Genomic DNA, 57671 nt, shown 5'->3' with positions numbered 1-57671 from the left:
CAATATCAGTAAGCCCAATAAGCTTGGGATTCAGGTTTTAGAAGATTTCGAGTTAGATAAACTCTTAGATTATATCGATTGGAGTCCGTTTTTTAGAAGTTGGGATCTTCATGGTCGTTATCCTAAGATTTTAGAAGATGAAGTAGTGGGCGAACAGGCAAAATCTTTATTTGCCGATGCTCAGGTATTGCTTAAGCGAATTTTAGAGGAAAAACTATTAAAAGCGAAGGCGATTTTTGGTCTTTTTGAAGCCAATACCATCAACGATGATGATATCGAGGTGAAATTTGAAGAAGATTGCGAAGAAAAAAGGATTATTTTCAGAACCCTGCGCCAGCAATTAAAAAAGCATGGCGGAAAGCCTAATTTCGCCTTATCTGATTTTATCGCGCCAAAAGATAGCGGTATTAAAGATTATATGGGCTGTTTTTGCGTAACTACAGGATTTGGAACGCAGGAATTAGCAACAGAATTCGAGAAAAATCACGACGATTATAATTCAATTATGATCAAAGCCCTGGCCGATCGTTTTGCGGAGGCTTTTGCTGAATATCTTCATGAAAAAATTAGAAAAGAAGATTGGGGATATGCTTCCGAAGAAAATTTAAGTAACGAAGAACTGATTAAAGAAAATTATAAAGGAATTCGTCCTGCACCGGGATATCCGGCCTGTCCCGATCATTTAGAAAAACTTACGATTTGGGAGTTGCTGAAGGTTGAAGAGCGCATAGGTGTAAAACTTACCGAAAGTTTAGCCATGTGGCCGGCAGCCAGTGTAAGTGGCTATTATTTTGCCAATCCTGAAGCAAGGTATTTCGGACTAGGAAAGATAAAAGAAGATCAGGTAAAAGATTTTGCCCAGCGCAAAGGAATAGAATATAAAAAAGCCGAAAAATGGCTGAATCCTAATATTGCAGATTAATAGTTGGAATTATCTGCTGAAAAATACTGTCATTCCGGACCTGCCAGCCGGCGAGGCGGGCTTGATCCGGAATCTCATCTGTTAAGTTAAATTTGATGAGACCCTGAAACAAGTTCAGTGTGACGGAAATAACTTAAAAATGATACTAGCTAACAGCTAATAGCTTAAGACAATGAAAGTAACCGAGCATATAGAAAGAGCAAAAGGGAAAACGCTTTTTTCATTTGAAATCGTTCCACCACAAAAGGGAAAAAATATTCAGGAATTATACGATAATATCGATCCTTTAATGGAATTTAATCCGCCGTTTATAGATGTAACCACCTCGCGAGAAGAGCATATTTATATAAAACGCGAAGATGGATTATTAGAACGTAAAATTACCAGAATGCGCCCGGGAACGGTTGGAATTTGTGCGGCAATTAAACAAAAATATGATGTCGATACCATTCCGCATGTGTTGTGTGGCGGGTTTACCAAAGAGGAAACCGAGTATGTTTTGGTCGATTGCCATTATTTGGGCATCGAAAATGTAATGGCCTTGCGTGGTGACGCGATGAAACATCAACGTTATTTTGAACCCACCAAAGGAGGGCATTGCTATGCGAATGATTTGGTAGGCCAGATTCGTGATCTTTCAAAAGGAAAATATCTGAATGAGGTTATCGATTCTGAAAATCATCCTGATTTCTGTATTGGTGTGGCAGGTTATCCAGAAAAGCATTTAGAATCACCTTCTTTAGAAACCGATCTTAAAAAACTAAAAGCAAAGGTAGATGCCGGAGCCGATTACGTGGTAACCCAGATGTTCTTTAATAACCAGGCATATTTTGAGTTTGTAGAGAAAGCAAAAGAAATGGGGATTAATGTGCCTATAATTCCGGGAATCAAACCCATTGCAGTGAAAAAGCATTTACAATTATTACCGCATGTATTTAGTATCGATCTTCCGCAGGCATTGATTGATAGTGTTGAAGCCTGTAAAAACAATAAGGAAGTGCGCCAGGTAGGAATCGAATGGGCAATCGAGCAAACCAAAGAATTAAAAGCCGCCGGCGTACCGGTATTGCATTTTTATTCGATGGGAAAAAGTTCAAATATCAAGCAGATCGCTAAAGCGGTGTTTTAGTAGTTAGACCGCTAAAGCTGTTAGTAGTTAGAATTTAGATCGCTGCGCTTTGAGATTTTAAGAATCAAGAATCAAGAGTCAGGACTTAATTATTTTGAATGAAGATTCAAAGCTTTTTATCGTTTGTCATTTCGACTGAAGCGCAGCGCAATGGAGAAATCTTTATTTTCGTTTGAACCAGAGATTTCTCGACTTCACTTCGTTGCGCCTGCCGGCAAGGCAGGCTCGAAATGACACCATTATTAGAATAAATCAGTAGGTGTTGCCAGAACATGGACTTTAAACCGTTTCGCTGTTAGATTTTAAGAATCAAGAGTCAGGACTTAATTATTTTGAATTTTGAATGCTGAATTTTGAATTGAAAATAGCTTTTTCAAAGCAATCAAAAAGAAAGAAACTAAGAATCACTATTATCCAAAAGTTACAATTAATCTAATATCGTCCTACTTTTTGTTATCGTAGTAAAAACAATGAAGAATTGCGCGGCTGGCAGAGGAGTTCTGCCTAGCGGAGCGGTTGCAGAACGCATGTGTAATTTTTCAGCAGTTTTTCAAGATATCAAAAATAAGACTAGACCTTTTTGTTTCTTTTTATGGCAATGATAAAAAGAAAGTAGATTAAATTCTTATTAGTCTGAATATTTATTTGTCTTGAATTTCGCTAACAGGCAAGTGACGCGTAGTGGAATGGAGAAATCTTTATTTTCGTTTGAACCAGAGATTTCTCGACTTCACTTCGTTGCGCCTGCCTGCCGGCAAGGCAGGCTCGAAATGACACCATTATTAGAATAAATCAGTAGGTGTTGCCAGAACCTAGACTTTAGACCGCTTCGCTGTTAGCTTTGGAGAATCAAGAATCAAAACTTAATTATTTTAAATGCTGAATTTTGAATTGAAAAGTGTAGAGAAAAAAAGAATATAGAGAATAGATTTGCTCTAAAATTGATTTTAATATTTGAAGTCATGCTGAACTTGTTTCAGCATCTCATGCTCATTTCAAATTAAATATGAGCCAAAAGGCAAAAATCTAATTACTCAATTCTCACTATTAACTACTATTTATAAAAAAATGTTGGTCGATCGCAAATTATTACCGTAATTTGTGGTCACAAAGTTCAGAAACTTACTGATTGTTATCAAGAAAGGCCGAGGGAATAGACCCGCTGAAGCCTTAGCAACCCTTTGCCAACAAAGAAGGTGCTACGTTCTACCGATTTCCGGATAGATAACAGATAGATTCTTCATCGAATTATTCTCACAAACTTTTCTTGATCATAACAAAGCGCGCACCCATCAAAGGGTTTTAGCCTATTTCAGTCGGTTTTAAGCTTTCAAAAGTTTAAAAAGAGAAAAGTTGAAACAAGATTTATTACAATTACAGCTTCAGGATTTTACCACATTAAGTGGTGCAACACAGGATATCACATTGTCGTATCATGTGTTTGGTCAGCCATTACATTCGGCGCCTATCGTGATGATAAATCACGCCCTTACGGGAAATTCTGAAGTTGCCGGAGAAACCGGTTGGTGGAAAGATGTTGTAGGGCCAGAAAAATGTATCGATACCGATAAATATACCATCCTTGCTTTTAATGTCCCCGGGAATGGTTACGACGGAATTTTAATCGAAAACTATAAAGATTTTGTCGCGAGAGATATCGCCAGGATCTTTCTTTTAGGCTTAAATTCGTTAAAAATCGATCATCTTTTTGCATTGGTTGGTGGTTCGCTAGGAGGAGGGATTGCCTGGGAAATGGCAGCCTTAAGTCCGGAAATTACCGATAATTTAATCACCGTGGCAACCGACTGGAAATCGACCGACTGGCTAATCGCTAATTGCCAGATCCAGGAGCTATTTTTAAATAATTCTAAACATCCGGTGCACGACGCGCGTATGCATGCTATGTTGTGTTATCGTACGCCAGAGTCTTTTAAATCCCGTTTTAAGCGAACTACAAACGAAGAACTTCAGGTTTTTAATGTAGAAAGCTGGTTGCTGCATCACGGTGCAAAACTTCAGGAGCGATTTCAGGTAGGCGCTTATAAATTAATGAATCAGCTTTTAAAAACAATCGACGTTTCTCGTGGCAGGCCAGAGCTGGATAAGGTTTTAGAAAGTATTAATGCCAATATTTGCATTATCGGGGTAGATTCAGATCTTTTTTTTACTGCGGAAGAAAACAGGGAGACTTATAAACAACTGGCACAAAGCAGCAATAAAGTGACGTATGGCGAAATCCATTCGCTACACGGTCACGATGCATTTTTAATCGAATTTAAACAACTGGAAAATATAATTGCAGGCATTTTTCAAAAAGCAAATAAAATGAAAGTAGTAAAGTTTGGCGGAAAATCTCTAGCCAACGGAGAAGGTATCAATACGGTTTTAGAAATTATTGAAGAAAAGATCAAAAATGAAGAACGTATTGCGGTAGTGGTTTCAGCACGAGGAAAAACCACAGATCAGCTTGAAAATTTATTGGAAAAAGCATCAGAAAATGAAGATTTTGCTTCGGCCTTCGAGAAGTTTAAAGCCTACCAGATCTCAGAATATGATTTTGTAGATTTTTCCGAAGAATTTAAAAATATCGAAAAACTACTTGAAGGTGTTCGTTTGCTGGGCGATTACAGCGCGAAGATCAAAGATCAGTTACTTTCTCAGGGCGAATTAATGTCGGCTAAATTGATTGCTCAAATCCTGAAAAAGCGCGGTTATAAAGCCAATTTTACCGATACCCGTCAGTTAATTAAAACCGATGATATTTTTGGCAATGCACAGCCTTTAGATGCACTTTCTAAAGAAAATGTGGTTAAACATTTTGAAGAATTCAATGGAAAAACGGTGAATATTATCACTGGTTTTATTGGATCAAATGCTAAAAATGAAACGACTACTTTAGGTAGGAATGGAAGTAATTACACCGCTTCCTTAATTGCGAATTACCTGGATGCCGAAGAATTGCAAAATTATACGCACGTCGACGGAATTTACACGGCGAATCCAGATTTGGTACCGAGTGCACAACGAATCGATCAGCTTTCTTATAACGAAGCGAATGAGCTTGCAAATTTTGGAGCCACGATTTTACACGCCAAAACTATTATTCCGTTAATTGAAAAGAATATTCCGCTTCGAATCCTGAATACTTTTAATAACGACAATCAGGGAACTTTGATCACGGCAAAACCGAACAAAGAAGGAATGAAATCCCTTTCGGTTTTAGAACATACGGCTTTGCTGAATTTAGAAGGTCGTGGTTTACTTGGAAAATCTGGTGTAGATGCCAGGATTTTCCGAGCGCTTGGTGATGCCCAGATAAGTGTAAGTATTATTTCGCAGGGCTCTTCGGAACGTGGAATTGGTTTGGTGGTAGATGCTGAAAATGCCGTTCGCGCGGTAAAAGCTTTAGAACGAGAGTTTGAGAGTGATTTTTATTCTAAAGATGTAAATAAAATATCGGTAGTCGATGATGTTTCAGTAATCTCGATCGTTGGGCAGGATCTAAGCACGTTCCATAAACCGTACGATGCGCTGATTAGAAACCAAATCGTACCGTTGCTTTTTAATAACACGGTAACCGGGAAAAACGTGAGTTTGGTAGTGAAAAAATCACAGCTAAACAAAGCGCTGAATGTAATTCACGGAGAGATCTTCGAGATTTGTAAAAAGATTAATATCGCTATTTTTGGCCACGGAACGGTTGGCGGAACTTTGATCAATCAGATCTTGGATTCGGCTGCTACCATTGAAGAGCGTAAAAAAGTAAAACTGAATATTTTTGCGGTTTCTAATTCCAGAAAATTATTGCTTCATGCTACCGGCATTGGCTCAGAATGGAAAACGCAGTTAGAAGAAGCACAACAGGAAGCCTCGATCGATGAGGTGATCAAATACGCGAAATTATTCCATTTAGAAAACCTGATCGCGGTAGATAATACGGCGAGCGAAGCTTTTGTTCAGCATTATAATACATTGGTAGAGCATGGCTTCGATTTGGTGTCTTCCAATAAGATTGCAAATACCTTAAGTTTCGATTTTTATAAGGAATTGCGGGATAATTTAGAGAAAAATCAGAAACAATATTTATATGAAACCAATGTAGGTGCAGGATTACCGTTAATCGATACGATTCGGATCTTACACCTTTCCGGAGAGAATATTACCCGAATTCGTGGGGTGTTTTCAGGTACTTTAAGTTATTTATTCAATACTTTTTCTGCGGAAGATCGTACATTTAGCAGTGTTTTAAAAGAGGCGATTGACAAAGGATTTACCGAGCCCGATCCCCGTGAAGATTTAAACGGAAATGATGTAGGTCGAAAATTATTGATTCTTGCAAGAGAATTGGACCTTCAAAATGAATTTGGCGACGTTAAAATTAAGAATCTTGTTCCTGAAGATTTGCGAGGCGGAGATGCAAAAACTTTTGTGTCCAGATTAGAAGAATTAGATGCCACTTATCAAAAAATAAAAGAGCAGCAAGAGCCAAATCACGTATTGCGATATATCGGTGATTTATCTGGCGATTTACAGCAGGACAAAGGTGAATTGGAAGTTGCTTTGGTTTCTGTTCCCGACGATAGTAGTCTGGGACAGGTAAAAGGAGCCGATTCGATTTTTGAAATCTATACCGAATCTTACGGTGATCGCCCAATTGTGATTCAGGGCGCCGGCGCCGGTGCTGCGGTAACGGCTCGTGGTGTTTTTGGTGATATTTTAAAGTTGTCTGAAAAGAAATAGAATCCCCCTAACCCCCGAAGGGGGAATTTAAAAATAAATCGCTAGCGATTTTAGTTACGCTCTATAAAACTCCCCTTCGGGGGCTTGGGGGGATATTAGTTAATTCAGTAAACAAACTTTCCAGGTTTTTTGTTTTTTGATTCAGTTGAAGGGTTTTTAGTCCGTTATCATGCGCGAAATCAAAAACAGTGGGGCGCATATCTTCCGTAGTATTGAAGGTGAGTTCATACGCAAAACCAGCAGGATTTTTTATTTCTTTTAAATGAGGTAGCTGTTGAAGGGCAACAATTTCGATGCGATAATCAAATTCAACCTCAATAATTTGTTCCTGGCCTTTCCGAAGATCGGCAAGTTTTTGATTGGTGATAATTTCTCCATGATTAATAATAATAACGCGATCACAAAGTGCTTCCACTTCCTGCATAATGTGGGTAGAAAGAAAAATTGTCTTGTTTTTGGCGATATTCTTAATAAGGCTCCGAATTTCTACCAGTTGATTGGGATCCAGTCCCGTAGTAGGTTCATCTAAGATTAATACCTGTGGATCATGTAATAATGCTGCGGCCAAACCAACACGCTGGCGATACCCTTTAGAAAGCTGATCGATTTTTTTATTGGCTTCAGGAGTGAGATTGGTTAATTTAATTACTTCTTCTATACGATCTTTTTTGATTCCGTAGATGTTGGCATTAAATGCTAAATATTCCCGTACATACATTTCAGTATATAAAGGATTGTGTTCTGGCAGGTAACCAATACTTTTTTGTAAATCGTGTAATTGATGCTTGATTTCAAAACCATTGACGCTGGCTGTACCTTCAGAAGGTTTAAGATAGCCAGTCAGAATTTTCATGAGCGTAGATTTTCCGGCACCGTTTGGGCCAAGAAAACCCACAATTTCTCCTTTTTCAACAGAAAATGAAACCTGGTTCAGGGCTTTTTGTTCTCCATAAAATTTTGATATTTTTTCTACTGAAATCGACATATTTGAAGCTTTAGATCAAAAGTACGCATAAATTTGTCGCTTTAAAGCCCTGAAATTTTACTTTTTTCAGTGTTTATAGAGGACATGCTTTTCTGTAGGTTATTAATTATTTAAAAACAGCCCTGTGGGAAATAGTTTCGCTGCAAAATTTATTCTCAAAGAACTGAAATGTAAAAAGATTCGTAAAAAGTACATTTATCTTAAAAAATATTAAAAAATGGTTTTTCATATTAAAATATAATTATACTTTAGTCGACGTAATAACGAACAGATGAAGAACTTAATTACTTGGAACGCATTCTTTTATTTTTATTTCTTTTTTAAGGATTAGAGATCGGGAATGGTATGTAATTAAGCAAACAATATTATATAAAAGTCTCGATCTAAAAATCGGGACTTTTTTTTTACATCAATTTTTGAATGAAAAAAGTCATAGGAATACAGGGAATTCAGGGGTCCTTTCATCATTTGGTGGCCCAGCAATATTATGGTGAAGATGTACAGGTTAAAGAATGTATGTCTTTTCAGGAGCTGGTGCAAAGCCTGGTAAATGATGAAATTCAGGAAGCTGTAATGGCGATAGAAAATTCTATAGCAGGCTCTATCCTTCCCAATTATGCGTTGATCGATGAAAATAATCTACACGTAATAGGCGAGCATTATATCCCAATCGCCATGAATATGATGGCGCTTAAAGGGCAGCAAATCGAACATATTAAAAAAGTATATTCTCATCCCATGGCTTTATTGCAGTGTAAAGAATTCTTCAAAAAATATCCTCATATTAAATTGATCGAAGATGCCGATACTGCCGAGGTTGCCAGAAGAATTGCAGAAAAACAGTCCAAGCATGTAGCTGCGGTAGCTAGTACTGCGGCAGCTTCAATTTTTGGATTGGATATTCTGGCTTCAGGCATTCATACAAAAAAGAGTAATGCTACCAGGTTTTTAATCATCAGTAAAACCAAAAAAGAGCCTAACGGCGAGAAGATCGATAAGGCTTCATTGAAGTTCGAGTTAGAAAGCCGCACGGGGAGTTTAGTTTCAGTATTAAATATTATGCGCGATTTTGATCTTAACATGACCAAGATCCAGAGTATGCCTATTATCGAAACCCCTTGGAAATACAGCTTTTTTATTGATGTCACTTTCGATAATTACGAGCAATTTTCTAAAGCCATCGAAGTTTTAAGAATGATGACCGAGCAATTAAGAATTTTTGGAACATATAAAAACAACGTTTAATAATGATACCAGCCAATAGGTTAGAACATGTAAAAGAGTACTATTTCTCTTCGAAATTAAGAGAAGTTCGTGCCTTGCAGGCCGCAGGTAAACCCATTATCAATTTAGGAATTGGTAGTCCAGATTTACCCCCACCGCCACAGGTGATTGCCGCCTTAAATGAAGGTTTAACTCAAAATGGCGCGCATCAATATCAGCCGTATAAAGGTACTGCTGAATTTAGGAATGCGATTGCCGGGTTCTATAAGAAGTATTATCAGGTGTACTTGGATCCAGAGACCGAGACTATCCCGTTAATGGGAAGTAAAGAAGGGATCTTGCATATTTCTATGGCCTATCTTAATGAAGGCGACGAGGTGTTAATTCCTAATCCTGGCTATCCTACCTATACCTCGGTTTCAAAATTGGTTGGTGCAAAGGCGGTTTTTTATGATCTAAATGAAGAAGGGAACTGGTTACCGAATTTTGATGAATTAGAGCAGCAGGATTTAAGTAAAGTGAAAATTATGTGGGTTAATTATCCGCATATGCCTACGGGAGCATCAGCTACAGATGAGGTCTTTGAGCAATTGGTAGCTTTTGGTAAAAAGCATCAGATTCTTATCGTAAATGATAATCCCTATAGTTTTATTCTAAACGACCATCCTAAAAGTATTTTAAAGGTGGAAGGTGCTAAAGAAGTGGCTCTGGAACTGAATAGTTTAAGCAAAAGTTTTAATATGGCAGGATGGCGCGTTGGGATGCTTAGCGGAAGCGCAAAAAATATCGATACGGTATTAAAGGTAAAAACCAATATGGATAGCGGTATGTTTTACCCTGTACAGGCCGGCGCTACTGAAGCATTGAAATTAGATAAAAACTGGTTCGATTCTATGAATGCGATTTATAAAAGCCGAAGGGCTAAAATTCTAGAATTAGCCGAAGCTTTAGAATGTACGCCGGGAAAAGAGCAGGCAGGGATGTTTATTTGGTGCAAAGTACCTGAAGGAAAAACTTCTGAAGAGTTTGTAGATGGTCTGTTACATGAACACAGCATCTTTACGGCTCCCGGATTTATTTTTGGGGATATGGGAGAGGGCTACATTCGTTTTTCACTGTGTACAGACGAGGAAAACGTAGATGAAGCCATTAAACGAATAAAAGGATGAAAGTAAGTGTAATAGGAGTAGGCCTTATTGGTGGTTCGTTTGCTTTGGCAATTAAAGAATCTTTTCCTGAAAGTACCATTTTTGGTATCGATAAGAACGAAGGGCATGTAAAGGAAGCCTTAAAGATTGGATCTATCGATAAAGCAGGTAAGATGGAAGATCTGGCCGATAGTGATGTAGCGATTGTGGCAGTGCCTGTAGATATTAGTATTAAAGTCTTATCTGAGGCTTTAGATCATGCCGGGGATGATACTTTGGTAATCGATGCCGGTTCTACAAAATTCAAATTATGTGAAGCAGTAAAAGATCATCCAAAGCGTAGAAATTATTTATCAGCACATCCCATTGCCGGGACCGAATTTTCTGGCCCTTCAGCGGCTGTAAAAGATTTATATAAGCAAAAGACCAATATCGTTTGTGAAGTAGAGAAAACAGCTTTTAAACTTCAGGAACGAGGTATGGAGATCTTTAGAAGAATAGGCATGCGTATTCGATATATGGATCCTGAGTCTCACGATCGCCATATTGCTTATGTATCGCATTTGTCACATATCAGCTCTTTTATGCTGGGAAAAACAGTGCTAGAAAAAGAGAAAAACGAGCGTGATATTTTCGATTTGGCGGGAAGTGGATTTGCTTCAACTGTTCGGCTAGCAAAAAGTTCGCCGGCGATGTGGTCGCCCATTTTTCAGCAGAATAAAGAAAACGTGCTAGAAACATTAAATGAATATATTCAGAATTTAAGCTCTTTTAGAGACTTAATCGCCAACGACGAGTTTGGTGAAGTGTACAACGAAATGGAACGTACAAATCATATAAAATCAATTTTAAACGGAATTAGCTAAAATTTTTAATTATGGAAAACAAGAAAGAATTAAGAAACTGGTTAGACGCATTCGGATTAGATCATCCGTTGGTAATCGCAGGACCATGTAGTGCAGAGACCGAAGAGCAGGTGTTAAAAATCGCTCATCAGTTAAAAGATACCGATGCTACAGTTTTACGTGCCGGAATTTGGAAACCAAGAACAAGACCAGGAAACTTTGAAGGTGTTGGTGCTTTAGGTTTAAAATGGTTACAAAAGGCCAAAGAGGAAACCGGAATGTTAACGACTACCGAGGTTGCGAATCCGCATCACGTTGAGTTAGCTTTAAAACACGACATTGATATTCTTTGGATTGGAGCAAGAACTACGGTCTCTCCTTTTATAATTCAGGAAATTGCAGATGCGCTTAAAGGAACTGATAAGCCGGTATTAATTAAAAATCCTGTAAACCCAGATTTAGCGCTATGGCTTGGTGCAGTAGAGCGTATGTACACTGCGGATATTAAAAACCTTGGGGTAATTCACAGAGGATTTTCCAGCTACGAAAAATCGAAATACCGTAATAACCCGGAATGGCAAATTGCGATCGAGTTACAAAATAAATTCCCTGATCTTCCTTTAATTTTAGATCCTTCGCACATTGCAGGTCGTCGTGATATTATTTTTGATCTTTGCCAAACTGCGCTAGATCTTAACTTCGACGGATTAATGGTAGAAACTCACTGGGATCCTGATAATGCATGGAGTGATGCTAAACAGCAAATTACACCGGCAACTTTAGTACAGATTATGAAAGATCTTAAGATTAGAAAAGAGGTTTCTGAAAGCGAAGATTACCAAAATAAATTACAGAACCTTAGGGCTAAAATAGATATCGCCGATAATCAATTAATCGAGCTTTTAGCGAAACGTATGAAAATTTCTGAAGATATTGGTCACGTGAAGAAGTCACAAAACGTAGCGATTCTTCAAACCAAACGTTGGAATGAAATCCTTGGTAAAATGGTGCTTGAAGGGGAACAACACGGACTTAGTGAAGAGTTTGTTTTAAAATTATTTAAAGCAGTTCACCAGGAATCTATTAATCATCAGCAGGCTATTTTAGATAGCTAAGCTTATGCAGAAATTTGGATATTCTTTTCCTATCGATCCTGAAAAAGTTGAGGATTGGTTAAATTTTGTAAAAGAGATCAAACACAATAGAAGTGAAGAATTTTCACAGATGCATGCTAGAATAGGTGTTTATAAAGAAAGCTGGTATTTGCAGCAGAGAAATAATACTTATGAAGTGGTCGTTTACACCGAGGCAGAGAGTGAAAATTTTATGTTGAATTTTAAAAATGATCATTCAGACTTTTCTAATTGGTTTAGAGCGCAGGTAGCTAAATTTCAGACTATAGATTTAGATACAGAAATCGAAATGCCGCAGCTAGTTCTGGATTGGAATAGTTAAATAACAGTTCTTGATTTTCCATAAATAAGATGATACCTCGTGAAATTGTGTAATTTTGCGAGGTATTTAATTAGAGGGAAACATGTAAATGAAAGGAACGGTTTATAAATCTACGGGCAGCTGGTATCAGGTAAAGGCAGAGAATGGTAAATTCTATGATTGCCGTATCAAAGGGAAATTCCGAATAAAAGGGATTAAAAGTACCAATCCTGTTGCGGTGGGAGATAAGGTAGAGATTGATCTTGAAGAAATTTCAGGACAAACTCAGGGGGTGATCAAAAAGATTAAAGATCGTGATAATTATATTATCCGTCGTTCGGTAAACCTGTCTAAACAAACCCATATTATCGCTGCCAATATCGATCAGGTTTTCCTAATGGTGACCTTAAATAATCCGCCTACTTTTACCACCTTTATCGATCGTTTTTTAGTTACTGCAGAGGCTTATCATGTAAAAGCAGTCCTTCTTTTTAATAAAATCGATACGTATAATGAAGACGAGCTTTTAGAAATAAAATTTCTTGCGAAACTGTATCGTGATATTGGGTATGAATGTATAGGGATCTCGGCAAAGGGTGGTAAAAATGTAGATAAAGTTAAAGAAATGATGTTAGGGAAAACCTCGATGTTTTCTGGACACAGCGGTACCGGTAAATCAACACTTATCAATGCTTTAGAACCTTCCTTAAACTTAAAAACCCTCGAAATTTCCGAGCAACATAAGCAGGGACAACATACCACCACTTTTGCTGAAATGTTCGACCTTAGTTTTGATGCAAGAATTATAGATACCCCCGGAATTAAGGGATTTGGAGTGGTAGATATCGAAAAAGAAGAGTTGGGGAATTATTTTCCTGAATTCTTCGAATTAAAACAAGATTGTAAATTTCATAATTGCCTGCATCTTAATGAACCAAAATGCGCGGTAAAAGATGCATTGGAAGAAGGTGAAATTCCGTGGTCACGTTATAAAAGTTATTTGCAAATCATCGAAGGTGAGGACGAGCCTTACCGAATTGATAATTACAAGAAATGAGAGTAGTATTGCAACGGGTAACCAAAGCTTCGGTAACTATAGAAAATCAGGTAAATGCTGAAATTGGTTTAGGGCTTTTACTATTAGTTGGAATAGAAGCCGAAGATACTTCAGAAGATATAGAATGGCTATGTCGCAAGATCGTAAATATGCGCATCTTTAATGATGAAGACGAAGTAATGAATAATTCACTTATGGATGTTAATGGTGATGCCATTATTGTGAGTCAGTTTACGCTACATGCGAGTACTAAAAAAGGCAATCGTCCCAGTTATATCAAAGCGGCCAAACCAGCTATAGCGATTCCGTTGTACGAAGAATTTATCGAGACTTTTCAGAAGCATTTGGGTAAAAAAGTAGGCACCGGTAAATTTGGTGCCGATATGAAGGTGGAACTGCTAAATGATGGCCCGGTAACAATCTTAATAGATTCTAAAAATAAAAGTTAAAAACTCTTAAAATTTTAATATATTGCAAAACGAATATGACCTGTTTTTGCAATGAAATCTTTTTTACTGAGCATTATGCTCTTAAGCGGAATCCTTTGTTTTTCTCAGGAGTCCTACCAAAGTATCATTCTTAAAAAAGAACTTACCGAACATGCTAATGCGGTACTTAGGGATGAGAACATTTTAATTGAAATTGAGGATGTAGATAAAATGATCGTGACCACAAAACGAGTGGTTACGGTATTAAATAAATATGGGGATCGTTATGTACGGGCCTACGATTTTTATGATGATGGCGATGCAAAGATAAAGTCTCAATTAGCCTATGTTTACGATAAAATGGGTAATGAGATTAAGAAATATAAACAGCGTGATTTTAAAGATCAAAGTGCGGTGGGATCTTCTAATCTATACTCCGATAACAGGGTGAGCTATCTGGATTATTCACCTATGAGCTATCCTTACACGGTGGTTTACGAGAGTGAAGTGCAAACTTCCAGCACTGTTTTTATTCAGCCATTTCATCCCGTTGACGGCTATTATGTAAGCGTGGAATCTGGTAAATACCAGTTAAAAAATCCAAATCATATACCACTACGTTATTTAGAAACGAATCTGGATAGTATTCAGCTGAAAAAAAATAATACCGAGTTCGAATTATCCTACGAAGTAAGCAATATTCCCGCCTATAAATACGAACCTTATAGTCCGCAGATTTCAGAAATGACGCCCAAAGTAAAAGTAGCTCTTAATCGGTTTAATTTGATGGGAGTAGAAGGTCGTGCGAATAATTGGAAAGAATTTGGGAAGTGGCAATACGAAAATCTCATTAAAGGGAGAGACGAATTATATGCCCCTACAAAAGCCGAGATTTCAGAATTGGTGAAAGGCGTTGAGAGCGATTACGAGAAGGCCAAACTTATTTATGAGTATATGCAGGGCAAGACCCGCTATATAAGCGTGCAATTGGGTATTGGTGGATGGGAGCCAATTTTGGCCACTGAAGTAGATCGTGTAGGATATGGAGACTGTAAAGGCTTAACCAATTATATGAAAGCTTTGCTGGCCTCACAGGGTATTCAATCAAATTATGCGGTGGTTTATGCCGGTGACGAGCAAAAAGATATTGATCCTGAATTTGCATCGATGCAGGGAAACCATGTGATCTTAAATGTGCCGGGAATTGCAGAAAACGATGTATGGCTGGAGTGTACAAGCCAGTCCTTACCTTTTAATTATTTAGGGGACTTTACAGATAATCGTCATGTTTTACTCATAAAAGAGGATGGTGGTGAAATTGTAAAAACCCCAAATTATGAGTGCGCTATAAATCTCGAAGAAACCCTTTGTGAAATTGTATTATCTGAAGATACTTTTACGGCCACTATAAAAAAGGAAAGTAAAGGAATTCCATACGGCAATAATTACCATATACAAGAACAAAAAGACAAAGATAAAAACCTTTATTATAAAGAAGTTTTAGGAAACTTACAGGGGATTCATTTTGATGATCTAAAGTTTGAAAATGATAAAGAGCAGGCTCGCTTTTCAGAAGAATTAGTTTTTAGTGGTAAGAAATTCCATACCAATGCAGGGAATAGGATCTTACTGCCCCTTAATTTTATTGAGCCCGAAATAGATATGGTTTCACGTAACGAAAATAGAATTTACCCTATTGAGATTTTACGTGGATTTACTAATAAATATCAATTTAATTTTAAAATTCCTGAAGGTTATGCGGTGGAGGCCCTACCCGAAGCAATTAGCATAGATACCGATTTTGGAAGTTTTAAACTTTCTGTTAAAGAATCTGAGGAAGACCCGGGAACCCTTGTAGTTAAACGCTCTTTAAGCGTAAACCAAGGACATTGGCCGGCAGATAAATTTGAAGATTTCAGAGCGTTTTTAAACAAAATCAACATGTTGAGCAATCAAAAAGCTGTTTTAGTTAAAAACGGCTAAAAAACTATTTACTATGCATTTAAAATTTCATCTCATTGCATTGCTCCTTTTAGCAGGGACTGTGCAGGCACAAAACTACAAATTCGGCAAGGTTTCTAAAGAAGAGGTACAGGAAACAGAGCATCCTACAAACAAAGAAGCAGATGCCGCGATATTGTATAAAAAGCAATCTACTTTTTATGACTACAATTCAAGTACCGGTTTTGCACTGATCACTAAATATCATTATAGAATTAAGCTTTATAATGAAGATGGATTCGATTGGGCAACTGTGAATTTAAATGCACATGTAAGTGGTAGTGACGATGAGAAGATTTATGGTATTAAAGGCTATACTTACAACCTTGAGGGGGACGAACTTGTTGAAGAGAAATTAAGAAAAGACGAGATTTTCGATGAAGAGGTTTCTAAATATCGCAAAGCAGTTAAATTCACGATGCCATCACTTAAAGCAGGCAGCGTCATTGAATATGAATACGAGAAAAGCAGTCCATTTTTAACCTCTTTGGATGATACCGAACTGCAAACAACCATTCCTATTAAAAAGATAGAAGTTAAAGTAGAAATCCCAGAATTTTTTGGTTTTGTATCACATTACAATCAGTTAGCGTCACTTTTTGTACCAGTAGAACAAAAGAATGAACCCTTTAATATGCATGCGCAGAACACCAATTACTTGCAAAAGGTATATTCTATTGAAAGTGAAAATATTCCGGCACTAAAAGAAGAAGTGTATGTTGATTATCTGGATAATTATGCCGCAAGGATAAAATGGGAGTTGCAGTACACCAAGTTCCCCAATCAGCCTATGGATTATTTTAGTCATAGCTGGGATGATGTTTCAAAATCTATTTATGATGAAGGAGGTTATGCTACCGAATTAAGAAAAAGTAATTTCTTTCAGGATGATATCGATGCTTTATTAGCAGAAGCACAGAATCCTGAAGAAAAGATGGTTCTTATCTACAATTTTGTGAAAAGTAAAATCGCCTGGAATGACTATATTGGTTATACGGCCGAAAACGGCATTAGAAAAGCCTACAAAGAAGGTACGGGGAATACGGGTGATATAAACTTATTGCTCACGGCTATGCTCCGTTACGCTGGTTTGCAGGCATATCCTGTTTTGTTAAGTACTAAAAGTAACGGAGTGCCGGTCTTTCCAACACGCTCTGGATTTAATTATGTGATCGTGGGCGTACAATTAGGAGAGCAAACCGTTCTTTTGGATGCAACAGATAAAAATGCAGCACCGGGAGAACTTCCAGACCGTGCGAGAAACTGGCAGGGTAGGATTATAAAGGACGACGGGAGCTCAGATTGGGTTTATTTATTACCAACTTACCATTCATCAAAGCTGGAATATCTCAACTTTCAGATCACCGAAGATCTTAAAATAAAGGGGAAGCGTACAGGTGTTTATAATAGACTGGCGGCAAAGAATTATCGCGATAAGTATCGGGGCATAAATGAAGAAAGCTATATAGAGATACTTCAGGATGGAAAAGGGGATATTTTGATTTTAGATTTAACCAAAGAGAATGAGCATCAAATAGGAAGTGATATTAAAGAGGTCTATCAATTTGAAATTAATAATGGGATCGAAGCCATTGGAGATAAATTATATATAAATCCGCTATTATTTCTGGCAGAAGATGAGAACCCCTTTAAGGCAGAAGAACGAACATACCCTATTTATTTAAATTATCCGGCAAAATATGGTAGTACCGTTAATATTATGGTGCCTGAAGGCTATAAAGTTGAATCATTGCCAGAGAGCACTATGGTAAATATGAATGAAGATGGTGCAAATTTTAAATACATCATTTCCCAAAGCGCAAATTTCTTGAGAATAGAGTCATCCATAGAGTTAAATAAAGCTATTTATGCAGCTTCAGATTATGAATATTTAAAAAACTTTTTCGATGAAATTGTGAGTAAACATTCAGAAGCTATAGTTTTGTCTAAAATTGAAGACAAGAATGAATCTACAGAACTCTCAGAAGGCCGTTGATCATTGGATTAAAGAACACGGCGTAAGATATTTTAATGAATTAACAAATATGGCGCAACTCACCGAAGAAGTTGGTGAAGTTGCGCGTATTATTGCACGCAGATATGGCGAGCAAAGCGAAAAAGAAAGTGATAAGGCGAAAGATCTTGGCGAAGAACTCGCTGATGTTGTTTTTGTGGTGCTTTGCCTTGCTAACCAAACCGGTGTAGACTTACAGGAAGCTTTCGATAAAAAACTAGATCTTAAAACTAAAAGAGATCACGACAGGCATCATAATAACGAAAAACTGAAATAAGATGAAGTTTAAAGAAATTATGTCCAGTAAAAAATACTGGAAGTCTGTTGCTATTTTGGGCTTTTTATTTGTTTTTATTTACAATATCGTCATGATGGTAATCGATTATGGCGGTCTGGCTTTTAAAGAATACTATCAGGATAAGATGGCAGACGGGAAAATGATTACTTTTGTTGTTGGTCAGGTCTTGGGAATGATCGTTTATGGTATGATTGTATCGTATGGGCAGTTCCGAAGAAAAGATAAAGAGCAACTAAAAAAATAATATTACCAATTTTCTCTTCCATGAAATTTAAACTTAAGCATTCACAGGACACTGTGAAAGGAGCGCTACAAATAACAGGATCTAAAAGTGAATCAAACCGACTTTTAATTATTGAATCACTTTTTAAGAACCTTGAAATTTCAAACCTTTCTAATAGTGATGATACCCAGGTAATGAAAAAGGCTTTAGCTTCTAAAGAAGTTGAAGTAGATATTCATCATGCTGGTACTGCAATGCGTTTTCTTACTGCTTATTTTGCCGTTCAGGAGGGAAGGGAAACAGTATTAACGGGTAGCCAGCGTATGCAGGAGCGACCTGTTAAATTACTGGTAGAGGCGCTTCGATCTATGGGCGCACAAATTTCTTACGAAAAGAATGAAGGTTATCCACCGATAAGAATTCAGGGTAAAAAACTTCAGGCAAATTCGGTAAGTCTTCAGGCAAATATCAGTAGCCAGTATATTTCAGCATTAATGCTTATTGGGGCTTCGCTTCCTCAGGGATTAACTATCAATCTTGAAGGACAGGTAACCAGTACGCCGTATATCCTAATGACCTTAGAAATGTTGCAGCGTTCTGGTATTCAGGGAAGTTTTGAGGGCAATATCATTACCATTGAAGCATGCACTGAGGTGTCTCCAAAAACAATTCCGGTGGAATCAGATTGGAGTTCAGCTTCTTATTTTTATAGTATAGCTGCACTTGCTGAAGAAGCAGAGATCAAATTATCGAATTACAGGGAAGAAAGTTTACAGGGAGATTCTTGTCTCGCAAACATCTATAAGCAGTTTGGTGTAGAAACAAGTTTTGAAGAAAACAGCATTACGCTAACAAAATCGAAATGTTCTAAACCGGCAAGTATTACTGAAGACCTAAGAAATTCTCCGGATATCGCACAAACCATTGCAGTAACTTGTCTTGGTTTGGGAACAGCCTGTAAATTAACGGGATTACATACTTTAAAAATAAAAGAAACTGACCGATTGGTGGCATTAAAGAATGAAATCGAAAAATTAGGTGGAGAAGTGGTGATCTCTAATGATCATTTAGAGTTAAAACCATCGGCAATGTTGAATGAAAATGTTGCAATCGAAACCTATAACGATCATAGAATGGCTATGGCGTTTGCTCCTATAGCCTTAAAGGTTCCCGTAATCATAAAAGATGCGATGGTGGTATCGAAGAGTTATCCAGATTTTTATACCGATTTAAAGAGCCTACAGTTTAGTGTGGAAGAAGTTTAAGATTGATGGTATTGTAGATTTTTACTAGTATTTCATTTTGAGGCATTTTGATACGAATTTTCCTGAAATTCACTCAATAATCCAAAATGTTTGAAATAAACTTTTATTCGGAACTCAGGTTATATTTTAGATTCTATAAATTAAGACCTCACAGGTTTTTAAAACCTGTGAGGTCTTTTTATTGGCAACGTCAAAGGGTTAATACCCCGTCCCAATAGCAATCGGGATGCTCGGAATTTATCGAATACCTGTTGGGCTTACTCCGAGGTTGTTTATTTAAAGTTATTTTCTTTGATAATCGAGATTAAATGCTATGGGAGCGTCCGCTTTAAGTATCCAAAAAAAGCTACTCTGTTTTTAGAATTTCACTTTTCTTCGAGATGCCATTTTCATTAAAAGCCTCGACCTGATAGTAATATTTTTGATCGGTATTAAGTGCGCGTAGTTCATAAGAATTCTTTTCGTAAATCATTACCGAATTATTGAGTTGATCTTCGCTAATGCCCCAATATAAAACATAGCCAATGGAGTTTTTAGAAGCGTTCCAGCTTAAATCGGCATTTCGGCGGTCTTCCTGTCTTTTTACTGAAAATTGAGCCGGAGTTTTAGGGGCTTTTCCATGGCCTTTTCCAAAAACGCGGATGTCAGAAATTCCTAAATATTTATGAGGAATATATACATTCTCATAACGGATATATCGAGCTTCAGCAGCATTTTTTAATTCTATATATGCATGTGGCTGGTCGCGTTGATTTTCTGAATAATCGGCTATAGTTTCCCAATCTTTGCCATTTAAAGAGGCTTTTATTTTAAACTGATGTTTTAATGTGTCTGGTTTGCCAAAGATTTCAGAATTAAAATCCTGAAAATTAATCTGGAGGGCATTTACCGTCATTTTCTTTTTTAAATCTATTTCAGCATACAAAGAATCGCTGCTGTTTTGTGCTACCCAATAGGTTCTAATGTTTTCGTCGGTAAGTTTAGAAGCACTATAATCCGGGGCTTCCTGCTCTAGCATATATCCAGAGTCGGCTTCATCAAAAACGTTTCTTTTTACTCCTTTTATCACCGAATTTGTAGTGGCCGGTTTTTTATAAGAAAGCAACATCCATCCTGAAAACCTATTTTTATGATCTTCAACTTCGGTATCCGGTAAATAATGCGGATAGTCGCCATACGCAGTATTTACATACATTTGTCCGTTTTCTTCGTAACCAGCAGGGAACATGCCTATTCGTCTTTCGAACTTATAATTTACCGAGATTGGCATACTGGCAAAATGCCAAAAATGACCGTGATTATCTTTTACGGTGCTCCCGTGCCCGGCACCAGTTAAAAAGCCACCCGGTTTATAAGAAATTGGATTGTATGGAGCATATTCGAAAGGACCAAGCGGATTTTTACTGGTATACACTCCATCGGCATACACATTCCATTGGGTTCCAGGTGCACTGTATTCTAAATAGTAGGTTCCGTTATGTTTGGTCATCCAGGGACCTTCAAGGTAAGGTTTAATGTCAGATTTGTGATCCTGCCCAAAGCGTTCCCAGCCATGCTCGTCTGGATGTAACGTAAAAAGATCTTTTTCCTCACCTATAGGAACATAAAGGTTTTCAGCATCTAATTCAATTCCTCTAATGGGATATGTATTAGAGGATTCCTCATATAGATATACTTTTCCGTCGTCATCAACAAAAAGATCAGGATCCTGCACCCCAAAAGGGATCACGCTGTAGGTTGTTTTCCAGTCGCCAAGTTCGGGATTATCGGTTTTTATAACAGCACCATGTCCAGAAGGGTCACCAAGTACAATTATTTCGCCGTCCTTAACCGCAGCCGCAGGAGCGTTACTTCCGTTAAAATACCAGCTTTGTGGTTTAATAAATTTCCAAATGCTCATATTGTCTGAAACCCAATATCCATGAGAACGGGTGACAAACATATAATATCTGTTCTTAAAGTTGATCACTGCAGGATCTGCACCAGAACGGTAAGAAACGCCTCTAAAGGCATAATGCGACATGTAGGTATAATCGATATCTACAGGATTACAATAGGTGTTGTATTTGTGGTCGTTTGGTGTGGTTTGTGAATGCATGGTTAAATTGGCTAAAAAGCAGCATAAAGCTACCATGCTAAGAATGAGGTTTTTCATTTTTATAGGTGTTTTTGAGCGTATAAAAATAAGAAATTTGAAGGGGGCAAAGAGCGTAGCAGCCTTTTAAAAGGGGGGATTAGACTAAAAATCTACCACTTAAAAATGAATAAATTTTAATGCGAAGCTAAATAATCACATAATTACTTGACAACCCCTGTTTTGAGGTTGTATATTTGCAACCTTTAAAATTTCAAATATGGGAATGAAACTTTCAAACTTCAATTTCGAACTTCCGCCAGAATTACTTGCCGAGTATCCTGCGGAAAATAGAGATGAAGCGCGCCTAATGGTTCTTAACCGAAAAGAGCAAACAATAGAGCACAAACAATTTAAAGATCTTATTAATTATTTTGATCCTGAAGATGTAATGGTTCTTAATAATACCAAGGTTTTTCCTGCTCGTTTGTATGGGAATAAAGAAAAAACCGGTGCAAGGATTGAAGTATTCTTATTAAGAGAATTAAATGCCGAAACCAAGCTTTGGGATGTTTTGGTAGACCCTGCACGTAAAATTAGAATTGGAAATAAACTGTATTTTGGTGACGATGAAAGTTTAGTAGCTGAAGTAATCGATAATACAACCTCTAGAGGTAGAACCCTACGTTTTCTTTATGATGGATCTTATGAAGATTTTAGAAAAAAACTTAAGGATTTAGGAGAAACTCCACTGCCAAAATATATAAAAAGAGACGTACAACCTGAAGATCAGGAACGTTATCAAACCATTTATGCGAAAGAAGAAGGAGCAGTGGCTGCACCTACAGCAGGACTTCACTTTTCTAAGCATTTATTAAAGCGTTTAGAGATTAAAGGAATTAATTTTGCTGAAGTTACCCTTCACGTAGGATTAGGAACATTTAGCCCTGTTGAGGTTGAGGATCTTAGCAAGCACAAAATGGATAGTGAAGAAGCTTTTGTAAAAGCCGATGCTGTACATACCATCAATAAAGCAAAATCTGAGAAACGCAAAGTTTGTGCAGTGGGTACTACGGTAATGAGAGTTTTAGAAAGTTCGGTTTCTTCAAATCAAACTTTAAATGAGTTTGGAGGATGGACTAATAAATTTATCTTCCCTCCCTACGATTTTAGTATAGCAAATTGTATGGTGACCAACTTCCATACGCCTAAATCGACATTATTAATGATGATCTCTGCTTTTGCTGGTCATGATTTTATGATGAGAGCTTATGAAGAGGCGGTAAAAGAAAAATATAGATTCTATACTTATGGTGATGCGATGCTGATCTTGTAAGCAATTAGAACAAAAGTTAAAAGGCCACAATCGATTAAAGTTGTGGCTTTTTTGCATTTTAAGGGTATAAATTTATCCTATAAATCTTTGTAATTTTGCGCTGTGGAGAATAAGAAAAAAGATATACGGGCTTTAACCAAAAAGCAACTTCAGGAGTTTTTTGTAGCAAATGGTGATAAATCCTTTAGGGGATCGCAGGTGTATGAATGGCTTTGGAGTAAAGGAGCACATACTTTTGAAGAAATGACCAACATTTCTAAACAAACACGTGCCATGCTAGCCGAGAATTTTGTGATCAATCATATTCGTGTAGACCAAATGCAGCGTAGTAGTGACGGAACTATTAAAAATGCAGTAAAGTTACACGATAATCTTACGGTAGAATCTGTTCTTATTCCTACCCCTAAAAGAACAACCGCCTGTGTCTCTTCTCAGGTAGGTTGTAGTTTAGATTGCCAGTTTTGTGCTACCGCACGTTTAAAACGGATGCGTAATCTTAATCCAGATGAAATTTACGATCAAGTAGTGGCGATTGATAATGAAAGCCGCTTATATTTTGATCGGCCTTTAAGCAATATTGTATTTATGGGAATGGGAGAACCGCTTATGAATTACAATAATGTGATGAAGGCGGTAGAAAAGATTACTTCAGATGAAGGTTTAGGGATGTCTGCAAAGCGAATTACCATTTCTACCTCTGGAGTGCCTAAAATGATCAAAAAACTGGCAGATGATGAAGCTAAGATAAAATTAGCAGTGTCTTTACATGCGGCTACAGATGAAGTTCGTACCAGGATTATGCCTTTTAACGAGACCTTTCCGTTAGAAGATCTTAGAGAAGCTTTAGAATACTGGTACGCTAAAACAAAAAGCCGAATTACCTACGAATATATCGTTTGGAAAGATGTAAACGACACCCGTAAGGATGCCATGGCGTTAGTAAGGTTCTGTAAATATGTACCTTGTAAAGTAAATCTTATTGAATATAATCCAATCGATGACGGTGAATTTCAGCAGGCATCTTCGCAGGCGACAGATATGTATCAAAATTTATTGGAGCAAAATGGAATTACGGTAACGGTTAGACGATCTCGTGGAAAAGATATAGATGCCGCCTGTGGGCAATTAGCCAATAAATCGGCTTCATAATTTATCTTCAATTTAGTTGAATTAAGCTATCTTTGCGGACTTTATGAAGATAATCTCTCAAATAAAACTTCCTGTTGAAAGAGAAATGGAACTTTTCGAAAAAAAGTTCTTCCAATCCATGTCTTCTAAAGTCGCCCTTTTAAATCGAATTACTCATTACATTGTAAATCGAAAAGGAAAGCAAATGCGGCCTATGTTTGTTTTTTTGGTAGCCAAAATGGTTTCTGAAGGAAAAGTAAACGAGAGAACCTATAGGGGGGCTTCAGTAATCGAGCTCATTCATACGGCCACCCTGGTTCACGACGATGTTGTAGATGATAGTAACCGTCGTAGAGGATTTTTTAGTATTAATGCACTTTGGAAAAATAAGATCGCGGTACTTGTGGGCGATTACTTGCTTTCTAAAGGCCTATTACTGTCTATCGATAATAATGATTTCGATTTATTGAAAATTATCTCTGTCGCTGTAAGAGAGATGAGCGAAGGGGAATTACTGCAAATAGAAAAGGCACGCCGTTTAGATATTACTGAAGAAGTTTATTATGATATTATTAGGCAAAAAACCGCCACGCTTATAGCCGCTTGCTGTAGTTTAGGGGCTGCATCGGTAAAACCAGATTCAGAGGAGATAGAAAGCATGCGTCGTTTTGGAGAGCTTATTGGGATGGCATTTCAGATAAAAGACGATCTTTTTGATTATGGTGATGAGAAAATAGGAAAGCCAACAGGGATTGATATCAAAGAGCAAAAAATGACTTTGCCTTTAATTTATGCGCTCAATAATTCAGATAAAAAAGAGAAAGCCTGGGTAATCAATTCTGTTAAAAATCACAACAAAGATAAAAAACGGGTAAAAGAAGTTATTGCTTTTGTAAAAGAGAAAGGTGGTTTAGAATATGCTACTTCAAAGATGATCGCTTTTCAAAATGAGGCTTTAAAAATACTCGAAAATTATCCCCAATCTCAGTATAAAGATTCGTTAGAATTAATGGTGAATTACGTAATTGAACGTAAAAAGTAAAGGCTACAGATTTTGCAGCCTTTTAGGGGTATTACCGTTTGGGATCGCTAATTATATATCGTCGTTAGCTTCTTCGCCATTGATATCATCGGTATCGTGAATTTCTTCATCAACCTCTTCTTCGATTTTCTCACCAGCCTTTTCTACATTATTTTCGATATCCTCACCAATAGCTTTTACAGCTTCTTCTGTTTTTTCTCCGGTAGATTCTCTACAGGACTGAAAAGTAAACGCGAACGCTACAACAAGTACAGATAAAATTAATTTTTTCATGATTATTTAGTTTTTGATTATTATTTTAAGCTTAAAAAAGCCACTACGACGAGTGGCTTTTTAATTTTTTTCTCGAAAAAGAGAGAATTACATGTCGTCGTTGTTCTCTACTTCGTCTTCAACTTCCTGACCAGCTTCTTCGATTTCGTCACCAGCTTCTTCAACTGCATCTTCAGTTTTCTCAGCAGCTTTATCAACACTGTTTTCTACATCTTCACCCATTTTTTCCATGGTATCTTCTGCACTTTCTTCAGTAGTTTCTCTACAAGAGTACATAGAAATTGTCATTGTTGCTACAGCAAATAATAAGAATAATTTTTTCATCGTTATAATGTTTAATTAGTTGAACAAACAAATGTAAACTAATTTTCATTACATGATAATAGTCTTTTCCGTTAAATATTTCCAATAACGCTTGGGGACATGTTGAAGGTGTAATTTGGTGTTTTTACGCGACTTTATGTTGGCAGAGTTGAAATATGATTTCCATAATTTTTGAAAGATTATTTCGGTATTGTGGAGGTTATTAGGGTCTTTTTTTAAATTTTCATCAAAATTAAGACTAATATGGACTACTTTTTTCAGATCGTAGAATAGTCCAAATTGCCTTTTTTCATCATAAATTATCCACTTTTGGTCGGCATATCTATTCTTAAAATGTTTTAAAATTAGGGGTAAAACGTTAAAATCTGGAGCAATTTTTGTGAAAAAAATGCCATCTTTTAGCAATTCAAATCTTATAAAAGCTTCCATTCGGTGCTTTTCCCTACCCACTTTTCGATCTATTTGAGCGATTTTTAAAATTGCAGGTTGCGAAAAATCATCTGAAAGATCACATTTATGCCTAAAAATATGTTTGAAAAATTCAACAATTAGAAGTTCTACCCCTGGAATTTCAGATAAAAATGCACGATAAATACGGTGAACTGCTTTTTTAGAGGTGTAATTTTGAAAGCTTTTTAAAACGCGCGCCGATTTTTCTGGATCTGTAACAACAAGTTCTTGGTTGGCAAAAAAATCGGTTTGGTTATAACCTTCGGGATGAATGCTGAAATTAGTTAATTTTTCTTCATAAATCTGAAATATACAGGTGAGCAATCCCTGAAAAGTACCGTCATATATTAAAATCCTAGATTGCATGATCAAACAAATTCAATTGCGTAGAATAATCTTTCCTGAATTTACCAGAGCTTGTTTTTAGGATTTGGGATTTAATTTGATCTGCCGTCCAGTCTTTTCTTTCCCATAACCTGGAATTGCATATGATAAAGAATTTAGCACGATTTAAAGCGACCCCTATTGCCTTTAAATGTTCCCAGTTTAAATTCCGGTATTTCCTTGCCTGGATAATTTTATAAACAGATCGCATTCCTAGCCCGGGAACTCTTGCCAGCATGGTTTTATCTGCTGAATTAATATTTATTGGAAATAAATGTTGATTTCTAAGTGCCCAACTTAATTTAGGATCGATATCTAAGTCCAGATTGGGATGGTGATTATTAAGCAATTCCCGAATATCAAAACCATAAAATCTTAGTAACCAGTCGGTTTGATACAATCTATTCTCTCTAAGCATTGGGACCTGAGACGTTATGGAAGGAAGTCTTGGATCTGTAGAAACGGGAACGTAACCCGAGTAATAAACCCGTTTCATTTGATATTGCTTGTAATAGTAATTAGCAGAGTACATAATATCACGATCACTCTCTCCAGTTGCACCAACGATCATTTGTGTACTTTGCCCTGCCGGGGCATATTTGGGTGTACTTTTAAGAAGCTTTTTTTCATTTTTAAACTGAATAATTTCATTTTTGACCTTTTCCATTGGTTTTGTGAAATCCTCATGTTTTTTTTCTGGCGCCAGAAGTTTTAACCCTGATACGGTTGGAACTTCAATGTTAACACTTAAGCGATCTGCATATAATCCAGCTTCTCTCATTAATTCATCGCTGGCCCCGGGAATAGATTTTAAATGAATGTAACCATTGAAGTTTTCTTCCTCCCGAAGTTTTTTAGCTACTCTAATTAGTCGTTCCATGGTATAATCGGCATTTTTAAAAATGCCCGAGCTTAAAAAAAGTCCTTCAATGTAATTTCTACGATAAAAATTTATGGTAAGGTCTACAACTTCCTGTACCTTAAAAGCAGCTCGTTTTATGTCATTAGTCCTCCTCGTAACGCAATAAGCGCAATCATAAATGCAGTGATTAGTTAATAATATTTTTAAAAGCGAAATACAACGTCCATCTTCGCTATAGCTATGACAAATCCCCATTCCAGAAGCATCCCCCAGACCTTTATTCTTATTTTTACGATTACTGCCGCTACTCGAACAGGATACATCATATTTTGCCGCATCTGCAAGGATCTCTAATTTTTTCTTAATTCTATCGTAGTTCATTCATATTTGGGTTTTTTCAAAAATAGGAAAAAATCCTATTAAATGGATAATATCCAATATTAATCTTTTATTTTTCTATTTTAGATTTTTAGTAGTAATAAAAAAGCGTATTTTTGAAGTATGGAAGTAAAAAAAAATACCTGCACAGAGGTTTCTAATATTCGAAATATTTTATCTTTTATTATTCTGATAATTAGTGTTTTTGTAACTTATTTTACTACTGCTCAACAACTAAATCCACCTATACAAAACTATTCGTCTACGGAGTATGACGCTGCCAGTCAAAATTGGGATATTTCTATAGATGAAACAGGCGTTATTTATGTTGCAAATAATCGTGGACTGTTAATTTTTAATGGACAAACCTGGAAATTATTCAGTTTAAATTCTGGTGCCATTATTCGTTCAGTCTATGCTTACGACGACAAGATTTTTACAGGCTCCTATCGGGAATTCGGTTATTGGAAACGGAATGATATGGGCGACTATTCTTATACCTCCTTAAATTCTTTGTTTAATGATATTAAACTAGGTGACGAGGAGTTTTGGGGAATTATGGCCTATAAGAATGCTGTTTATTTTAGATCTTTTGGAGCCCTTTATAAATACGAGGATGATCGTATAGCCAAAATTGCGAACGGTGTTTTTACCGATATGGAGGTCTTTCAAAACAAACTTTTGGTAGCTAAAGGTCGGGATGGAATCTTTGTTGTAGACAATAATGATGAACTGCAATTCTTTGCACCTTCCTCTAAATTAATTGGGAGTACGGTAGCGGATATCGAGGCCTATACCGATCAATTAATTGTGGGCACCAGAGAGAAGCTTTATACTTTAGACGAAAAAAGTAATGAATTTAAGTTAATGTCTGGCAAACTTAATGATGCGATAGCAAAGTCTGAATTAAATAAAATTTTGGCTATTAATAATGATGAAATTATCATCGGGACACTCAAGGACGGCTTTATAAAATGGAATAATCGTAATGATAAAATTCAGGTATTTAACCGCTCTAATGGTTTGCAGAATAATACGGTTCTTTCTCTGGATATTTTTAAAGGTCAGCTATGGCTTGGTTTAGACAATGGAATAGATAGAATGACTACAGATTCTCCTATTAATTTTTATACAAATACCACAGGAGAACTAGGAGCCGTTTACGATTTAATTAAAGAGCCAAATCAATTATTTTTGGCCAGTAATACAGGGGTTTATCTTTTAGACGATTCGGGATTACATTTAATAGAAGGAGGAGAGGGGCATTCCTGGAATTTATCTAAGATTGGGGATAAAGTTATAAGTAATAGTAATTCTTCCACTTTTCAGATTATAAACAATAAGATTAAGATTTTAGACAATTCTACTGGAAGTTTTCATACCAGATTGTCTCCAAAAAATCAAATTCTGATAGGTACATATACCGGGATTGGGGTATTAAAGGATACTTTTTTCTATAAAATCGACAGTATAGGCTTTCCTGTTAAGAAAATGGTTTTTGAGAATGATAATGTTCTTTGGGCAGCGCATCCTTACGAAGGCATTTATAGAATTCAGCTTTCTGAAAAACTGGATAGGGCGGTTAGCGTACAGGATATTCCAAGCCTCGATAGCCTGAAACATTTTAATTCTCAGATTTATAATATTAACAATCAAATCGCGGTTTATTCGAATCAAAACTGGTATCGCTATAATGCATTTTCGGATAGTTTAGAGGTTTTTGAAGAGCTTAAAGATTTGAATGGCTTTAAACTTCTGGAACAGCATGATAATAATTATTGGTTTATCAATACCGCAAATGATGATTTATATTTTACAAACTTAAAGACTGAACAGTTTACTTTACCGGCCTGGCGTCTTGAAAATCGTCTTGTTAAAGGGTATGAGAATATGACTGCGGTTTCAGATTCTATATATTATATATGTCTTAAAGATGGTTTTGCCCGGGTAGATCTTGCCGCATTAATGAAGGAACAGCATCATTTATTTATTTCAGAACCTTTTATTGCTGGCTTTAAAGATGCAAATAAGAAGTATAGCCTGAAGGAAAAACCAGATGTGCCTTACAAATATGCAGGATTGGTCACTTTAGATCTAGGTCTTCCATTTTCAGACTCAAGGGATATTGCCTATCGTTTGGTTGGTAATGATAGTGTTACCGGTATTGTAGAAAATGGAGAATTGATTTTTCAAAACTTAAATTATGGCGATTATAGCCTCCAAATATATCCTGTTGGTACAAACGGTAAAGATTTTAAAACATTTGAATTTACCGTGTTACCTCCCTGGTATTTGTCTTTATGGATGAAAGGGGTTTATGCCTTAATGGCGCTTAGTGGAATAGGATTGATATTGTGGTACAATCGCAGGAGACTTAGAAAGCACCAGTTACTTATTGAGCAAAAGTTTGAAAAAGAACATAAAGAACGCATAGATCGCCTAGAGCGGGAACGCTTAATGGATGAAATTGATATGAAACGGAAGGAGCTTGCAAATACCACCATGATGGCTGCAAAGAAGAATGAAGTGTTAATGGAAATTCAGGGGGAACTCAATAAAGATAAGGCAAGAATTAACGAATATCGCCTAAAGCATATTATAAATAAGATTAATGGAGCCGTTAAAAGCAAGGATGAATGGCAGGTATTCGAAACTAATTTTAATGAAATTCATGAAGATTTTTTCAAGGATCTTTTAGAAGCCTATCCTAGTTTAACAAGTAAGGATTTAAAACTTTGCTCGTATCTTAAAATGAATCTTACTTCAAAAGAAATAGCACCGCTAATGGGAATTTCGGTTCGGGGGGTTGAAGTTCATCGATATCGCCTTCGTAAAAAAATGGATTTAGATAAAAACGAGAATCTGACAAATTTTCTTATTAAAAAATTCTAAAATTTTAAAAACATCCTTCAATATTTAGAATTTAATACTACATCATTACTACATCACAGTGATTTTAGTTACATTTTAATTTACTTCAAAATTATTTTAAAACCTTATAAATCAGTTTTTTATAAATAAATTTTAATTGATGTATAGGATGTGTACTATATCGTTTGCGTTAAAATGCTATCTACCTGTATATTTCGCTAAAATTAAGTAAATACTAAACCGTATGAAATTAAAATTAATTACTGTTTTTGTCATGCTCATATCTTATATAGGTATGGCACAAGAAACCAAAACTATTAGCGGTACTGTAGCGGATAACAGCAATGTTCCCCTACCAGGAGCCCAGGTTAAAATTATAGGAAAAGAGATTTTTTCAGTGACCGATTTTGATGGTAATTTCTCTTTAGAGGGTGTTCAAGAGGGTGATATATTTCGTGTTACTTTCTTGGGTTTTAAAACAGCAGAAGTAACCATAACTGCTGAGAATCAATATAGCGTAAGTTTGGAAGAAGATTCTGCCGAATTAGATGAAGTAGTTGTGGTAGGATATGGAACTCAAAAGAAAAGAGATTTAACAGGTTCTATTGCTACTATTGATGCAGAGGAAATTCAAAAAACTCCAGCCTCTAACGTTATGCAATCATTGCAGGGTAAAGTATCTGGAGTTCAGATTGTAAGTGCGGGTGCGCCTGGAAACTCTCCTACAGTTAGAGTTCGTGGATTGGGAACATTTCAGGATGCGACAAACGTGTTGTATGTAGTAGATGGTGTTTTATATGATAATATAGACTTTTTAAACTCAAAAGATATTAAGTCTATCAACGTTTTGAAAGATGCATCGTCTTCTGCTATTTATGGAGTTAGAGCTGCAAACGGAGTTGTAATTATCGAAACGAAATCTGGAAAAAGAAATCAAAAACCACAATTTGAATATGATGGATATATAGGTGTTCAAACTGCGCAAAATGTGGTAGACATGGCAAATGCAGAACAGTTTTCTACTATGGCTTATGAGTCTGGATCTGATGCAGATGCCCAGTTTGTTAGAAATGCTATAGATCGTTATGGAGCTAGTAGTAATCCAGATGTACCAAATGTAGATACAGATTGGTATGATGAAGTGATGAGAGATGCAATGATTCAGAATCACAGCATAAGTGTAAGTGGAGGTGCAGAAAAGGTGTCGTATTCTGTAGGAACTAACTACTTCTCTCAGGAAGGAATTTTAGATATGAAAAACGAATATGAAAGATTCAATATTCGCTCTAAAGTAGATGTGAATATTTCAGATCGTTTTAAAACCGGGGTAAACACTGTATTTAGTAATGCAACAAAGTACCTTCCAGAAGATGCAGCATGGTTCAATGCGTATTTTGCCGTACCAATTATGCCTGTTATAGATCCTTTAAACACTGATGCTAGTCCTGTTTCATATTCAAATGCGCAATTGCTTGGGTACAGAGGAACTCAAAACCCATTTCCTGTGATGGATTATTCTAATAATCGCCAAAAAATCAGGAAGTTTTTGGCTAGTATGTACTTTCAATATGAAATTATACCCAACAAGTTAGATATTAAAACAACTTATAGTCATAATTTAACTTCATTAGAGCAAAGAAATGTATCTCTTCCTTATCAATTGGGGAATAATTACCAACAACTTTCCTCGATAAAAAGAGCCGATGAAACTTATTCTAATCAATATTGGGATAATATTCTTACTTATAAAGATCACTTTGGAGACCATGATCTTACCGTAATGGCAGGTACGTCTTATAGAGATGAAGCATCGAATACATTTTCTGCTACCGGACAAAATATTAAAGGAATTCAATTGCAATCTAGCTGGTATTTAGATTATGCAGATCCAGAATCTTTTAATAATAATGTTTCTGAAATAGGTAAGCGTTATTACGGAATATCTTACTTTGGAAGGGTATCTTATAGCTTTAAAGATAAATATTTACTTTATGGAACTTTTCGTGCAGATGGTTCTTCTAAATTTAGTAAAGATCCTTGGGGGTACTTCCCATCAGTTGGTTTAGGTTGGGTAGTTTCTGACGAAGATTTCCTAAAAGACAACAATTTTATAGACTTTTTAAAACTACGTACCAGCTGGGGTAAATTAGGTAATGATAATGTAGCCGCTAGTGCCGGGTCTAATACCATAAATGTGATAACTGTGCCTTTTGGAGATACCCAGTATACAGGTACAACTTCAACAAGTGTTTATTCAGACAATACTTGGGAAGTTATTGAAGAAAAGAATTTTGGTGTAGATTTAGAGGTTTTTGATAGTCGTTTATCTGTGAAGGCAGATTATTATATTAGAGATACTAAAGATGCGATACTTCCTGTTTTTATTCCTATTATTAACACAAGTATTAATAGAAATTCAGGTACAATTCGTAATCAAGGTTTAGAACTAAACGCCAACTGGAACCAGCAAGTCAATGACGATTTCAGTTTCTCTATTGGAGCAAATTTCACTACCTTAAAGAACGAAGCTGTATCTATAGAAGATAGTAAAGGATATATAGACTCTGGTTCAGCAGAATTCCGTCAGCGTACTCAGGTTGGAGATCCTCTTTTTGCTTTTTATGGTTACGAAAGATTGGGAGTTTATCAAAATCAAGCGCAAATCGATAATGATCCTATTGCGGTTGCAAATAATTTAGCTCCTGGCGATTTAATTTTTAAAGATCAAAATGGAGACGGTATTATCGATGATGCTGATAGGGTGATTTTAGGCTCATTTTTACCTAAATATACTTATGGAGGAAGTATAGGCTTTAATTACAAGGCTTTTGATTTCTCAATGAATTTTTATGGGCAAATAGGGAATAAAATTTTAAATCGTAAGCGAGGGGAAATAATCTTTACTCAGGATACTAATATGGATGCAGATCTAGCTACTAATAGATGGCATGGTGAGGGTACCAGTAATTCTTATCCTTCTTCGGCTGGATTAAGAAAGCAATGGAATCAAAAATTAAGTGATTTTTGGGTTGAAGATGGAGATTTCTTTAGAATCCAAAATATACAATTGGGTTATAATATAAAGTCTGATGTAATCCCTCAAACGAGGATATATATTACTGCGGATAGACCTCTTACCGTTTTCAAATATAATGGATTTAATCCAGAGGTTCCGAATGGTGTAGATAGACAGACTTATCCTATTCCTTCAGTATACACAGTAGGAATGAATATTAAATTTTAAAAAATCGCATAATGAAAAAAAATAAGAATATATTTTTGAGAAGCGTATTTGCGGTAGTTATAGCAACTATTACAATTTCCTGCACAGATAAGCTGGATTCCAGGGAAGGACAGTTAAATACAGGAGATCTAGACTATACCAATACAGAAGAAATGATTTCTCCTGTGATAGGTGCTTATTACGAATTTTATACCAGAGGTTGGGAAGAGCCTTTGTTGTTGAGCGTTAGAGGAGATGATGTTAACGCAGGAGGTAAAGGTGATCAGCAGCCATATACAGATACAGATAATTTCAATTATTCTAAAGGATATTGGATGTACAATTCTCTATGGAATTTGCAGTATAGCGATATTGTAGCAATGAATACCGCTATTCAGCAAATAGAGAAATTTAAAGAATATGCCGATGATGAAAACCAGGAATTGGCAGATCAGTATATTGCTGAAATTAAAGTTTTAAGAGCTTGGTTTCATTTGAATTTGGCACGTACATGGGAAAAGGTTTTTATCATAACAAGTAATCAGCCAGAAGAAGAAATTGAAGCAGGTGTAGTTTCAAAGGATGAAATGATGCATTGGATTTCAGATCAAATGGATGAGGCGATACCTAATCTTGTAGATGCTCGACCTAATGAAAGAACAGATATTCCTGGTGGTGTTACTAAGTACACTGCTTATGCAATGAAAGCCATTGCAAATCTAGAAATGAAAAATTATCAGGGAGTTGCAGATGCTGCAGGCGTAATAATCAATTCTGGTAAATTCTCGCTATACTCAGATTTTTACGAATTATTTAAAAAGCCTGGAGAATTAAGTAATGAGAGTTTGTTGGAAATGCAATATTCTGATTATGGACAATCAACAGGAGCAAAATTCTATCATTTATTAGCACCGTTTGGTCCACAAAACTGGACTCCGGCTAGAGAAAATGCAAGTAGTGGATGGGGATTTTTTGAACCAAGTTTAAAGTTTATCGAGTTCATGTTAGATAGAGGAGAGACTGTGCGTTTAGAAACAAGTGTGTTATTTACCGATAACGGAATTGATTTGCTTAAAGCAGATGGTTATACAAATCTACCATCTTATGTAAGTAAAACAACCAGGGATGGGGATGTTATCAATAACTTCGCTCGAGCTAATTTTTCTAGTGGGAAACATTATTTACCATCAGTACAGCTTACAGAGCTTAGAAATGATTATGGCGCAGGTAAGAATATAATTGTTATTCGATATTCTGAGGTTTTATTAATGTATGCCGAAGCCTTAAGCCAAGGAGCCAGCGGAGAAGGGATGAGTGCAGATGAGGCTGTAAATATTGTTCGTGAAAGAGCTGGTCTTTCAGATATATCAGGAGTAACCCAAAAACAAATTTTGGATGAAAAATATGCTGAATTAGCTATGGAATGGGGAATCCGTTATTATGATATGATCAGAACAGATAATTATGCCGAATTGAGCTATGACGGAAGAACATTTACTGCGGCAGACGAATATTTGCCATATCCACAAGCTCAGGTAGATGCGCTACCGTTAGAAGCTACTCCTGTAGACAAAAATACCGAAATGAATAATGCATTAAGGGATTTAAACTAATCTATTTAAGAGTTTAAAAAGTCCCGATGAAATCGGGACTTTTTAAATAATTTGAAGTTTCTTATTGCTATTTCTTAAAAGTTTTTATAAAAAAATGATAAGAAACCATGCTATCAATCTGTTTATATTAAAGACCAATTAATAATGAAAATCCGAATTTCAGTTATTGTTTTTCTTCTTACTTTATATTCCTGTAATAACTCAGAGAAGAATAAATACGAAGAAGACCCACCACAAAACCAAACCTCTCAAGATTCAACTTCTTTATCTGAAGAAGCCTTACTGGACACCGTCCAGAAGCAAACCTTAAAATATTTTTGGGATTTCGCTGAACCTAATAGCGGAATGGCCAGAGAACGCTATCATCCAAACGGGGATTATCCAAACAACGATCCAGACATCGTGACTACAGGAGGATCTGGTTTTGGCTTAATGGCTATTATCGCCGGAATAGAAAGAGGTTTTATTCCTCGAGATGAAGCCGTAAAACGCTTAGATAAAATAGCTACATTTTTAGAAAAAACACCAAAATATCATGGTGCTTTCCCGCACTGGATAAATGGTAGGACTGCCGGTACACAAGAATTTGGCTCAGACATTAAAGATAATGGAGGCGACATTGTAGAAACTTCATTTTTAGCCCAAGGGTTTATTGTTGTCCGCCAATATTTGCAAGATGGTAATGAAGAAGAAAAAGCCGTAGCTGCCAAATTCGATAAACTATGGCAGAATATTGAGTGGGATTGGTACACCAATAACAAAAACGGAATCTTTTGGCACTGGTCGCCAGATTATAAATTCGAAAAGAATTTTATGATCGAAGGCTACAACGAATGCCTTATTACTTATATCATGGCCGCCAGTTCACCGCAACATGCCATTAAACCTGAAGTATATCACCAGGGATGGGCCAGAGGTGGTAATATTACAACAGATAAAAAAGCATACGGAATTCCGCTAATTTTAAAATATAACACAGTTGGCGATAAAGCCGGGCCATTATTTTGGGCACATTATTCGTATTTAGGATTAAATCCTAAAGGACTTAGTGACCGCTATGCCAACTATTGGGATTTAAACGTAAACCATAGCAAGATCAATTATGAATATGCACAGGAAAATCCTAATCATTCTAAAACCTATAGTGGAAATAGCTGGGGATTAACAGCTAGTTATACCAAAAATGAAGACGGAAGCGTGGGGTATGCCGCACATTCACCAGATGACGATCGTGGGGTGGTTTCTCCAACCGCAGCCGTAAGTTCTATTCCCTATACGCCAGAAGAATCCTTAAGAGCGATTAGATATTTTTACGAAGATCAGCACGATATGCTTTGGGGACCTGCCGGGTTTTATGATGCTTTTAGTTTAGATGATGGAGATTGGGTAGCCGAAAGATATTTAGCGATCGATCAGGGGCCTATTGTGGTGATGATCGAAAATTATCGAAGTGGACTTATCTGGGACTTGTTTATGAGTGCTCCTGAAGTTCAAAAAGGACTGGAAAAACTAGATTTCAATAGATAATGGAATCCCAATCCGATTATAGAAACTTTAAAAAATTGAATATGAAAATATCGAATATTGTATTGGCAGGATTTTTTCTGTTTTTCGGAATTGCGGCGGAATCACAAACTGCAGATATTTCAGAAAATAAGTTTAAAGAAAAAATAGAGATTCCTGTAGATATGGGATATCTGCTTTACAAACCTGAAGCCTATAAAAAATCGAAGGAAGATTATCCTTTAATCGTATTTCTTCATGGCGCTGGTGAGCGCGGTACAGATCTCCAAAAGGTAAAAGTAAACGGGCCGTTTCAGTATTTAGAAGATGGTAACCAGATTGATGCTGTGATTTTAGCACCGCAATGTCCCGCTGAAACCTACTGGCAACCCGATGAAGTTGCGGCATTGGTAAAGAAAATTATCAAAGAAGAACGAATCGATCCAAACCGTGTATATCTAACCGGTTTAAGCATGGGCGGCTACGGTACCTGGGCAACCGGTGGTAAGCATCCAGAATTGTTTGCAGCGATGGCCCCTGTATGTGGTGCGATTTACAGGCCAATTTATCGCAATGCACAGCATCTTAAAAACATGCCTATTTGGGTATTTCATGGTGCGATGGATGATGTAGTCTTACCAGAGAACAGCAATAAAATGGTGATGGCGTTAAGGCAAACAGGAAACGAAGAAGTGAAATTCACTATTTATCCTTTTGCAAATCATAATAGCTGGACAGAAACCTATAATAATCCTGAATTGTATACCTGGTTACTAAGTCAGAAAAAACAGAAATAATGAAATTCAAATGCTTATATTTTGTTATTCTGATCAGCTTTTTTTCCTGTAAAGAAGAAAAGAAAACTACTGCTGAAGAAAATTCGGCTGCTAAAAAGCCCAATATCGTTTTTATCATGGCCGATGATCATGCCGTTAAAGCGATTAGTGCTTATGGTAGCGAAATAGGTAAACTGGCGCCAACACCTAATATCGACAGATTGGCTAAAAACGGAGTGATTTTCCGCCAAAACTATAATACCAATTCTCTTTGCGGGCCAAGTAGAGCGGTTATCTTAACCGGGAAGCATAGCCACGAAAACGGATTTAGGATGAACGGAGAGCAGTTTGATAATGCACAACAAACCATGCCTAAGATTTTCAGAAACAATGGATATCAAACCGCGGTTATCGGGAAATGGCATTTGTCGGGAAAACCTACCGGATTCGATTACTGGAGAATTTTAGAAGATCAGGGTAAATATTATAATCCAGATTTTATTACTGAAAATGATACCGCCAGAGTTGAAGGTTACGCCACAGATTTAATAACCGATTATTCTTTGGATTGGTTAAAACAGCGGGATACGTCGAAGCCCTTTTTCTTAATGGTACAGCATAAAGCACCACACCGTAACTGGATGCCAGCTCTACGCCATGTAAATAAATATGATTCGGTTGAATTTCCTTTACCAGATTCGTATTTCCCGGATTTTGAAAATCAGGAAGCTGCGGAAGAACAGCTAATGACGATTTACGAAGATATGTACGAAGGCCATGATCTTAAGATGAGTAAGGCCAAGGGTACAGATGAGTTAGCAAGTAATCCTTGGACAGACGATTTTGATCGTATGACTGCTGAGCAACGTAAACAATGGAATGCAGCCTACCGCCCAAAAAATGATGCGTTTTGGGAGCAGGATTTACACGGTGAAGCCTTGGCCAGATATAAAGGTCAGCGATATTTAAAAGATTATATGGCAACGATAGCTTCAATAGATGAAGGTGTGGGTAGAATTTTGGATTATCTGGAAGCCCAGGGATTAGATGAAAATACACTGGTAGTGTATACTTCAGATCAAGGCTTTTATTTAGGCGAAAATGGGTGGTTTGATAAACGATTTATGTACGAGCCTTCATTTAGAATGCCTTTACTAATGCAGCTTCCAGGGAAAATTCCGCAGCAATCTGAAGTAAATGCCATGACTCAAAATCTTGATTTTGCACCTACATTTTTAGATGTGGCCGGGATTGAAATTCCCCAAGATATGCAGGGAATTTCTTTTAAAGACGTGGTTTACGGTGATAAAGAAAAACTGGATCGTGATGCCATTTACTATCATTATTACGATTGGCCGGCTTTCCATATGGTAAAACGTCATTACGGCATTAAAACCGATCGTTATAAGATTATGCATTTTTACGATGATAACGATGCATGGGAGTTTTATGACCTTCAGGAAGATCCAAAAGAAAAAAATAACCTGATCAATAATCCAGACTATCAGGAAGAAATTAAAATAATGAAGCAAAAACTCGATTCTGTTCAGCAACATTATAATGTTACCGAAAAAGAATTTGAAAAAGCTTCAGAAAATAGTATAGAAAATGCCTATAAGAATTTCGAGAGAATGCGTGGCAAACCTATAGAATAAGAGTTAGTACAACCCTAAATTGAATTACATGATAAAGAAAAGTTTAATCACATTTTCGCTAATAACAGGATGCTTTTTTACCCCGACAAAAAGCTTACAGGCGCAAACAAGTGAATCTGAAATGGACGCTAAAGTCGAAGAGATTTTAGCCAAAATGACTATCGAAGAAAAAATTGGCCAGCTTAACCTGCTTAATCCAGGTGGAGGTGTAGCTACCGGTGCGGTGGTGAGTGATAATGTGCAGCAGAAAATTAAAGATGGCGAAGTAGGCGGGCTTTTTGGTGTTGCCGGTCCCGAAAAAATTAAAATAGCGCAGGATTATGCCGTTAATGATACACGGTTAGGAATTCCGTTACTTATCGGGTCAGACGTTATTCACGGGTATAAAACTACTTTCCCGATTCCACTGGGAACCGCAGCGAGCTGGGATATGGAAATGATTAAAAGATCTGCTGAAATTGCGGCCCAGGAAGCTACTGCAGACGGTATAAACTGGAACTTTTCACCCATGGTAGATATCGCTCGCGATCCAAGATGGGGAAGAATTGCTGAAGGTGCCGGTGAAGATCCTTATTTAGGTTCACAAATCGCAAAGGCTATGGTACAAGGTTACCAGGGTGATGATCTTACCAAAGAAAATACCATGATCGCTACCGTAAAGCATTTTGCACTGTACGGAGCTTCAGAAGCTGGTCGTGACTATAACACTACAGATATGAGTAGGGTGAAAATGTTTAATGAATATCTACCACCTTACAAAGCGGCTATCGATGCCGGAGCTGGAAGTGTGATGAGTTCTTTTAACGACATAGATGGTGTGCCGGCAACAGGAAATAAATGGTTATTAACCGATTTACTTCGTGATCGCTGGGGATTTAAAGGTTTTGTAACTTCAGATTATACCTCTTTAAACGAAATGATCGCTCACGGTATGGGAGATCTTCAGGCTGTTTCAGCTTTGGCTTTAAAAGCCGGTTTAGATATGGATATGGTTGGTGAAGGTTTCTTAAAAACACTGAAAAAATCTTTAGACGAAGGCAAAGTAACCGAAGAAGAAATTACGACTGCTGCACGCCGAATCCTGGAGGCGAAGTATAAGCTTGGTCTTTTTGAAGATCCTTATAAATATTTAGATGAAAACCGACCTGAAAAAGATATCCTTTCCGAAGAAAATAGGGCTTTTTCAAGAAAAGTGGCTGCGCATTCTTTTGTACTGCTAAAAAAAGATGCCGGAGTTTTTCCTCTTAAGAAAAACGCTAAAATTGCCCTTATCGGTCCTTTGGCGAATAACAAAAATAATATGTTAGGAACCTGGGCGCCAACAGGTGATCCACAACTTTCTGTTCCGGTTTTAGAAGGGATTAAAAATGTAGCACCAAAAGCAAAAGTTAGCTATGCACAGGGAGCAAATATTACAGATGACGCACAATTAGCTGAAAATATTAATGTTTTTGGTCCACGAGCTGAAATTAGTAAAACTTCTCCTGAAAAAATGTTGGAAGAAGCCTTGAAAGTTGCTAAAAAATCTGATGTAATCGTTGCCGTTGTAGGAGAAGCGACAGAGATGAGTGGTGAAGCCGCCAGTAGAACAAATTTATTGATTCCTGAAAGTCAGAAAAAACTGATCCGCGAATTAGCTAAAACCGGTAAGCCAATGGCATTGGTTTTAATGAGTGGTCGTCCTTTAAATATTTCAGAAGAATCTGATATGAATATCGATATTCTTCAGGTTTGGCATCCTGGTGTAGAAGCTGGAAATGCTATTGCCGATGTTATTTTTGGAGATTATAACCCTTCAGGAAAAATCACTGCATCATGGCCAAGAAATGTCGGGCAGGTGCCGGTTTACTATTCAATGAAAAGAACCGGTAGACCAGGGGAAACAGAAGGTTTTGAGAAGTTTAAATCAGAATACCTGGATTTACCAAATTCACCTCTATATCCTTTTGGTTACGGGTTAAGTTATACGAATTTTGAATATAGCGATGTAAAAGCCAGTGCAGATGAATTAAAAATGGACGGGAATATCACTTTAAGCGCAACAATTACCAATACGGGTGATTATGATGGGGAAGAAGTGGTTCAATTGTATATTCATGATAAAGTGAGAAGTATTACCCCACCTATGAAGCAATTGATAGGCTTTGAAAAATTTATGCTGAAAAAAGGCGAATCTAAAACCGTAACTTTTGAAATTAGTGCGGAAGATTTGAAATTTTATAACAGCAGTTTAGACTATGTAGCGGAGCCAGGGGAATTTGAATTCTTTATTGCAGGAAGCTCGGATGCTGAATTTGAAAATACATTTACCCTTGTTGAATAAACTGAGTGTAAATGAAAATATAATCGATTCTAACCTTTTATGGGCACTGCTAAAGTTATAATAAGTTAAGGATAGTGTCTAAACCATAAAAAGGTTTTCCGGTTTATACTAACCGCTTGGGATTTCCCGAGATCTTTGATTATAATTTCCAAAAAGAAAACCGATGATTTTGTCATCGGTTTTTTTGTTTTAAAGTATTTCTATTTCATAACACACCGGAGGCTGAGCGAAATCATTGCAAAAGATGTTGTATCGAAGCTTCTATTTTGGTTGAATTTTGATACAGACTTTCTTTGAAAATTCACTCAATGAACCAAAATGTATACATTAATCGAATTTAGGTTTAAAAAGTATTCTCAATTTGTTGATTTTCGCCATTTAAAAAGACCTCATCAAAATATTGAAAAACCATCTTTAAATATTTAAAAGGAATTCCTGAGATTTCGTGACCTGCTTCAGGAAAAGTATTTAGCATATAAGAGGTGTTAAGTTCTTTCAGTTTACTGGCTAAACTTCTGGAACCATCTAAAATTAGATATCCGGGTTCATTTTTTTCGCAGAAATGATGGGGTGCAGTAGCATAAGGTACCAGATTGTCCGCAGTGCCGTGAAAGAATATGGTAGGCACCGTATTATCTTTATTGATATAGCGTTTATCGACAATTGCTCCTGCCAGGGATAAGATTCCCTGAAATTTAATATGCTCATATTTAGCGGCATCCTTAAATAACAGATCTTGATTAAAAGCGGCACTTAAAACTGCTTCAGCACCGGCGCTGCTTCCGCCGATTATGATTTTTTCAGGATCAATATTAAACTGATCTTTCTTGTTGATCATAAAATTTACCGCATCCAGAAAATCTTCAGCAGCAAGTTTAAAGGTTTCTATCTTTCCTTCAGCATCAAAATCACAACCAAAAGACTGATCTTTTCGGGTTAGGCGGTAAGAAATTTGTACTGCGACATAACCATAACTGGCAGCGATTTTAGCCAATTTTACCTCGTCTTCATTACGTGGCGTACCATAACCAAAGCCCCCACCATGCATAAAAATAAAAACAGGTCGATCTTTAAATGAATTTTCAGGCTCATAAATATCCAAATAAAGGCTTTGTCCGTCTTTTTCGGCATAATTTAGAGTTTCTCGTGTTTTTACCTTGTAGAGACTGTCTGTAAAATGTTGTTGTGCAGAAACTTGCAGGCTTAAAAACACTATTGCGCTAAAAAGGATTCTTTTTATATTTATATGCATAATTGAGGGATAATTTTTTTGAGTTTGAAATTAGCCATTTTTGAAAGAATTTTAAGTGGTTTTTTTGATTTTAAAATTTTATATTCGCACTCAAATTTATTACGATGAGCTTAGAAAAAGACGTAATGACTCAGATGAAAGCTGCGATGAAAGCAAAAGATTCGGTAGCTTTAGAGGCTTTAAGAGCGGTAAAAGGAGCTATACTTTTAGCTAAAACAGATAACGGTCAGCAAGAATTAACTGAAGAAGAGGAAGTTAAACTTGTACAGAAGTTAGTGAAGCAGCGTAAGGATAGTGCTCAACTTTATAGAGAGCAAAATCGTGAAGATTTAGCAGAACCGGAAGAAAAACAAGTAGAAGTAATATCTCAGTTTTTACCGGAACAGTTAAGCGAAGCAGAAATTGAGGCAAAGGTTGAAGAAATTATTGCTAAAACCGGTGCTAACGGAATGAAAGATATGGGTAAGGTAATGGGAGTTGCTTCTCAAGAACTTGCCGGTAAAGCCGATGGTAAGACCATTTCTGTAATTGTAAAAAAGAAATTATCTAATTAAGATATATAAATTTCCATTTTATGGGAATTATGGCCCCGTGGCGCAACTGAATAGCGCATCAGACCTGCCTGCCGGCAGGCAGGTTTCGGCAAAGAATAATAGGGTTGTAAATAAAATGTATTATGTTTACGTTCTGCGGAGTTTAAAAGATGGACGTCTTTACAAAGGGATGACGCAGGATGTTGAAAAGAGATTAAAGCAACATAATCAGGGTGAAAATAGATCGACCAAGGGTTTTATTCCCTGGGAGTTAGTTTTTACCGAAAAGTTTAAATCTAGAGCTGAAGCCAGAAAATATGAGAAATATTTAAAGTCTGGTTCAGGTAGAGAATTTTTAAAAGAAATATTGTAAAATTGGCCCCGTAGTTCAACTGAATAGAATATCAGATTTCGGCTCTGAGGGTTGCAGGTTTGAATCCTGCCGGGGTCACTTGATGGGACAAATTCAAAAATGATGAGTTTGTCCCATTTTTATTTCCATTTAAATCTTTGTTTATCAGTGTGATATACTTGATTGCTTCATTCACCCGGGTGGTTCGATATTCAAATCCGTCAAAAGTCAGATTTTCAGGAAAGATCGAACCAATGATCTTTCTTTTTTGTGTAATCGTCCCGGTTTCATACAAATAGCCCAATTGTGAAAGATTGCTGATTGCCTTATCCCACAGGGGTTCCACGTTTTGCGTGTCTGTAATCGAACTTGTGAGTTTGGCTTCCAGCCTGTTTATTTTTTTATCGGCATCCGCTTTCATCATTCGGTAATCGTCCGCTTCAATATCATCGCATAAAAGCAGTTCCCTGGCTTTACTTAGTTTATTGTTTTCATCCTGTAAACGAATTTTTAACTGCTGTATATTTCCGATCCTGTCTCTGGTTTTTGATTTATATACGGAAGTAATGACTTCTTTAAATAGGTTGAGCCTAGGGATGGAATACACATATTTCCCGATTTCAGAAACCATCTTATCGTTCATATACTCCGCTTTTTGTCTGAATTTACAGCCACCGGAACAATGGTAATAATAATAATATTTGGAACGCCCTTTGGATTTACTACTAGTTAACATACGCCCGCAGTCTGGACAAACGACAAAACCGCGTAAGGGATAGCGGTCATCTACTTTTATTTTGGTACGCATTATTTTCTTACGACCGTCGAGCACATCCTGAACATCATAGAACAAAGCTTCAGATATTAAGGGGTCGTGTTGCCCCATCACCAGTTGACTTTCTTCATCTTTGTATTTAGGAATAAATATTTTACCGCAATACATAGGATTACGGATAGCTGTCCAGAAATTATTTTTACTGCATTTAAGCCCTTTTTCTCTAGCTGTTTTCCATATTTGTTCGGTGCTAAAAGTGTTTTTTGCCAATTCTTTGAATACCCATTTCATTATGTCACTCTGGACTTTCCTTGGCGCAATATATTTTCTACCACTCTCATCAATTTTGTTTTTATAACCGATTGGAGCAAGGCCCATCCAGCGTCCTTCTTTTTTAGCCCTTCGCATCCCATGAAAGGTATTTAGAGCTCTTCTGTCATTTTCCACTTCAGGAGCAGCCAGATAAAAGGCGAGCATCATTTTATTTTCAGGAATGGATAAATCGAGTGGTTGTTCTACTGCCTGCGGTTCTACTCCCAATCGTCTCAATGTACCGATCATCTGATAAGCATCCCCTGCATTCCGGCTGAACCTGTCCCATTTGGTAAACAATATGAAATCAGACTGTCCTCTGGATTTACGTAGGATACCTAGCAGTTTTGTCCAGGAAGGACGTTTAAAGGTTTTTGCCGAATGATCCTCATAAATCACTTTCCGTACCTGAATATGATTGATTTCACAATACTTGCGCAAACGCTCTTCCTGATCCCGTTGTGAGTATCCCTTGTCGGCCTGTTCATCCGTGCTTACCCGTATGTATAAATCTGCAATTTTCATCGTTCCAAAATATTAAGGTTGTTTAATCTAACAGCCTGATTCCGTTTATAAATATACGAAATTCAGGCAGGTTTTGCCAGATACTGATCTACAACAATATCCGCGATCTCATACATAAAGTCCAGGATGACTTTCACCTGTTCCGCTGTTACTTCTATACCGTCTTCTTTCAATAGTGCTATTGCTTTTTCCGGCGGAATTCTCTTTACTTCATTTTCCATCTTTTCATCTCCGCTTTAAAACAGCAAAAGCCCCGAAGGGCTTTGTACCGAAAAATTAATTCATGCTACCCATCGCTTTCGGGAAAGTAAATTTTACTCCCCCTGTTTTTATTAAATGAGGGTTCATACCGTATATACCCGTAGGCATTAAGATCCTTTACACATTTATGATACGTCATGGCAGATGATATTTTTGCAATCTTCATAATGTCATAACTAAATGCCACTATCGGATTGCTATTGCCCATCTGCGCCCGGTACTTCAACAGGGCAGCATAAATCCCTATATGTGTAATGCTGATACGGCCATCCTGCTCAATAGCCGTAAAAAAGTTAGATAAAGGCTTTAACTCTTCCATATCATTTAAGTTATGGTGGGTCTCTTTCTTTTCTTCTTAGCCTTCGGTATGTCCGGAGCCTCGTCGGCAATCGGCTGCTCCTGGCCTTTATGCTCCTGTTTAGCAGAGCGGCTTTGTGCTTCCGATTGTTTTTCCCTCTTGGACTGGCGGTTATCAACCCGTTGCATATTACTGTCATAGATATTGATGGTCTTAAACCGTGGATTGGCTTCGATGTACTGTTTCTGCTCCGAACCTTCCATTTGAAAAGTCGCCGATTGCAGGTTTCCTTTTTTCAGGGAATCCATCAGATTGGATTTATAGGTTTCATTCTCCAGTTCTTTAATGGGATGTTTAGAAAGTGTTGCTTCCAGATCGTACCCATAGTTTTGATGGTACTGCTGTATTTTGAAATTTCCATTGTCATCACTTTGTTTAAAATCCATCTGTAACCATGCATTGTACAGTTGCCCCTCCTTGTTGGTCAAATCCTTATTGACCGATCGGCCTTCCATCAGGTTGTAGGCTTCTTTCAGGGTAATGTTATTGCCTTTGTTGATATAGAAGGTCTGTTTCATCGTTTCATCGGGATTATTTTCCTTTTGTACACTCATCTGATAGGAGTTAAAGAAATACATATCCGTTTGCTTGGATTTGCTAAAATTCATTCGGGCTTCCACCTTATCAGTACCGAATTGCGTTTCATGTACCAGCTTAAAGGCTGGCTTTTCTATTTCCATCATTCGTTTTAAGGGGGCTTCAAAACCTTCCCCGAAACCGGTATATTTAATCTGGTCTTTCAGGTATTCTAAATTCTTCTGATTCATGATATTTTGATTTAAAAGTTATTGATAGGTGTATTTCCTGTTGATTAGCAATGTGGGAAGTACTGCCGCTTTAATGATCGTCCTGTTTTTTACACTGAGCTCAATATGCCTTCCGCCGTTTGCTTCAAACAATTGTATGGCGAGGTATTTCTTATCGGGAATGGTAAACTTAGGAACAGCAATTACCAAAGTCTGTGTAGACTGACCGTCAATTTTTGTCACCTCATTTTGGAGGTGTACCGGGGCAATTTCTATTTCCTGAGAAGCCGTACGTTTAGCCTTTTTCTGGTCACAGATAAAAAAGCGTAATTGGTCAATATCATAGCTGATATTGGATGTGTTGGTAATCGTTAACCGCAGGTACATTAAATTGTCCCGAATGAATATCCCGTTTAATCCGAAGCGGATACCATAATTACGGTGCTTTACCTTACGCCCCTTATATTTGGAATACAAGGCATGTGTAGCATAAGTAGTGACTTCAGCCTCATTAACCGATCCGGGTGAAAGGAAAATACTGTTTTTGTTATTCCTTTCCTTCATGGAAACATTCAACACGGACGGCTTTGGGGTATAGTTAATCACAAAGGAATTCAATTTCCCATCTGCGGTAATTACCGTCAGATTGGTCTCCGGGAAACTATCCCTTGCCGCTTTGAGTTGTAGTATATTGGCAGCTCCTTTGGCTTTTTGCGCCAATACATCTTTACTGCCTCTGTCCACACCTACAATAGCACTTGGAAATATAATATTGGTTGTTTTAAAATAGGTAATTTCCAAAGGATAGGGAGCGATGGATTTGGGCTCAAGCTTAGTCCTGCTTTGAGCATTTACATTCAATCCGAAAAGGAACAGGAAAAATCCCATTACCATACGTGCATTTATTTTTTTCATCTTTATGGAATTTTAAATGGTTATTACTTATTGATCTGTTTTTGTTTTTCATCACGGAGCAATACCTGATAGCCTGCTTTCAGGGTTACTTTTATCAGTTTTACTTTTTTGCTAAAGAGTGATTTAGCCGTTTCTATACCGGCACCTGCGGCCTGTGCCTGCCAGGAAGGATCTAGGGAAGTCAATCCAATATTTTGCATGGAGCGGTCAGCCGATTGTTTTGCGACATCCCGGGTAATGGCACCGGGAATATAAATTCCGTCCAGTCCATCCATATCATACACGGAGAGCTCTACCGGGAAGAGGGAATTACCATTTCTAATGCTGTTGATTTTGATATGCAGCCTTTCTCCGCTAAGGGAAGCGATACCAAACACAAAGTTGTCTTTGGGAATATGCAGCCCATTAATGAATACATCATTGACCAGGCGAAGCTTTACGGTAGATCCGTTCACTACGGTCTGTGATTCGTGAATAACCGCCTGTATGGCATTTTCCGGTTGTTCAGCAATTTGGTCATCGTCCAGGGAATAAAATCCATTTGCCGTAGGAGTAACGAAGTGTCCGGTATGCATCAGGGAAATACTATCATCTTTCTGTGCAGTGGATACTTCGTACAGTTGTTCCCTGCGAGCCTCCGATAGTTGTTTTAGTTTCTCCTGAACCCGCTCGGGATGCTGTACATCCAGAATCTTTTCCAGCATGCTATTAAGCTGTTCCAGTTCCTGGTCAGGTGCTTCCGGCTGGGTCATGGTATGCATCATTTCTTCCAGCCTGTCCACATCACTGGAACTTACGGAGGTATTTCCATAATTGGTTTTTGTTTCCTGTTTAGGGGAATCTTCAGAAAGTTGGGTTCGTTCCACCGGTTTGTTCAATTCCCTGTTTAAGGCTTCCAGCTTTTTATAAATTTTATCCGTATTCGGATCGTTGCCCTGACCACTTCCGTAGAGGGAAGTTTTCAGTCCACCGGAAGATACCTGACCCGGTTTTACTTCCTGCTGGGTGGTTAACACATTATCCGTATCGGAAATCACACTGTTCTTATAATTCGGGTCATTTTTACGGAGTTCCCTGAATTTTGCCGAATCCTGTTCTGCCCGGTTGTAATAGCTCATCTTATCCATTTGCTTATCATCGGTCAGTTTTGCTTCCGGCAGATGAAGGTTAAACCCGTTCTGTGGAGTTTCCTGTGCCTGTAGTTCCTGCACCTGTCCGCCTCCCAATACCCAAAAGATTAGGGTTGTGAAAGGAAGTACGAGCAGAGGCAATACCAATAGGAACTTGCGCTGTCTTTTCATTTTTGGTGTTATTACCTGTTTTTCCATGGTCAATGATTTTTAAAGTTTTGATATTTTTTTTCGATATAGCGAACCGAATCCATCAATCCCGGACGGGTTGCTATAATACTGTCATATAGTTTTCTGCCCGTTGGGCTTCGGGCAAGGCTATCCATATACCACCGGAAATTTTGGATGCGCCTGTAATCCTGTTTGGATACCGGAGGGAGCGGTGATGCTATTGTTCCGGATTCCGTAAGATGCTGGGGACGTTTGATCGGGGTTACCGTAAAGGCATTGCCCTTACTTTTTCCCGTGATGGCGTGTACCCCAAGATAGATACAGTATCCGCTTGTGAGGTTTACAAAAACAACCAGCGCTATGGTTACTGCCCGCTTTGAAATACGCTTTGTCTTGTTCGATATCCATTGTGCCCATGCCTTTTGCAGCCATTTGTATAAGGCAAGTAATCCCAGGATTAAGAGTCCGTTTTTAGGAGCCTCTTCTTTCTGTTTTACGTTTCTTTTCATCTGTACAAAATTTTATAAGCCACTCAATTGACTTTGTTTGTATCAATTTTGAATAAATGTCCATTATGGACTAATACCGCCTGGCGGTCGTTTTCAGATCCTTATTGGCGATGGTTGCCCAGCGTTCTATCAGAAAACCATGCGGGTTGTTATCACTTCGGGATACATTACGCAACGCCCCTTCGGTAATCAGGCTTCGGGTAGTGATACTGGTGGGACGGATTATGCGCTGGGTAGCGTAGCACCGGAATTTATAGGGGTATTCATTGATGTCCACCGCCACGCTATCCACATGGATGGTTTGGTTAACATTTCCGGAAATAAGCCCGGCATAATACCCGTTCTCCTTCAGGTCATCATAGATCCGTTTGGCACTGCCATCCGCCAAGTATAAAGCTTTGGTGATATTTGTTGCTATCACTTTATCATCCGGGTCAAGGGTAAAGAACAATTGGTGGAAGGTTTTCACATGATCCCGTGCTTCCACCGGGATATTGTCCTTACGCCCGGCGGAATAGGCTTCCAGTGCCTTGCCATTGGCGAGAATGTAAATCCTATCCTGCATCTGGGATACCAGACTGAAACTCTTATAAAGTGCAAAACAGGATAGTAGTATCGAGCCTGCAATAATGAGCATGGTAAATCCCCGGATATGCCGAAAAGCGGTATCGATATTTTTCACTTTTTTAAACATGATTCCTTCTTTTTTGCGGTTAAGAATTGCCTTTGAGTTTATCATTCATATAGCCGGAGCCACCGCCATCCGAATTACCATCCTTGAAATAAGGATTGGTTGTGCCATTGCTGGCCATGCTCTGGGAAATACGGCTGGCAGCATTGCCCATTGCATCCGCCGCCATAGTGGCTCCGCCTGTGGCTGCGCCCATAACCGCTCCGGAGGAACTGCTAAAAATACTGGTGACTTTCTGTCCCAAAGCACCGCCACCTCCCGCATGGACAATGTAATTGGCTACCGAAGGCACGGTAAAGTATCCCACAATGCCAATGATCATAAATACCAGATAGGCCATATCCGTCCGGCTGAAAAAAGTATCCCCGTAATCCTGTACCTGGGCAATGTCCATTTCCAGCATTTTCTCCTGGATTTTTCCGATAATGCTCCCGAAAATATTGGCTACCGGAAGCCAGAGAAAAATATTGATATAGCGGGCAATCCAAACGGTCAGGGTATGCTGGAACCCGTCAAAGACGGCAATCCCAAATACCAGCGGCCCCAGGATGGCAAGCACTACTAACTGAAAGGTGCGTAGCGTATCGATACATAAGGCGGCGGCTTCAAAGAGTACCCGAAGTACTTCACTCATCCATTCCTTGACCGAATTGCGGAAATTATAGGAGGCTTTGGACATGGCAAACTTGATGTCGTTGCCAATCCCTTCAAAAAAGCCTTCATCGGAAGGGCTGGCATTATCATGGGTGTATTTATACCATCGGTCCCGGTCACCGTCACCGCTTTCACCTACATACATCTGCCACACATCCGTTTTTTTGATGGCTTCTTCTTTCTTTTCCAAAAGCACCGCAATTGCCCTGTCGGAGCCTTCCACCATCGAAGCGGTAGCGGTCACCGTCGGTTTCATGATCCCGTTGATTAGTCCCAGAACGGAAGGGAATACCAGCACACAAAACCCGATGACAAACGGACGGAAAAGCGGATAAAAGTCGATAGGTTCCGCTCTTGACAAATGTCCCCAGACCCTGGAGGCGATATACCACATGGCGGCAAATCCCGCCAGTGCCTGTCCCACACCAATAAGCTGACTGCACAGTGGCATCATTTCATCATAAAGTTGTTCCAATACGCTATGCAAGCCGTTCATCTCACCGGCAATTCCCTGTGCACTGCCCATAAAAGGCAATAGGAGTCCTATAACCGCCAGCCATGCAGTTTTTCTATATGTTGCCATAATTTTGATTTTTAATTGTTTATCCCATATATATTGCGGATGGTGCGGGCATCATTTCTTTCTTTCGCCCTTTGCACCGCAAGAATGGTCGTATTATTATTAAACTGTCTGAGGAACATTAGTTTGTCCTGCATATCGGCATAGATCCGGTCAATAGCCTGTAAGCGCTCATCATCACTCATACGGGCTTTCCCTGCCGTAATGATGACCAGTAATTCATCGAGGTTACGCAGGCTTTCCTCAAAGAGGTTGTCATACACCCGTCCTAGATACGCCAGTTCCTGCGGATTGAAATTCCCGTCACTTTGAAACCGGTCATACGCATCCCGGTATTCCCTGACCAGTATTATCTGGTAGTTTACAATATCGCCCACACGTTTGTAATTGCGAACGGTGGGGCTTACTTCCATTAGTCCGTCCAAAAAAGCTTTGTGCAGGCTAAAGTTTCCTTCCGATATATCCTTGATGGTATTGTAACCCCCTTCCAATATCTGATAGCCTTTTTTCATGTCGCTCAATATCTGTTTGAACTGGGTCAGTTTTTCTACATTGAGCAAGAGCTGTTGTATCTCTGCGGATTGCGCTGATACCCTGAACGAGCAGAAGAGCCCGCCGATCACAAGTCCTATAAGTATTTTGGTCTTTTTCATGGGTTTTCGTTTTGAAGGTTCCTGAGTGTTTTGCCGTATTGTACTTCATGGTATTCCCTGATCCGAGCGGCTGCCATGACCTTGGCTTCATTGCCGAAACTTTGCGAGAAGGTGTAATTGTCCTGCATCCGCAAGTAGAGCTTGTCGATACGCCTCATGCGCTCATTATCTTCCATTTGCAACTCGGCATCCGTAGTTATTGCAATAAGTTCATCCAGTGCCTGTTCACAATCCTCCAAGAGCCGGGTAAAAACCCGCCCAATATAGCTGAGTTCCGCTTCGGTAAAAGCATCGCTATTGTGAAGTTGTCCGTAGGTTTGCCCGTAATCTTGAACGATGCGTATTTCAAGGGCAATGATGTCTGCTACCTTTGCATAGTTTCTGATTTCAGGGTTGACTGTACTCAAGGAGTTTATAAAATCACTGTGCAGATCAAATTCCCCTTTGGTAAAACCACCGATGGTCGTCAAACCTTCTTTGGCAATACGGTAGCCTTTTTGAGCATATCCGATATATACCTGTAAAGCGGCTATCTGCTGAAGCAGGTATTTCTTCTGTGTCTTTTTCTGGCGGAACCACTCTGAAAAGGTCTGTGCCTGAACGGTTCCTGCTGCCAGAAACAGCATGAATCCTATTAAAATTATCTTTCTCATTTTTATAAAATTTTAAAATCATAGATACCCTTTAGTTAGATCGCCAGTTATGGAAATGCCCATTATGGGCTGGGCTTTTAGGGAATTCCATATAATTTTTTCACGGTTTGCACTTCAATGGAAGTCTTTGCCCGGGAAAGGCTCAGCAATACATTCTGTTGATTAAAGCGCATTAGGTCATCATAATTGGCATCGACCTGATCGGCAGCATTGTTGATGATTTCCAGGCGTTTGGCATCGCTCATCGTGGTAGTAAAGGATTGGACAATCAGGGTAATCTGGTCGATGTTGTTCAGGCTTTCTTCCAGAATTCCGGAGTACACCTCTGACATATATTCAATCTCATCCGAGGTAAAGTGTTCATCCTGCTGAATAAGCTGCCAGGCATGTTGGTATTCATTGACCAGCCGAACCTGTTTTTGGGTAATATCCCGGATGCGCTGGTAATAAGAAATAATCGCCTTTACCTTAGCCAGCTCTTCGTAATACTCCCGATATTGCTCTTTTTGTTTTTCAGTCCACTCGGAAATCTCATCCAGTTTGAGTTTGGAAAGCGTGTTTTCCAAGGTCTTCTGGGCGTTCTGTAACCAGATGGTCTTGTTCTGTAGACGCTGGATTTTTAAATCCACGGCTTTGATTACTTTTTTGATGCCTGCCTTGATGATTTCCAGAATGGCTATCGGGGTGGCATTCACCTGTTGTACCGGTAGTACCGTAAAGGAGATACAAAGGGCAAGCAGTAACATTCTTGCATATTTTTTCATGGTTATCATTTTTTAGGTTTTAGATCTTCCGCCATTGCGGCAATGCCCTTGCGGATATCCCCGCCAAATTTTTCCGCATATTCCATCAGTTTTACCTTTTCGGTTTGCTCGGTGGTGTACGCCAGGTATTCTTCCACGCTCACTTCGGTGCGGTACACCTTGCTGAGCATTCCACCCAGACTGATAAATACCTCTTTGTATTTTCGGGTGGGATCATTGGCTTTATTGACCGATAATACGAGGGCTTTTTCTTTTTCGGTTAATCCTAAGAGTTCCTGTATCTGGTCGAATTTGTTTTGGTACTTGCTTTGATCGAGCAGTATTTTACAGTCACTATTATTAATAATCGCCTGCTTGACCACCGGGGAAGAAATAATATCCTCCACTTCCTGGGTCACCACGATAGCCTCCCCAAAGAATTTCCGTACCGTTTTAAAGAGGTATTTGATGTATTCCGCAAAACCTTCTTTCATCAGGGCTTTCCATGCTTCTTCAATTAAGATCATCTTACGGATGCCTTTCATTTTGCGCATCTTGTTGATGAAGACTTCCATGATAATGATAGTCACTACCGGGAAGAGGATGGGATGATCTTTAATATTGTCCAGTTCAAAAACGATAAAGCGCTCCTGTAAGAGGTTCAGGTTTTCCGTAGCATTGAGCAGGTAATCGAATTCCCCGCCCTGGTAATACGGGCGGAGTACATACAGGAAATTATCCATATCAAAATCCCGGTCTTTTACCCGATCCTGTTGAAGTACCGCTACATACTCATCCCGCAGGAATTCATAAAAGCTATTGAAACAAGGAAACACCGATGGATTCTGTTCAAGGTGCTGGTAGTATCCTGTAATGGCATTGGAAAGCGCTACATACTCGCTGCGTTTAAAGGCTTCATCATCCTTTTTCCAAAGGGCGAGCAGCAGTGTTTTGATACTTTCTTTCTTTTCCGTGTCCAGGTTGTCACCCTCCCCGATAAAGAAAGGGTTGAAACGGATGGGGTTTTCTTCGCTATAGGTAAAGTAGTAGCCGTTTACCATATCACACAAGCCTTTATAGCTATGTCCTACATCCACCAGTACGATATGCGTTCCCTGCTCGTAATAGCTGCGTACCATGTGATTGGTAAAAAAGGATTTTCCACTCCCGGAGGGGCCTAGTATAAACTTGTTGCGGTTGGTACAAATCCCCATGTTCATAGGTTCATCGCTAATGTCCACATGTACAGGTTTGCCCGTCATCCGATCTCCCAGACGAATCCCTACAGGACTTAAGGAAGTACGGTAACCCGTTTCCAGGTTCAGAAAACAGGTTGCCTGCTCGGCAAAGGTGTCAAAGGTATCGTTCATCGGAAAATCAGCGGCATTGCCGGGAATGCCTGCCCAGAATATCTGGGGAGCTCCGATGGTTTCCTGTTTGGCAACTGCATCCATTTGTGCCAGTGCGGAGGATACTTTGTTTTTCAGGTCTTTGAGTTCTTCCTTATCTTCCGTCCATACCAGTACATTAAAATGGGCTTTTGCCGGAAGGCGTTGCTGACTGATGGCTTCATTTAAAAAATCATTGGTCGCATCACGGGCAATCATATTTTCCCTACTGTAAGCAGACAGGGATTGTAACCGTAACCTTTTGGATTCTAGTTTGGTGATCGTTTTCTGGGCATCCTCGATAAAGAGGTACTGATTGTAAATGTGATTACAGGGCAGTAATTGTCCCAGCGTAGAGGCAAAGCCGATACTGAATTTGGTTTTGTCTGTACTGTACTTATCGTAATTGATACGACTGCCACAAAGTGCCGGAAGGTCGGCAGCATCCCCCAAGGTATAAAGTTGGCAATGCTTTGAACCTATCTGTAAGCCTTCCTGAAAATTGATGTCTCCCATAAGGTAGCTATCAGTACGCTCGGACAGGTAGCAGTACTTTTCAATGATACCCATTGTGCGTTTACCACTCCACAGTTCCTTTTCCCGTAACCGGGTCAGTTTTACAAAACCACTATCTTCCATGATACGCTGAAACTGACCGGTACTGTCCAGAAAATCCTGTAAGAGGGAGGGCTTCAAGGTTTCTTCCGGGACGATGCTTCTGCGCAGCAGGCTGGAATAGGCAGAAGTTGCCGTTTTGCGGTTATCCGGTTTTTTGGTCAGTAGGATATAACAGCTATGATCCAGAAAGGGGCGTTCATTAAAAAACCGCTCACTTGCCCGGCTTAAAAAACTGGTATCCGCTTTGGTAAAATCAGGCTGATGCCCGGTTTGTAAGAACCAGTCCTGTTTATGCAGTACACTGAATTTGGGCAATACCTTAATGGCTTTTACCCAGGCCTGATGAAAAGCTTCATATTCCTGATCGGAAAGGGTAAAAATCTCCGGCAGGTCTGCTTTAAACACGACGGTGACATCGCCTTGTTTGCTCAGGATGCAGTCGTGTTCCACATCCATAATCGGTAATAGGTCGTCCAACATTTTTTCCATTCTTATAGTATTTACCGGGTTATTATTTAATTTTATTATCGTTTTAAAAAAGCCCTGCGGCTTCTGGAATGGATTGCTTTGGGAACCTGCTTTCGTGCCAGGGTTTTCATGAGTCCGTGTTCCCCATATTGATGGCTCATGCGGTAGATCTTCATCACCAGCAAGGTGCCTGAGCCGAGAATAACACCGATACATACTAGTGTGGGCAGCCCTATGATATACATGATGGCAAATACGATGAGCAATCCCACCACACCGCCACCCAAATACCAGATATACTGGGCTTTTAATCCCTTAAATTCAATACTGCGGTTAATTCCTTTATTGACCTGATATACACTATTTGCCATACGTTTCTTTTTTTAATGTTACAATCGCATCCTGCTACGGGGACGCTCCGATGCCGAAGCAGCTACCACAGATTCTTTGACGGCATGCCCGTTTGTTTGATGTTCCCCGAGTTTGATAACCGGGGTTTGTTCTTGATCCGGTTCATTGGGTTGGTGTTGCTTTAACTGGTTTTCCTGAATTTTAATAGCAATCTGCCGTTCCAGGTTAGCGAGCTCTGTTTTCAGCTCCCGTAGTTCGTTCTCCTTGGTAAAAGGTTTGGTAGTGAGTTTTTCAATCTTGGGAAGTTCTGTTTTCAGATCGGAAAGGTTCCGCTTATACCGCTCTTTAAGATGCTCCACCCGATTAATGGCATTTAAAAAATGCCGTGCTGCCAACTTCGGATTATCCATATTGGGCAAACCGTTATTGTAGGTATATTTGATCCCCTCACTTTCCCTTTGTGCATAGAAGCTATTGGAATACCGGTATTCGAACAATCCGTTTTCTTCGTAGGCTTCCTGTTGCCTGCGGATGTATAACTGAAAACCGTACAGGTTGCCAATTTTTTCTTCGTGCTGCCCGGCTTGTGGCTTCCAGTTTTGATACAACTGGATAATGTGTTTGCCTATAGCTTCACTGTCCCGACTCGCTGTTCCGTCCAATTGAATGGGGTTGGCTTTGGTACCTTCTTTGGTCATCTGGAGACGGTCTTTATACACGGCTGCATCGGCGGAGATCTTTCCGAGTGTTTTTTCAGTAGAAGCATGATTGTTTTGCAGTTTTTCCAACTGGTATTTATGACGGGTGAGTTCCCTAAAGTGGGAATGTTTCAGGCTTTCCATCACCGCCACTTTCTTTTCCAGTTTGCTTTTTTCCAAAAGGGAGGTATCCCCGGAAAGGATGGCAATATATTCGGAGAAGTTCATACCGCTTTTTTCATCCACAGCCCCTTCATCAATGGTACGGACATTGAGTTCGCTGTTCTTCATTTGGGAAATGAAGGTCTGTTTGTTTTTAAGCAGGTTGAATTTGTAGTTGTCCAGTGATTGCTCCACGGCATAGACAAAATTCTGTACCTGATTGCCGTAATGTTCTTTGGCAATAC

At 38.3% G+C, this 57671-nt stretch carries 48 protein-coding genes, 1 tRNA gene, 1 pseudogene and 1 riboswitch (1 of these 51 running past the window's edge); of the genes and pseudogenes, 28 read left to right on the top strand and 22 right to left on the bottom strand.

The annotated features are described in order from the left end of the window. The 3 genes from metH to thrA all read left to right on the top strand — a co-directional run. A protein-coding gene (gene metH, locus L1967_RS16585) for a methionine synthase (RefSeq protein ID WP_249602621.1) crosses the window boundary here: on the top strand, positions 1 to 922 show its end. 1799 nt of this gene lie to the left of the window's left edge; 922 of the gene's 2721 nt are visible here — the last part of the coding sequence; its start codon lies off the left edge, out of view; its stop codon occupies positions 920 to 922. A 172-nt stretch (positions 923 to 1094) separates the two neighbouring features. Continuing rightward, positions 1095 to 2051 (top strand): methylenetetrahydrofolate reductase [NAD(P)H], encoded by a 957-nt coding sequence (gene metF, locus L1967_RS16580; protein WP_249602620.1) that lies wholly within the window; start codon positions 1095 to 1097, stop codon positions 2049 to 2051. A gap of 1129 nt (positions 2052 to 3180) precedes the next feature. After that, positions 3181 to 3282, top strand: a riboswitch (SAM riboswitch). A gap of 122 nt (positions 3283 to 3404) precedes the next feature. Next, positions 3405 to 6791: a bifunctional aspartate kinase/homoserine dehydrogenase I gene (thrA, locus tag L1967_RS16575; RefSeq protein WP_420856424.1), complete on the top strand. Its 3387-nt coding sequence runs from the start codon at positions 3405 to 3407 to the stop codon at positions 6789 to 6791. A 61-nt stretch (positions 6792 to 6852) separates the two neighbouring features. Here the strand turns inward: thrA and gldA are convergent, their stop codons facing one another. Then, positions 6853 to 7776, bottom strand: coding sequence for a gliding motility-associated ABC transporter ATP-binding subunit GldA (gldA, locus tag L1967_RS16570; RefSeq protein ID WP_249602619.1), 924 nt, complete (start codon positions 7774 to 7776; stop codon positions 6853 to 6855). 420 nt (positions 7777 to 8196) lie between these two features. Here gldA and L1967_RS16565 point away from each other — a divergent pair, with 420 nt between their 5' ends. From L1967_RS16565 to aroA, 12 genes are all read left to right on the top strand, one after another. After that, on the top strand, positions 8197 to 9021 hold the full coding sequence (locus tag L1967_RS16565; protein ID WP_249602618.1) for a prephenate dehydratase: 825 nt from the start codon (positions 8197 to 8199) through the stop codon (positions 9019 to 9021). A gap of 2 nt (positions 9022 to 9023) precedes the next feature. Then, positions 9024 to 10169 carry a pyridoxal phosphate-dependent aminotransferase gene (locus tag L1967_RS16560; protein WP_249602617.1) on the top strand — a complete coding sequence of 382 codons (1146 nt, stop codon included), beginning with the start codon at positions 9024 to 9026 and terminating at the stop codon, positions 10167 to 10169. Next, positions 10166 to 11014 carry a prephenate dehydrogenase gene (locus L1967_RS16555; protein ID WP_249602616.1) on the top strand — a complete coding sequence of 283 codons (849 nt, stop codon included), beginning with the start codon at positions 10166 to 10168 and terminating at the stop codon, positions 11012 to 11014. Before L1967_RS16560 ends, L1967_RS16555 begins: the two co-directional genes overlap by 4 nt. 11 nt (positions 11015 to 11025) lie before the next feature. After that, a complete protein-coding gene (locus L1967_RS16550) occupies positions 11026 to 12108 on the top strand; it encodes a bifunctional 3-deoxy-7-phosphoheptulonate synthase/chorismate mutase type II (RefSeq protein WP_249602615.1) in 1083 nt (360 codons plus the stop codon). A gap of 4 nt (positions 12109 to 12112) precedes the next feature. Then, a complete protein-coding gene (locus L1967_RS16545; protein WP_249602614.1) occupies positions 12113 to 12448 on the top strand; it encodes a hypothetical protein in 336 nt (111 codons plus the stop codon). Positions 12449 to 12536: 88 nt separating this feature from the next. Then, positions 12537 to 13484, top strand: a complete 948-nt coding sequence (gene rsgA / locus L1967_RS16540; protein ID WP_249602613.1) for a ribosome small subunit-dependent GTPase A — start codon at positions 12537 to 12539, stop codon at positions 13482 to 13484. Continuing rightward, the gene (gene dtd, locus L1967_RS16535) at positions 13481 to 13933 is read left to right on the top strand and encodes a D-aminoacyl-tRNA deacylase (RefSeq protein ID WP_249602612.1); all 453 of its coding nucleotides are present in this window, start codon (positions 13481 to 13483) and stop codon (positions 13931 to 13933) included. Before rsgA ends, dtd begins: the two co-directional genes overlap by 4 nt. A 51-nt stretch (positions 13934 to 13984) precedes the next feature. Next, entirely contained in the window at positions 13985 to 15895 is a 1911-nt protein-coding gene (locus L1967_RS16530; RefSeq protein ID WP_249602611.1) for a DUF3857 domain-containing protein, read from the top strand. A gap of 13 nt (positions 15896 to 15908) precedes the next feature. Then, on the top strand, positions 15909 to 17909 hold the full coding sequence (locus L1967_RS16525) for a DUF3857 domain-containing protein (protein WP_249602610.1): 2001 nt from the start codon (positions 15909 to 15911) through the stop codon (positions 17907 to 17909). After that, positions 17878 to 18204, top strand: a complete 327-nt coding sequence (locus L1967_RS16520; protein ID WP_249602609.1) for a nucleotide pyrophosphohydrolase — start codon at positions 17878 to 17880, stop codon at positions 18202 to 18204. Before L1967_RS16525 ends, L1967_RS16520 begins: the two co-directional genes overlap by 32 nt. A gap of 1 nt (position 18205) precedes the next feature. Further along, entirely contained in the window at positions 18206 to 18469 is a 264-nt protein-coding gene (locus L1967_RS16515; RefSeq protein ID WP_249602608.1) for a hypothetical protein, read from the top strand. Between the two features lie 20 nt (positions 18470 to 18489). Beyond that, the gene (aroA, locus tag L1967_RS16510) at positions 18490 to 19713 is read left to right on the top strand and encodes a 3-phosphoshikimate 1-carboxyvinyltransferase (protein WP_249602607.1); all 1224 of its coding nucleotides are present in this window, start codon (positions 18490 to 18492) and stop codon (positions 19711 to 19713) included. A gap of 346 nt (positions 19714 to 20059) precedes the next feature. Here aroA and L1967_RS16505 read toward each other — a convergent pair whose 3' ends face one another. Beyond that, positions 20060 to 21868: a family 43 glycosylhydrolase gene (locus L1967_RS16505; RefSeq protein ID WP_249602606.1), complete on the bottom strand. Its 1809-nt coding sequence runs from the start codon at positions 21866 to 21868 to the stop codon at positions 20060 to 20062. Positions 21869 to 22073: 205 nt separating this feature from the next. Between L1967_RS16505 and queA the strand changes: the two genes are divergently transcribed. The 3 genes from queA to L1967_RS16490 all read left to right on the top strand — a co-directional run bounded on the left by queA (position 22074) and on the right by L1967_RS16490 (position 25293). Continuing rightward, positions 22074 to 23123: a tRNA preQ1(34) S-adenosylmethionine ribosyltransferase-isomerase QueA gene (gene queA, locus L1967_RS16500; RefSeq protein ID WP_249602625.1), complete on the top strand. Its 1050-nt coding sequence runs from the start codon at positions 22074 to 22076 to the stop codon at positions 23121 to 23123. Positions 23124 to 23225: 102 nt separating this feature from the next. Next, entirely contained in the window at positions 23226 to 24272 is a 1047-nt protein-coding gene (gene rlmN, locus L1967_RS16495) for a dual-specificity RNA methyltransferase RlmN (protein ID WP_249602605.1), read from the top strand. Positions 24273 to 24315: 43 nt separating this feature from the next. After that, positions 24316 to 25293 carry a polyprenyl synthetase family protein gene (locus L1967_RS16490; protein WP_249602604.1) on the top strand — a complete coding sequence of 326 codons (978 nt, stop codon included), beginning with the start codon at positions 24316 to 24318 and terminating at the stop codon, positions 25291 to 25293. Between the two features lie 51 nt (positions 25294 to 25344). Here L1967_RS16490 and L1967_RS16485 read toward each other — a convergent pair whose 3' ends face one another. From L1967_RS16485 to L1967_RS16470, 4 genes are all read right to left on the bottom strand, one after another. Further along, the gene (locus L1967_RS16485; RefSeq protein ID WP_249602603.1) at positions 25345 to 25566 is read right to left on the bottom strand and encodes a hypothetical protein; all 222 of its coding nucleotides are present in this window, start codon (positions 25564 to 25566) and stop codon (positions 25345 to 25347) included. A gap of 87 nt (positions 25567 to 25653) precedes the next feature. Continuing rightward, entirely contained in the window at positions 25654 to 25842 is a 189-nt protein-coding gene (locus L1967_RS16480; protein ID WP_249602602.1) for a hypothetical protein, read from the bottom strand. A 96-nt stretch (positions 25843 to 25938) separates the two neighbouring features. Next, entirely contained in the window at positions 25939 to 26706 is a 768-nt protein-coding gene (locus L1967_RS16475; RefSeq protein WP_249602601.1) for a TIGR03915 family putative DNA repair protein, read from the bottom strand. Then, a complete protein-coding gene (locus L1967_RS16470) occupies positions 26696 to 27967 on the bottom strand; it encodes a putative DNA modification/repair radical SAM protein (protein ID WP_249602600.1) in 1272 nt (423 codons plus the stop codon). Before L1967_RS16470 ends, L1967_RS16475 begins: the two co-directional genes overlap by 11 nt. Before the next feature lie 120 nt (positions 27968 to 28087). Between L1967_RS16470 and L1967_RS16465 the strand changes: the two genes are divergently transcribed. From L1967_RS16465 to bglX, 7 genes are all read left to right on the top strand, one after another. Next, entirely contained in the window at positions 28088 to 30856 is a 2769-nt protein-coding gene (locus tag L1967_RS16465; RefSeq protein ID WP_249602599.1) for a helix-turn-helix and ligand-binding sensor domain-containing protein, read from the top strand. Positions 30857 to 31079: 223 nt separating this feature from the next. Next, on the top strand, positions 31080 to 34079 hold the full coding sequence (locus tag L1967_RS16460) for a SusC/RagA family TonB-linked outer membrane protein (RefSeq protein ID WP_249602598.1): 3000 nt from the start codon (positions 31080 to 31082) through the stop codon (positions 34077 to 34079). A gap of 11 nt (positions 34080 to 34090) precedes the next feature. Further along, positions 34091 to 35671, top strand: a complete 1581-nt coding sequence (locus tag L1967_RS16455) for a RagB/SusD family nutrient uptake outer membrane protein (RefSeq protein ID WP_249602597.1) — start codon at positions 34091 to 34093, stop codon at positions 35669 to 35671. A gap of 144 nt (positions 35672 to 35815) precedes the next feature. Then, the gene (locus L1967_RS16450; protein WP_249602596.1) at positions 35816 to 37198 is read left to right on the top strand and encodes a glucoamylase family protein; all 1383 of its coding nucleotides are present in this window, start codon (positions 35816 to 35818) and stop codon (positions 37196 to 37198) included. 41 nt (positions 37199 to 37239) lie between these two features. After that, positions 37240 to 37971, top strand: coding sequence for a carboxylesterase family protein (locus tag L1967_RS16445; protein WP_249602595.1), 732 nt, complete (start codon positions 37240 to 37242; stop codon positions 37969 to 37971). After that, positions 37971 to 39605 (top strand): sulfatase family protein, encoded by a 1635-nt coding sequence (locus tag L1967_RS16440; protein WP_249602594.1) that lies wholly within the window; start codon positions 37971 to 37973, stop codon positions 39603 to 39605. Before L1967_RS16445 ends, L1967_RS16440 begins: the two co-directional genes overlap by 1 nt. A gap of 28 nt (positions 39606 to 39633) precedes the next feature. Further along, positions 39634 to 41928: a beta-glucosidase BglX gene (gene bglX, locus L1967_RS16435; RefSeq protein ID WP_249602593.1), complete on the top strand. Its 2295-nt coding sequence runs from the start codon at positions 39634 to 39636 to the stop codon at positions 41926 to 41928. Positions 41929 to 42271: 343 nt separating this feature from the next. Here bglX and L1967_RS16430 read toward each other — a convergent pair whose 3' ends face one another. Further along, complete coding sequence (locus tag L1967_RS16430) at positions 42272 to 43180, bottom strand: alpha/beta hydrolase (protein WP_249602592.1); 909 nt, start codon at positions 43178 to 43180, stop codon at positions 42272 to 42274. A gap of 104 nt (positions 43181 to 43284) precedes the next feature. Between L1967_RS16430 and L1967_RS16425 the strand changes: the two genes are divergently transcribed. The 3 genes from L1967_RS16425 to L1967_RS16415 all read left to right on the top strand — a co-directional run bounded on the left by L1967_RS16425 (position 43285) and on the right by L1967_RS16415 (position 44164). After that, complete coding sequence (locus tag L1967_RS16425) at positions 43285 to 43734, top strand: GatB/YqeY domain-containing protein (RefSeq protein WP_249602591.1); 450 nt, start codon at positions 43285 to 43287, stop codon at positions 43732 to 43734. 37 nt (positions 43735 to 43771) lie between these two features. Then, on the top strand, positions 43772 to 44086 hold the full coding sequence (locus tag L1967_RS16420; RefSeq protein WP_249602590.1) for a GIY-YIG nuclease family protein: 315 nt from the start codon (positions 43772 to 43774) through the stop codon (positions 44084 to 44086). Positions 44087 to 44090: 4 nt separating this feature from the next. Further along, positions 44091 to 44164: transfer RNA gene (locus L1967_RS16415), tRNA-Arg, on the top strand. Here L1967_RS16415 and L1967_RS16410 read toward each other — a convergent pair. The 15 genes and pseudogenes from L1967_RS16410 to L1967_RS16340 all read right to left on the bottom strand — a co-directional run. Beyond that, the gene (locus L1967_RS16410; RefSeq protein WP_249602624.1) at positions 44118 to 45677 is read right to left on the bottom strand and encodes a recombinase family protein; all 1560 of its coding nucleotides are present in this window, start codon (positions 45675 to 45677) and stop codon (positions 44118 to 44120) included. The two genes, L1967_RS16415 and L1967_RS16410, sit on opposite strands and share 47 nt — an antisense overlap. 62 nt (positions 45678 to 45739) lie before the next feature. Further along, positions 45740 to 45898, bottom strand: coding sequence for a hypothetical protein (locus L1967_RS16405; protein ID WP_013072897.1), 159 nt, complete (start codon positions 45896 to 45898; stop codon positions 45740 to 45742). Between the two features lie 65 nt (positions 45899 to 45963). Further along, positions 45964 to 46257, bottom strand: a complete 294-nt coding sequence (locus tag L1967_RS16400) for a hypothetical protein (protein WP_249602589.1) — start codon at positions 46255 to 46257, stop codon at positions 45964 to 45966. A gap of 5 nt (positions 46258 to 46262) precedes the next feature. Continuing rightward, entirely contained in the window at positions 46263 to 47063 is an 801-nt protein-coding gene (locus tag L1967_RS16395) for a hypothetical protein (RefSeq protein WP_249602588.1), read from the bottom strand. An 18-nt stretch (positions 47064 to 47081) separates the two neighbouring features. Next, positions 47082 to 47957 (bottom strand): conjugative transposon protein TraN, encoded by an 876-nt coding sequence (traN, locus tag L1967_RS16390; protein WP_249602587.1) that lies wholly within the window; start codon positions 47955 to 47957, stop codon positions 47082 to 47084. Positions 47958 to 47980: 23 nt separating this feature from the next. After that, the gene (gene traM / locus L1967_RS16385) at positions 47981 to 49285 is read right to left on the bottom strand and encodes a conjugative transposon protein TraM (protein ID WP_249602586.1); all 1305 of its coding nucleotides are present in this window, start codon (positions 49283 to 49285) and stop codon (positions 47981 to 47983) included. A 2-nt stretch (positions 49286 to 49287) separates the two neighbouring features. After that, entirely contained in the window at positions 49288 to 49767 is a 480-nt protein-coding gene (locus L1967_RS16380) for a hypothetical protein (protein WP_249602585.1), read from the bottom strand. 70 nt (positions 49768 to 49837) lie between these two features. Further along, positions 49838 to 50461: a conjugative transposon protein TraK gene (traK, locus tag L1967_RS16375; RefSeq protein ID WP_249602584.1), complete on the bottom strand. Its 624-nt coding sequence runs from the start codon at positions 50459 to 50461 to the stop codon at positions 49838 to 49840. Positions 50462 to 50480: 19 nt separating this feature from the next. Further along, complete coding sequence (traJ, locus tag L1967_RS16370) at positions 50481 to 51695, bottom strand: conjugative transposon protein TraJ (RefSeq protein WP_249602583.1); 1215 nt, start codon at positions 51693 to 51695, stop codon at positions 50481 to 50483. Between the two features lie 11 nt (positions 51696 to 51706). Then, positions 51707 to 52345 carry a tellurite resistance TerB family protein gene (locus L1967_RS16365; RefSeq protein ID WP_249602582.1) on the bottom strand — a complete coding sequence of 213 codons (639 nt, stop codon included), beginning with the start codon at positions 52343 to 52345 and terminating at the stop codon, positions 51707 to 51709. After that, the gene (locus tag L1967_RS16360; RefSeq protein WP_249602581.1) at positions 52342 to 52998 is read right to left on the bottom strand and encodes a hypothetical protein; all 657 of its coding nucleotides are present in this window, start codon (positions 52996 to 52998) and stop codon (positions 52342 to 52344) included. Before L1967_RS16360 ends, L1967_RS16365 begins: the two co-directional genes overlap by 4 nt. Before the next feature lie 77 nt (positions 52999 to 53075). Beyond that, a complete protein-coding gene (locus L1967_RS16355; RefSeq protein ID WP_249602580.1) occupies positions 53076 to 53762 on the bottom strand; it encodes a conjugal transfer protein TraI in 687 nt (228 codons plus the stop codon). 5 nt (positions 53763 to 53767) lie between these two features. Further along, positions 53768 to 56236, bottom strand: coding sequence for a TraG family conjugative transposon ATPase (locus L1967_RS16350; protein ID WP_249602579.1), 2469 nt, complete (start codon positions 56234 to 56236; stop codon positions 53768 to 53770). Between the two features lie 35 nt (positions 56237 to 56271). Then, the gene (locus L1967_RS16345) at positions 56272 to 56586 is read right to left on the bottom strand and encodes a DUF4133 domain-containing protein (RefSeq protein WP_013072861.1); all 315 of its coding nucleotides are present in this window, start codon (positions 56584 to 56586) and stop codon (positions 56272 to 56274) included. 18 nt (positions 56587 to 56604) lie between these two features. Then, positions 56605 to 57671 (bottom strand): annotated as a pseudogene (locus L1967_RS16340) (DNA methylase); the annotation flags it as partial.

The organism is Zunongwangia pacifica, from assembly GCF_023499215.1.
Taxonomy (GTDB): Bacteria; Bacteroidota; Bacteroidia; order Flavobacteriales; family Flavobacteriaceae; genus Zunongwangia; species Zunongwangia pacifica.
Note: the sequence above shows the minus strand (reverse complement) of the source record. Positions and strands in the feature narration are given on the sequence as shown.

What these genes read in the sequence shown, in the direction of transcription:
- metF (WP_249602620.1), top strand. Translation starts at nt 1,095, where the DNA reads ATGAAAGTAACCGAGCATATAGAAAGAGCAAAAGGGAAAACGCTTTTT.
- gldA (WP_249602619.1), bottom strand. Translation starts at nt 7,776, where the DNA reads ATGTCGATTTCAGTAGAAAAAATATCAAAATTTTATGGAGAACAAAAA.
- L1967_RS16565 (WP_249602618.1), top strand. Translation starts at nt 8,197, where the DNA reads ATGAAAAAAGTCATAGGAATACAGGGAATTCAGGGGTCCTTTCATCAT.
- L1967_RS16560 (WP_249602617.1), top strand. Translation starts at nt 9,024, where the DNA reads ATGATACCAGCCAATAGGTTAGAACATGTAAAAGAGTACTATTTCTCT.
- L1967_RS16555 (WP_249602616.1), top strand. Translation starts at nt 10,166, where the DNA reads ATGAAAGTAAGTGTAATAGGAGTAGGCCTTATTGGTGGTTCGTTTGCT.
- L1967_RS16550 (WP_249602615.1), top strand. Translation starts at nt 11,026, where the DNA reads ATGGAAAACAAGAAAGAATTAAGAAACTGGTTAGACGCATTCGGATTA.
- L1967_RS16545 (WP_249602614.1), top strand. Translation starts at nt 12,113, where the DNA reads ATGCAGAAATTTGGATATTCTTTTCCTATCGATCCTGAAAAAGTTGAG.
- rsgA (WP_249602613.1), top strand. Translation starts at nt 12,537, where the DNA reads ATGAAAGGAACGGTTTATAAATCTACGGGCAGCTGGTATCAGGTAAAG.
- dtd (WP_249602612.1), top strand. Translation starts at nt 13,481, where the DNA reads ATGAGAGTAGTATTGCAACGGGTAACCAAAGCTTCGGTAACTATAGAA.
- L1967_RS16530 (WP_249602611.1), top strand. Translation starts at nt 13,985, where the DNA reads ATGAAATCTTTTTTACTGAGCATTATGCTCTTAAGCGGAATCCTTTGT.
- L1967_RS16525 (WP_249602610.1), top strand. Translation starts at nt 15,909, where the DNA reads ATGCATTTAAAATTTCATCTCATTGCATTGCTCCTTTTAGCAGGGACT.
- L1967_RS16520 (WP_249602609.1), top strand. Translation starts at nt 17,878, where the DNA reads ATGAATCTACAGAACTCTCAGAAGGCCGTTGATCATTGGATTAAAGAA.
- L1967_RS16515 (WP_249602608.1), top strand. Translation starts at nt 18,206, where the DNA reads ATGAAGTTTAAAGAAATTATGTCCAGTAAAAAATACTGGAAGTCTGTT.
- aroA (WP_249602607.1), top strand. Translation starts at nt 18,490, where the DNA reads ATGAAATTTAAACTTAAGCATTCACAGGACACTGTGAAAGGAGCGCTA.
- L1967_RS16505 (WP_249602606.1), bottom strand. Translation starts at nt 21,868, where the DNA reads ATGAAAAACCTCATTCTTAGCATGGTAGCTTTATGCTGCTTTTTAGCC.
- queA (WP_249602625.1), top strand. Translation starts at nt 22,074, where the DNA reads ATGAAACTTTCAAACTTCAATTTCGAACTTCCGCCAGAATTACTTGCC.
- L1967_RS16490 (WP_249602604.1), top strand. Translation starts at nt 24,316, where the DNA reads ATGAAGATAATCTCTCAAATAAAACTTCCTGTTGAAAGAGAAATGGAA.
- L1967_RS16485 (WP_249602603.1), bottom strand. Translation starts at nt 25,566, where the DNA reads ATGAAAAAATTAATTTTATCTGTACTTGTTGTAGCGTTCGCGTTTACT.
- L1967_RS16480 (WP_249602602.1), bottom strand. Translation starts at nt 25,842, where the DNA reads ATGTACTCTTGTAGAGAAACTACTGAAGAAAGTGCAGAAGATACCATG.
- L1967_RS16475 (WP_249602601.1), bottom strand. Translation starts at nt 26,706, where the DNA reads ATGCAATCTAGGATTTTAATATATGACGGTACTTTTCAGGGATTGCTC.
- L1967_RS16470 (WP_249602600.1), bottom strand. Translation starts at nt 27,967, where the DNA reads ATGAACTACGATAGAATTAAGAAAAAATTAGAGATCCTTGCAGATGCG.
- L1967_RS16465 (WP_249602599.1), top strand. Translation starts at nt 28,088, where the DNA reads ATGGAAGTAAAAAAAAATACCTGCACAGAGGTTTCTAATATTCGAAAT.
- L1967_RS16460 (WP_249602598.1), top strand. Translation starts at nt 31,080, where the DNA reads ATGAAATTAAAATTAATTACTGTTTTTGTCATGCTCATATCTTATATA.
- L1967_RS16455 (WP_249602597.1), top strand. Translation starts at nt 34,091, where the DNA reads ATGAAAAAAAATAAGAATATATTTTTGAGAAGCGTATTTGCGGTAGTT.
- L1967_RS16450 (WP_249602596.1), top strand. Translation starts at nt 35,816, where the DNA reads ATGAAAATCCGAATTTCAGTTATTGTTTTTCTTCTTACTTTATATTCC.
- L1967_RS16445 (WP_249602595.1), top strand. Translation starts at nt 37,240, where the DNA reads ATGAAAATATCGAATATTGTATTGGCAGGATTTTTTCTGTTTTTCGGA.
- L1967_RS16440 (WP_249602594.1), top strand. Translation starts at nt 37,971, where the DNA reads ATGAAATTCAAATGCTTATATTTTGTTATTCTGATCAGCTTTTTTTCC.
- bglX (WP_249602593.1), top strand. Translation starts at nt 39,634, where the DNA reads ATGATAAAGAAAAGTTTAATCACATTTTCGCTAATAACAGGATGCTTT.
- L1967_RS16430 (WP_249602592.1), bottom strand. Translation starts at nt 43,180, where the DNA reads ATGCATATAAATATAAAAAGAATCCTTTTTAGCGCAATAGTGTTTTTA.
- L1967_RS16425 (WP_249602591.1), top strand. Translation starts at nt 43,285, where the DNA reads ATGAGCTTAGAAAAAGACGTAATGACTCAGATGAAAGCTGCGATGAAA.
- L1967_RS16410 (WP_249602624.1), bottom strand. Translation starts at nt 45,677, where the DNA reads ATGAAAATTGCAGATTTATACATACGGGTAAGCACGGATGAACAGGCC.
- L1967_RS16405 (WP_013072897.1), bottom strand. Translation starts at nt 45,898, where the DNA reads ATGGAAAATGAAGTAAAGAGAATTCCGCCGGAAAAAGCAATAGCACTA.
- L1967_RS16400 (WP_249602589.1), bottom strand. Translation starts at nt 46,257, where the DNA reads ATGGAAGAGTTAAAGCCTTTATCTAACTTTTTTACGGCTATTGAGCAG.
- L1967_RS16395 (WP_249602588.1), bottom strand. Translation starts at nt 47,063, where the DNA reads ATGAATCAGAAGAATTTAGAATACCTGAAAGACCAGATTAAATATACC.
- traN (WP_249602587.1), bottom strand. Translation starts at nt 47,957, where the DNA reads ATGAAAAAAATAAATGCACGTATGGTAATGGGATTTTTCCTGTTCCTT.
- traM (WP_249602586.1), bottom strand. Translation starts at nt 49,285, where the DNA reads ATGGAAAAACAGGTAATAACACCAAAAATGAAAAGACAGCGCAAGTTC.
- L1967_RS16380 (WP_249602585.1), bottom strand. Translation starts at nt 49,767, where the DNA reads ATGAAAAGAAACGTAAAACAGAAAGAAGAGGCTCCTAAAAACGGACTC.
- traK (WP_249602584.1), bottom strand. Translation starts at nt 50,461, where the DNA reads ATGTTTAAAAAAGTGAAAAATATCGATACCGCTTTTCGGCATATCCGG.
- traJ (WP_249602583.1), bottom strand. Translation starts at nt 51,695, where the DNA reads ATGGCAACATATAGAAAAACTGCATGGCTGGCGGTTATAGGACTCCTA.
- L1967_RS16365 (WP_249602582.1), bottom strand. Translation starts at nt 52,345, where the DNA reads ATGAAAAAGACCAAAATACTTATAGGACTTGTGATCGGCGGGCTCTTC.
- L1967_RS16360 (WP_249602581.1), bottom strand. Translation starts at nt 52,998, where the DNA reads ATGAGAAAGATAATTTTAATAGGATTCATGCTGTTTCTGGCAGCAGGA.
- L1967_RS16355 (WP_249602580.1), bottom strand. Translation starts at nt 53,762, where the DNA reads ATGAAAAAATATGCAAGAATGTTACTGCTTGCCCTTTGTATCTCCTTT.
- L1967_RS16350 (WP_249602579.1), bottom strand. Translation starts at nt 56,236, where the DNA reads ATGGAAAAAATGTTGGACGACCTATTACCGATTATGGATGTGGAACAC.
- L1967_RS16345 (WP_013072861.1), bottom strand. Translation starts at nt 56,586, where the DNA reads ATGGCAAATAGTGTATATCAGGTCAATAAAGGAATTAACCGCAGTATT.